Consider the following 57,671-nt stretch of genomic DNA (forward strand, 5'->3'; position numbering starts at 1 on the left):
GATTTATACCACCAATGCGATTGAGTCATTGAATATGACCTTACGGAAAGTAATAAAAAACAAACGCATGTTTCCTTCTGATGAAGCCGTTTTTAAATTGCTCTATTTGGCAATTGAACGAATTTCTCAAAAGTGGACCATGCCGATTCATAACTGGAAACCAGCTATGAATCGCTTCATGATCGAATTCGGCGATAGAGTTACCCGATAACAGGACGGCTAGTTACACAGAATTCCGGACAGACTCGGCTTCCTTTGTATATTCATCTACAACGGTTAACATTTAAGTGTTTACCCATTCGCGCAGAAAATCGTAACACTAGCCCCCGCTTTCTTCCAGCCGGCATTAAAGGTCTTTGCCGGTTACTAATTGTCTGCGCGAGTGCTTTTTGGGACCTGCAGACCAGCTATTCCCAAAGACGGGCACAACGTTTTTTACCGACAGAAAGCCCTTCACGCTGCAAGAAAATACGAATACGCCGTGAACAAAAGCGTGGATAAGTTTAACGGCATACCGAGCCTGCTCCCTGCGAGCCGGTACGCTTTGCAGCAATTTCCTTCATAATCTCGATTTCAGATCACGCTCTGCAATAATTTCTTCAGACGACTATTTCTGTTTTCAGACTTTTCATCCTGATTATCCATCGACCCATAACGCTTCCGCAGGCATAGATGGTACATCGGAAAGCCCGTGCTTCAGTAACAGGATGCTGATCGGCTTCTGTTAAAATACGGACAATCTGTTCATCTGTAAATCTTGATCTTTTCATTTTAGCCCTCTTGGTTAAGAGGCTATTATCTCTACTTTAGTTTGGCTTGGAAATTCCGGGGCAGGTCAAGTGGAGCAATATTTCTCCACTTAACCATTGACCACTATTAAAAGATAATGTCTTAATTTTCTTAATATTGGATTAAAGACGCGAACTCTTTGTGTTAAAAAATTCTTAATCTTAGATAGAATAATATTTTTATCTATAAATAGATAACCTTTGTACAATGGATTAAGTATAGGTTTTATGATATGACGACAAATACTTACCATTTTAGGATTTTGTGATCTAATCTGAGCAGGTAAAAGGGCTAAATGTTTATCCATAAGAGATATTATAAATGGAGTTAATTTAGATTTCAAAAGATGAAATTCTGTTATTTGCTCAAACTCAGAGGGAGTATAGGCGTTTTCAACAATTACAGTTTTAGACTGAATTTCTTCATCAACCAAATTATCAAATAGTTTAACCATATTTGTATAATTATATTCTGGATTAAGTATTACTTCATTGTATGCACACTCTATAATATCCTTCGCTCGCTTTTCATCCTGAATATAGTCTACAACCTCCTCCATGTTACTGTGATCCTTAGCAAGAGGCACATAATGGCGATAGGGTTTTAATACTCCTGAATACTCTCCCTCATATAGAATCATCAATGTACCCAATGCAGCTGCTTCAAAACAACGAGGAGAAATGACATTCATCATGATTTTGCAATCTTCGCTTTTGAAATAAAGATCTCTGATTTCTTCAAAAGATGTGTCAGGATAGGAATCCAAATGTGCCTCGACATTTTTCTGTATCTCGCCTGTGAAGTCACATAGACTTGCTCCGCTTTCAGTACCTAATACAGCTTTACAGTTTGATAAAAAATCAAACCAATAATCACCGTAAATCCTATCTTCCTCCTTGTAAGAAATATCACAAACCAAGTTATAGTTTCGGGCATCCTTTAAAAATAGATCGGCTATTTGCCATTTTTGTTGTCCATGGACACCAATCCAGGGTGATAATTTTCTTGCGCGGTAACCTACATCGATAGTACGAAGGCCATATGGCTTTTTAGGCAAGCCAATTAATTTGTCAGTTACATACCCGGCAAGGACAGTTTCTCTACGCTTAACTGTGGGGATCCGACTGGGTATATAAACCTGATCAACAATTTGCTGATTTGCCAGGCCGAAAATGGCATCTACCCTCATGTAATCCAAAGCAGAAAGTGTTGTGTATATCCAACGATAATCATCTTGGATATACACAACCTTAAGACCAGGGAAGTCTCTAATACGTTTACGAGTAGATGGTGAAATAAAATGATCAAATGCAACACATATTGAATAATGGATGATAATAACATGAAATTTATTCAAGTTTAGCTCATCAGGAAAATCCCCAAGCATATTTAATATATGAACATTATGTTTGGAAAATTTCTCAAAAGCAAAAATATGATCGCCTATTGTAGAGGCTGTTGCTCCTTTATAATCACAGAATAATAACACCTCAAGTTTTCTATCATTGTATGCTGCCATATGCTCGTTTCCTATTTTTTAACTAAGCACAGACCTCTGACTCTTGCCAAACTAAGTAAATCATTCGGATTATAATGCTTAGCTACTGTCAGTATTTTCTCATGAAAATCAGAATAGCCCTGGGCATTTTCATGACCGACTAAAGATGGGTAAACAATCCTTGTAAGAAAATCAAAACAGCCTGTATGGAACTGATCGGCAATTTCATAATCGCGGGCCAGGTGATTTTGTATTTCAATAAAGTGTGAGTAAAAATTAATTGCAGCAGGTTTTAATTCTGGTAATAAAACGGCTTTACGTAAAGCATTAATTTTATTAAACCCATCTATGTAGCCTTCAACCAGCAGTAATTTTCCACCTGGTTTTATGTGTTTCTTTAAATTATCTAAAGCCTGAATCTGTTCTTGCAAATTCGATAGATTAATTAAAACCCGTACACAAACAATAGCGTCGTATTGTTTACTCAGTTGTGTAGGTTGAAGTAAATTGTCATGAAAGAAATGATTATTGCTCTCGCCAAAATTTTGAATCGCACTATTAATCATGTTTTCTGAATAATCAAAGGCATCAATATGAGCGACATGTTGACGTAAGGTACTAGTCAGAAATCCATTACCACACCCGACTTCTAGTATTGAATCATTTTTTGATAAATTCTTTAACAGGAAATCTGTTTCCAAGCTGCGTTGTGCAATATCGGCTATATTAACGGCTTTCAAATTCTTTTCGTTGATTGCACGAGCATCCCAAAACATATCCGTGTTAGTTTTATACATTATTTTCTCCTTATTGATTCTTAATTAGTAATAACTTAAAAAATAATTGATCTCTTCTAAGTGATGTTCTCTAGTAATTTATTGGAACCTATTTTTTGAGTAAGTTTAATTAATTCTTGAGTAAGAATAGGTAAAATATGATTAAAGTAGGCAACGTGACCCTGGATGCTTAGATGGATACCATCGGGTAGAATTAGGTTCGAAAACTCATGATTTAGATCAGTGCAATGAGTTCGCCAAAAATTTTCATGATCAACAAGGACAGTATTTTTTTCTCTTGCTACATCACGAATAATTTCATTGTATTCTTCATTTTTAGTTTGGTAACTAAAACTCAGATTTTTGTATTTGGTTGTTTTAGGGGTAGGATGATTAGTGCCGAGGAGAATGGTTTTGACCCCTGATTGAATTGCTCTATCAATCATCTCTAATAGATTAGCTTTAAACGCTGTTATACTAACTCTCGGACAACCGTTATCTGTTACCCAATGATTACAATCATTCATGCCAAACTGGATATAGAGGACATCGACAGGATTGGATTGAATTTGAAAGCTCATATCCTCCAATGCTTGTCGTGTTGTTCGGCCATTTACGGATGGGTTTTGAACAATAACATTATTAAACTTTTCCTGCAATTTTCTAGTTAGCAAATTGATCCAAATGTTTGTTGGCGAAACAAACTGACCAAAGCAAATGGAGTCCCCAAAAAAATATATATTCATACATACCCTTAAACAATACATATAATTCTTAGTATCAGAAATTATTACGCTTGAGTTGTCATAGCACTTGCATACTTATCCTCCATGATAACAAATAGAGTTTTTATTCTATTTTTTGTGCAACAACAGTTAATTCAAGAGGTCTAAGGAATAATCTTAATAATTTAGAGTTGTATAAGTTAACGTCAGAGTCATTGGTTAACTTTTTGCGCATATGGCGCTGAAACTTCATAAAATTGTCCATACGCTTTTGATTTTTTAACCACCAATATTGAGGTGTTTGTAAAGAAAATGAACTAATTTCAAATTTTTGAATCTTAAGTTGGCAAAATCGTAGCAGACGTTTAATATTCTTTTTATCAAAATCTCTAAGGTGAGCAAATTCATATTTGCACCCATTTTGCGTAGCATAATGAATTAGGTTTTCTTTATAAGGTACTCGTATAATCACTGTGCCCTGTGGCTTCAGTGATTTTTGTAACGAGTACAAAAAACCGCCCAAATTGATTACATGCTCCATAATGTCTGTGCATGTGATCACATCAAATCTTTCTTTGAAAGGCAAATTTTCTGCATTTGCCTGATATAACGAATAATTATTATTTGACAAATTGTGAAGGTACGGCATAGATACATCGACTGCTGTAATAGAGTTTGGGTTACTTGACGCAACTTTTTTTAGTAAGAACCCTCGGCCACTACCGATATCACAATAGTCTTTCCCCTCCAAGGGAGGGCATAGTTTGAAGATTTTTTCGGCTTGAATTTCAATATAGCGATCTTCAATTAGAGAAGTGCTCAAATCATCATTTGCAAGTTTTTCATAATTTTCGATGTAACTGGTAAAGAGTGGGCTTGATCGATCTTTTGAGCTTAGCATTTGTGATATATTATTTATCTTCGCAAATTCCCAAGTACATTTATTGCAATTTTCGCCTTCTGCTGGTAAGCATTCATAGCAATCAGGGCATAACAGCATATTTAGTATCCTTTAACTCGAATATCAAATAATTTAATACTAAGCCTATCAACCTAAGGTACGACATGATTGAAAGCAGACCATGTTAACAATTGTGTGACAACTTTATACTTCAATGCCTTTTGAAATGCAACCACGTTTTATATTTGGAGTTAAACTCGCTAGAGCATAAGTATTCCATGGTACCTCGGAAGCCAAATTAGTAACTTTAAGTTAATGTGTGGAGTTGTCCCTGTTAAAGGGGAGCATCTAGTTATGTGGCAGCTCTTCGGCATCTTTTGGAGCCATCATCATTACCCCTTTATCGGGAGCAAGGTTGTTGAAATCGTCAAAATAGCGGAAGTTGAGTATCCGGCGGCTCATGAAATGCAACGTAATCACGCTTAATGTTTTGACGAATGCTTCGGCCATTCCATGGCTTTTGTATTGTTTGCTCGCCCGATAGACCACACAAAAAGTTATCAGGGAATATATGCCAAGCTTGATGCAACACGTGGGACTGGTCATTCCAGACTGATAAATCTCCCGAAGTGTTGATGCTTTACCTAAGCTACCTAACCCCTTTTTTTACTGGAATGGATTATTTTAATTAATTCTGGTATTGGATATGGTCATAATACACTAGTTGTTATTTGACTACATGGACCGGTTTTTAAGGGGACATTCCAATGTGATGCATAATGTAGGAAGATACCATTCACTGTAATTGTGTCTCATGAATGTAACTGGTTCTTAGGATATTATAGAATGAACGCGTTAACTTGTTGTTTAAAAATGACAATTCTTTTCGGAATGTTAATAACTGTGGTGCATTCAGCTTGGGTTGAAGAATTTGATGTCAACCAGTACTGCGAGTATAAAGACATTTTTAAATACAGTGCCTGTATGGCGGAACATTCTGTACAGGGTATCAATTACTCCATGGCTAACTCATTATCAACAGATGATTTGAATATTTACCGGGCGCTAGAGGTTATGAATCACGTACAAAATATGGCTAGTCCTGGCCGTTATGCCTATTTTGCTAAAAAAAGCTCAATGCAAACGTTGTCAATAGTTAAGCCTTCAATGATGCTTAAAAGAGGCTATGGTATTTGCGGTAATCACCAAGAAATGTTTCTAGCAATAATGAAATTGTTTAAAATTCCATCACGTCCAATTGATTTTTACTTTGTTGGAAGTAACGGCATGAAATCTAGCCATGCAGCAGTTGAGGTAAAAATTGCAAATAAGTGGCGCTACTTTGATATTAGCAATGGCAGTATATGGTTAAAGGAAAGCAACAATTTGTCCAGCATCTTATCTATTGAAGAGGTAATTAAGCGAAAAGCACATGTATTATCAAACATCAATCCATGGTATCTGCATTTTAAATACCCAAAAAGTACTTTCAATCCCTTAGATTATTTACATGGTAAGAGTTTGCAAATTGTAAGAAATAAAGGAGGATTATTAATCGTACCAGTAGACCATAACCAAGCTAATTTTGATGGTCTATTTAATTACATTGGTATTAATGATCCTGAGCATCCTGCTCTACGAATTAAACTGGATAAAGTAACACGTGCCATGGATGCGGTGATTAATATAGAGGGGATTGGAGGACAGTGTACACATTCTGTACTTAAAACATCTTCTGATGCTTATCCTATACAGGTTGGAAAAACATTAATAAAGTTGCTGCCTAATAGTGAGTTGGCGATTAAAGGGGACGACAAGTTATGTTATATTGTAATTCAAAGTATTGAATTGGTTCCTGATGAAGACGCCCAATTAGCCAAATCGCCTGTAGAATATGGAGTATTAAAATTCATGGCTCATCTGAACTCGTATTTTATCAACACTAATTACAATAATAGTCACATGGTTTGACCAATCAGAATGAGATTGCTATTATCCTTAGCCACTGATGCCTGCCTAAGTATTTAACAGCGATGTATCAGATTGTAAAAAAATAAATAAAGGAATAGGTACCTATGTGTGGTATAGCGGGAATTTTTAATCTTAAGGCCGCTGCTGTAGAACAGCTTGAGAAAAAACTTCAGGTGATGAACAAGCTGATTGCCCATCGCGGGCCGGATGATGAAGGGATTTGGACGAATAAGAACAAAACGATGGGGTTGGCGCACCGCCGCCTGAGTATTATCGATCTGTCTCAGCATGCGCATCAGCCCATGCTGGCTCCCACCGGCGAAGTCATTGTTTACAACGGTGAGATTTATAACCACGTCGAATTGCGGCAGGCTCTGGCCGCCCACTGGACATTCACCACGCGTTCCGACACGGAAGTGATTCTGGCAGCCTACAAGGTGTACGGCGTGGATTGCGTTAAACAGTTTAAAGGCATGTTTGCTTTCGCCATTTGGGATGGTCAAAAATTATTCTGTGCTCGCGATCATTTCGGCATCAAACCTTTTTATTACACTGAACAGGACGACGCGTTTTACTTTGCGTCCGAAAGCAAGGCATTATTGCCTTTCCTGCCATCGATTAAAACCGAGCGGCAGTCCTTCGCCGAATACATTACTTTCCAATACCCGATGGGTAACCGTACGCTCTTTAAAGGCGTTCATCAGTTAGAGCCTGCGCACGCCATGGTGATCAGTGCCGAGGGTAAGAAGGTTTGGCGTTTCTGGGATGTGCATTACCACATTGATTACGATCACACCCCCAAGTACTTTTACAACAAACTGGAAGAGATTCTGCATGAATCGGTCAAACTGCATACCCGCGCGGATGTCAACATCGGGGCTTATGTCAGCGGGGGGGTTGATTCAAGTCTGATTGGCATTCTGGCAACTCAGCAAAAAGGGGAAGCGCTGCCTTTCTTCCATGGCCGTTTTCTCGAAGACAAGGCTTATGATGAAAGCGAGTACGCGCAATACGCGGCCCAGCTTTGCGGCACCAAATTGCAGGTTCGCGACATCACGTCTCAGGATTTTGCCGATACGTTTCGTAAAATCATTTATCACCTTGATTTCCCTGTGGCAGGACCCGGGGTGTTTCCGCAATACATGGTGTCAGAAATGGCATCACAGCAGGTCAAAGTCGTGCTCGGCGGTCAGGGTGGGGATGAAATTTTTGGCGGGTACGCCCGCTACGTTATTGCCTACTTTGAGCAATGCATGAAAGCCGCCATTGAGGGCAATTACAAGAAAGGTAATTTTGTGGTGACGGCAGAATCAATCATTCCCAATCTCGAAGTATTGAATGCCTACAAGCCTTTACTCAAGCGATTCTGGAGCCACGGCTTGTTTGAGCCTCTGGAAAAGCGTTACTTTACGCTGGTGGATCGCGGCATGGATCTCGATGGGGAGGTGACGTTGACTGCGGCCGAAAAAGAGCATGTATACAATGAATTCATTGAAGTGTTCAACGCGGCTAAATTTGAAAAGGCAGAATCTTATTTTGACAGCATGACGCATTTTGACTTCAAGTGTCTGTTACCCAGTCTGCTTCATGTTGAAGACCGAGTCAGTATGGCCCATGGCCTGGAGGCGCGCGTGCCTTTCCTGTACTATCCTCTGATTGAATTTGCAGCGACTGTTCCCGCCAATGTAAAATTTGCCGATGGCCGCATGAAGCACATGCTAAAGCAGACCTTTGCCACTATTTTGCCCAAGCAAATCTTAAACCGTAAAGATAAAATGGGCTTTCCAGTGCCTTTAAATGAATGGATTCGCGGTGATTTGAAAGAGTTTGTTTTTGACATACTGCACACCGGCTTGTCAAGGAAAGACAATTTTATTGATTACCAGCGGATTATTAATACCATTGATGATTCAGGCAAATTCAGCCGTAAAGTCTGGGGCTTTTTGTGCTACGAGATGTGGCATCAGGTCTTCCATGATCAAGCCCATACTTACCGTGCCATGCTGAATCACAATAATGAATACGCAACCATAGGAGAAAAGTGAATGAGAGTTTTAATTACAGGAGGATCCGGTTTTGTCGGATCACATTTGGCGGACAGATTATTAGCCAGAAACGACGAAGTGCTGGTTATCGATAACTTTTCCACCGGTCGCCGCGACAATTTAAAACCTCACCGTAATCTGCAGATGGTTGAGCAAACCATCGCTGACACGGCGGCAATGGATCGAATTTTTACCGAATTTAAGCCGGATGTTGTTGTCCATGCGGCGGCTTCTTACAAAGATCCGGACAATTGGGTTGAAGACTGTAAAACCAACGTCCTGGGTACCATTAATGTATTGAATGCGACTAAAAAAGCGGGTTGCAAGCGCATTGTTTATTTCCAGACTGCACTTTGCTATGGCTTAAACCCCAAAGAACAACCCGTTTCACTGGATCATCATTTCGATGCCCGCGGCAGCAGTTATGCCATCAGCAAGACCGCCGCTGAACATTATGTCGAACTGTCCGGCTTAAGCTTTGTCTCTTTCCGCCTGGCCAATGCTTACGGTCCCAGAAACATCAGCGGTCCGCTGCCGACGTTTTATCATCGCCTGACTTCCGGCAAGGCCTGCTTTGTGATGGATACCCGCCGTGACTTTGTATTCATCAAAGACCTGGTGGATTGCGTAGAGCGTGCTGTCGATGGACAGGGTCAGGGTTACTACCACATTTCTTCCGGTAGCGATTACTCCATTAAAGAACTGTTTGACGCTACCTTGGCGGCTTTGAATATCACGCTGGATCAGGAAGTGGAAGTGCGTCCCCGTCACCCCGACGATGCCTTCACCATCCTGCTTGACCCATCCAGAACCAACAAGGATTTCTCCTGGAAAACCTCAACGCCGTTAGTCAATGGGGTTAAAGCCGCGATTGATTATTATAAAGAATACGGTATCGAGCAAACCTTTACACATCTTCGTTCAGAAGAAACAGAACCAGCGTAAATGGTTACGGGTACGAAAGAGCAGGCTTTTAGCCTGCTCTTTTTTTGCAAAGAATCATTGAGGATGAATCATGACCAGTTTTTCAGGAAAAAAAATACTTGTTGTCGGCGGGGCCGGCTTCGTAGGGAGTAATTTAACCAATAAGCTTCTTGCTTTGGATGCAGCAAACGTGATTGTTGTTGATAATTTGTTATCGGCTGATATTTCCAGAGTCGCCACGCACCCCAATCTGGATTTTATTCACGCGTCCATTACCGAGGATGCAGTGCTTTATCGACTGCCGGACGATTTAGACTATGTTTTTCATTTAGCCACCTATCATGGCAACCAGAGTTCCATCGAAGATCCATTAAAAGATCATGAAAACAATACGCTGACGACCTTAAAACTGTTTGATCGCATCAGTAAATTCAAGTCGCTCAAAAAAGTCGTTTATTCATCAGCCGGTTGTGTTGTGGCTAAGAAAACCTTTGATTATGCGGAAGCCACGGTCGAACAGGAAGACGTATCCCTGTACTTAGACAGCCCTTACCAAATGTCAAAAATATTTGGCGAGTTCTACGGCAATTATTATTTCATGCGCTACAACATGCCTTTTGTCAAAGCCCGTTTCCAGAACGTGTATGGACCTGGCGAAATTTTAGGTGCCGGTCAATGGCGTGGAAATGCCAATACCATCTGGCGTAATGTTACGCCCACCTTTATTTTTAAAGCCCTGCACAACCAGGCGTTGCCTCTGGACAATGGCGGGATTGCGACCCGTGATTTTATTTACGTGGATGACATTGTTGACGGCCTGATTGCCTGTGCGTTGAAGGGCAAAGAGGGCGGGGTCTACAATATTGCCTCCGGTGTGGAAACCTCCATCCTTGAATTGGCCACCATGATTAACGAAATCACTGGCAACACCGCGGCCCTGGATAAATTGCCGCCCAGAAACTGGGATCGTTCAGGCAAGCGCCATGGGGATACCAGTAAATCCGAGCGCGAGCTTGGTTTTAAAGCCCAGGTTTCGCTGCCGGAAGGATTGCAACGCACTGTTAACTGGACTAGGGAAAACATGAGTACGATCAAGCAATGCGTAGCGAAGCATGCTCGTTATGTCCATGAAATTAAACCATTTATTGAATAAATGGTGACGCGGGATCCTGGACTCCTACCCTTTTCCGGTGATCCCGCGCCTTTCCGCCTCTGAATTGCGTTCCCCGGCATTTTCCGCCATCCCCGGATTTCTACCATCCCCGGATTTCTGCTATCCCCGATTTCTGCCATCGCCTATCTCTGCCATCGCCGATTCTGCCATCGCCCAAATTGCTGTCATCCCCCGCGCAGGCGGGGGATCCATCTCTTCTGTGGCAGAATAATAGAGTAATAGGAGGGAACTCTCAGTAAAAACTGTGCTGGCAATGGCCTCACAGGCTTATATCAAGGCAATGACATTGACTAATAATTAATCACTATGATAAGATTATTTTCATCGCTTTCATTGGAATTTCCCATGCAAACCAAATCAGAACTTCTTTCACCCCTCGTAGAAACGGCGCTGCATGCAACCCGTTTGGTCATCCATAGTACTCAGATCGCTCGACATACTCTTTTTCCTTCGCAAGAGGCGGCTAAGGTTATGACCCTGGGGGAGCGTGCTCAAGTGGAAATTGACAAGCACGCCACAGTCATTGCCAATGATCTGGCATCGATCATGGTAAAGAAATAGGACGGTACCCCTTGACTACTCCGCAAAGCAATACTGCTTTGCACTCTCGACCCCGGGTTGATCGAAAGGGTTAATACCCCAGATCACACTCTGGGTGTATATTTTATGCTCATACAGCGCAATGAGTTCCCCAATGGCAAAAGGAGAGCAGGAATCCAGGGTAATTCGGGTGAGCGGCACATTACCGGGAATGGCGGCGTGAGGGCTGGTTTCTGATTTAACACCCTGGGTCAGCACCGTTACTTTCATGTCGCAGCTTTGATTAATTAATTCGCCCTCGTTTTCTTTTATCGTCAGCGTATCAATGGCGACCCGATGGGTTCCCTGACAGAGCAATTGGAAATAGCTGTGTTGCGCCTGATTACCCAATCCACCCCATACAATGGGACCGGTGTGGTAATTGACTCGTTCCCCGGCCTGATTGATGGATTTGCCGTTGCTTTCCATGTCCAGTTGTTGGATGTAATGAGGGAAATAGGCAAGGCGTTGAGAATAAGTCAGCAGCAGCAAATTATTGATGTCTAAAAAATTAATGTTCCATATCCCGGCTAAGGCGAGAAGAACGGGCATGTTGCTGGCCCATTCAGCCTGTAAAAAATGCTGGTCCATGCTGAACGCGCCGGCAAGAATGTCCATAAAATGCTCATAACCGATGGCAATCATGGTGATTAAGTTAATGGCAGAGCAAAGGGAATACCGGCCGCCTACCCAGTTCCAGATAGGCAGGGTGTGGCTGAAACCTAAGGTTTTGGTTTTGGGAATATTGGCTGTTACGGCGATAAAATGCCTGTCCATACGCGAGCGATCGCCAATCCAGGCGATGGCCTTGTTGGTATTGTACAGAGTTTCCCGGGTAGTGAAGGATTTGGATGAAATAATGAACAATGTGGTTTCGGGTTCAAGTGCGGCAACGACTGAATCAAACGAAAGCGGATCCACGTCTGAAATAAAATGATAACCCAGATGGGAAGCAGTGTAAGGTTTTAACGCATCGATACAGAATTGCGGACCTAAATCCGAGCCGCCAATGCCGATATTGACAATGTCTTTAATCGGCTTTCTGCTATAGCCCAGCCATGTACCGCCACGGATCTTTTCTGCATACAGCCGCGACTGCTCTCTGGCCTCGTGGATGTCCTTCAGGATATTGCGGCCATCGACGATAATCGGCTCGTGGTGCAATTGCCGGAGTGCTGTGTGCAGGGCAGGCTTGTTTTCACTCTGGTTAACCCGGCCTCCCTGCATCAATTGCTGAATGTGTTCGCGTAGTTTTCGCTCTTCGGCGAGTTGAAGCAGGTCTTTTAAAATGGGTTGATTAATCCGTTGATTGGTTAAATCCACCGTAATGAGGCGATTGGAAACAATTAATTCCTGGTGGCGATTGGGATTTAAGTTTTTTAACGCAGGGATTGGCGTCTGATGGATGGATTCCACCTGCTTTTGTAAACTAATCCATGCATTTAATTTTGTTAATTGCATCATGCTGTTATAATTATTTTTTTTATAAAAATACCATTGTTGGCAAGGAATGAAAATGAAATTTTTTAATCAGGACAAGCAATGATTCCAATGGCGTCGTATGGTCTTCTCTTCTTTTTTTCCTGCGTGTTCACAGGTTTTGTCCGGCGCTATGCCCTGACCATTAATCTGCTTGATATTCCCAATGCACGCAGTTCCCATACAATGCCTACCCCGCGTGGCGGCGGTGTTGCTTTTGTGATTTGTTTTCTTGCAGCCATGGGTTTATTTCTGATTCAGCAGCGTGTCTCTGGATCGATGGGCCTTATTTTCATGGGGCCGGGGCTTCTGGTGGCGTTATTGGGCTTTCTCGATGATAAATACCAGCTGCCGGCGACCTATCGCTTGGTCGGTCATTTTGCCTTAGCGATTTGCACTGTTTTATTGTTGGATAATTTTGCAAACATTCCTCTTTTTTCCACGCACCAAACGTGGCTTTGGGTAGGTCAGATTCTCGCCGTTTTTTACCTGGTGTGGGGACTGAACTTATTTAATTTCATGGATGGTATTGACGGTCTGGCTGCCGCTGAAACCATTTGTATCTGCTCAGGCGGCAGCCTGTTGTATTTTTTACAGGGGAATACGGAGCTCGCCGCTCCTCCTCTGCTATTGACCGCGGCAGTGGGCGGATTTTTAATCTGGAATTTTCCACCGGCCCGTATTTTTATGGGCGATGCCGGCAGCGGTTTTCTGGGGTTTGCTGTGGGTGTTTTTTCCCTTGAGGCGGCTGTTTATCAGGAACGGCTATTCTGGTGCTGGTTTATTCTGGCTGGCATTTTTTTTACCGACGCGACCTTAACTCTTTTTCGGCGTGGATTGCGCAGGGCCCGTTTGCTGGAGGCACACCGTACCCATGCCTATCAGCATGCTGTTCAACATTATGGTAAGCATTGGCCGGTGACCGTGGGTGTTATCCTGATTAACCTGTTCTGGCTGCTTCCTGTTGCCGTGCTGCTTGAGCAGGGGATTTTGGCGCTTCTGCCCAGCCTGGTTCTCGCCTACCTGCCGCTTTTTAGCCTCGCATGGTGGTTTCATGCGGGAGAGGAAGCGGTTAATAAGGCATAAGCGGCGACTTTCTCTTCTCATGAGGGCTAAGGTTGGCGTGTACTCATCTGCTGGTTGCAGAGGCATGGCAGAATAGAGAACAGCCGACTCAGTCAAGCTGACATGACTTTTACGAAATAAAAAATTTCTTAATAATTTGTTAAGATACGTTGTGTAAACTTACAATCAGAACAGTTGAAATTGATTGTTTTTTACACAAACTGTAGTCACCAAGAGCACCATGGACGCAATCTATGGAATAGATTGGGGGCTGCTATAGAAGGGAGATTTATAAATATGCTAATTTTAACTCGCCGTATTGGTGAAACCTTGATTATTGGAGATGATGTTAACATCACAGTACTTGGTGTCAAAGGAAACCAGGTTCGCCTTGGTATCAATGCCCCTAAAGATGTTTCTGTCCACCGTGAAGAAATTTATTTGCGTATCCAGCAGGAAAAAGAATCCGATTCTGAAGAAGCGGTATAACACAGAATACATCGCAGTCGTCCAGTCCCGGATGAAATAATCTAGTTCGGGACAAATCCCCCTTCCTCTCTCTCGCTTACATAGCCGACAACGACGCATCGCCTGAAGAAAGAAAATGCCTATGACCCTGTGAGTCCATCAGGCACAATTGTCCTGCGTCATTGACCCCAAGCGCTTGTCCATGGAGCGTGCCTGCCGGTTGTGAGACGGTGATGTCCTGGCCTTTGAGCAAATCGACGCCAAGCCATTGTTGGCGAAACCCTTTAAACCCTTCCTCTTTAAATTGTTCCAGGTATTGATTCAGGCTGACAATTAAGTCGGCAATCAGACAATTGCGGTCAAGGTAGTGTCCGGTTATATCGTATAAAGAACACCAGGGTTTATCAGAAAGTTGCTGCTTTTTAGCGGAAGAGTTGACATTAATGCCTATGCCGATAATTAACTGTGCATTGCCGTTGCTTTCTGCACTGACCTCAATCAGTACACCGGCCAATTTTCTGTTTTGCCAGAGCAAATCATTAGGCCATTTTACGCCAATTCCCTCCTCGATGTGATTGCGCTTAAGGCAATGCAACAGAGCTAAGCTGACCACCAGGCTTAAACCGGACAATTGGGACAGGCACTGATTCCACTCTAAGCGCATGGAAAAATAAATATTATCGCCAAAGGGGGATGACCAGTGTCTGCCAAAACGGCCCCGGCCTTGCGTCTGTTTTTCAGCACAGCAAACAGCTAAGGGGTGAGTGAGCGGAAGGCTTTTTAAATAACTGTTGGTGGAATCCAGTTCAGCAACCAGATGAAAATCAATGGCTGTGCTCACCGAATAGTCCTTTAAACGGCTGCGGATTAAGTCCTCGTTAAGCAGGATGAGTGGTGTCTGCAATTGATAGCCGCGTTGCGGGATTCGTTTAATGGCAAGGCCCCAGGCGGTTAATTGGCTAATCTGCTTCCAGATGGCTGTGCGGGTAATCTGTAAAGATTCACCCAGATCACTGCCGCTGTGGCATTTCCCATCGCCTAAACAGTGTAAGAGCTTGACTTGCAGGGGACTCAATTGTTTCATGGTTTTCCTGACACGAGAGGTAGATGATCCGGTTCCTCAGGCAGTGCGCTTAAGGTGCGATAATACCAATCCGTCACATCAGGGTGACAGCATAAGGCGGCGCAACAGGCCGCGACTGGCATAAAAGAAACCATTTGCCAGCGCCGCGAATGCAGGGCATCGTCAATGATGACGGGTTGCTGAGGTAAAATGGGTACATCAAATTGCCGGGTTGGATAGGATAAACCCAGACCAAGCACCTTAATGAACGCTTCCTTTTGAGCCCAGACATTAAAAAAGGCGAGAGGCAACAGCCCCTGCGGTAATTGCGCTAAGGATTGATTTTCCCCGGTTGAAAACGAATGCCTGGCCATACCGTAATAAGGTCTTGCTGAAAAATACTCAATATCAATACCTAATGGGTTGGTCTGGCCGACAGCCAGCAAGGCGGTGTCGCGGGAATGACTTAAGTTAAATTGCAGGGAGGGGTACTGAGGCAGATAGGGCTTTCCCTGTTTTAAATAATCAAAGACCAGTTTTTTCGCGGAGGTATTAAGATAATGGGCAAGAATAAGCCGCATCATGGCCCGGGCGGTGGTAAAGCGGCGTCGATGCCTGGGGAAATAATAGCGGTTGGCGCGTGCGGTTTCCTGTTCATTAAGCAACGATTGCGCCCAGGCCGGCTCGATATCCAACGGGATTTGCCAGATATCGATGCGGTGAGGGTGCAAATCGCTGTCGTTCAAAGGCAGGGATTTAAACAGGGATTTACTCATAAAAAGGGATCAACGGTAGCGTCAAAATGCAGTTAAAGGTATCATAGCGCATGATAATAAATTCGCCAACGGGTTACGTATGAGCCTACAATTTTTGGATTTTGAACAGCCAATTGAAGAGTTAAATCAGAAAATAGAAGCGTTGCGCATGGTCGGAAGCGACAATGAAGTCAATTTGAGCGAAGAAATTGCCCGCCTTGAAGCCAAATGCGAAGAGTTGACCGCTTCCATTTTTTCCAATTTAGAGCCATGGCAGGTTGCACAAATGGCAAGGCATCCGCTGCGCCCGCAAACCACCGATTACATTGAAAGCATTTTTACTGACTTTCAGGAGCTGCATGGCGACCGCCATTACTCCTCCGCCCCCGCCATTATCGGCGGCATGGCGCGCTTAAATGGCGAACCCGTAATGGTGCTTGGGCATCAGAAGGGCAAGAAGACCAAGGAAAAAGTCTATCGCAATTTTGGTATGGCACGCCCGGAAGAATACCGTAAAGCCCTGCGATTGATGAAGCTGGCAGAGAAATTTGAAATCCCTATTTTTACTTTTATTGACACAGCCGGCGCTTACCCCGGAATCGGGGCTGAGGAGCGGAACCAATCCGAAGCGATTGCCCGTAACCTGCTGGAAATGGCAAAATTAAGAACCCCTATCCTGTGCACAGTCACCGGCGAGGCCGGATCAGGCGGCGCGTTGGCCATTGGGGTTGGAGACCGGGTTTTCATGCTGCAGTACAGCATTTATTCCGTGATTTCACCGGAGGGCTGTGCGTCCATTTTATGGAAAGACGCCGCTAAAGCCAGTGAAGCGGCCAGGGCCATGGGCATTACCGCCGATAAAATTGCCGAATTCAAACTGGTTGATGGGGTAATCAAAGAGCCTTTAGGCGGTGCACACCGTAACCTGCCCGACATGACGTCGCGTTTAAAGACCATGCTGAGCGAGGAATTGCGCGCATTAAAACGCCTGCCCATGGATACCTTGCTTGAACAGCGTTATCAAAAATTCATGGCCATGGGTGCCTGTGACTGATAAAACCTGTACGCCAGACTGGATGCGTGATCTGGCTTCTTACGAGCACCTTTTTGTCGGATTCAGCGGTGGATTGGATTCTTCCGTGTTATTGCACCGCTTAAGCCGACACCCTGCTTTTATACATAAAGTAACGGCAGTGCACATTAATCACGGTTTAAGCCCTAATGCCTCGTTCTGGCAGGAGCATTGCCAGCGTCTCTGCGAGCAATGGCAGGTGAATTTTCTTGCCCTCTCTGTTCGTTGTGATCCTCGGGGCAATGTGGAAGAAGCGGCCCGTGTTGCGCGTTACCAGGCGTTGGGAGCTCTGATTAAAAAAAATAACTGCCTGCTGATGGGACATCATCTCGATGATCAGGCTGAAACCCTGCTTCTTCACCTGTTTCGCGGTGCCGGTGTTGATGGTTTGGCAGCCATTCCAGAAAAAAGCACCCTGGGCGAGGGGGATTTACGACGTCCTTTACTGAACTGCACCCGTCAGTCACTGCAGGCCTATGCGCTGGAACATCAGTTAAGTTTCATTGAGGATGAAAGTAACGCCAATACCCGGTTTTCCCGTAATTTTTTAAGGCAGGACATTTTCCCTTTGCTTAAAAGCCGATGGGCGGGTGTCACGCGTAATCTGGCGCGGACGGCGGAGCATTGCCGTCTGGCACAGGCCAATTTAAACGATTTAGCGCACCTGGATTGCCCTTCCCTGGCAGAAAAATCCAACGTGCTGCCGCTGGCGCCGCTGTTGCGTTTAAACAGAGCCCGTCTCGGCAATGTCTTGCGGGCGTGGTTGCGTCAACACGGTGTCCGCATGCCCAATACACGGACGTTTAATCGTTTAATTGATGAAATGATCCTGGCTGCACCCGACAGCAATCCGGAAATTCATTGGCGGCAGGTAACAATTCAGCGTTATCAGCAACACCTTTATCTGTCACCCTTACGAACTGAATCGACACCCGTTTTACCCTGGACAACGTTTCCAAACACGCTTTGTCTTCAAGGACTGGGAAAATTAACGGCAGAAACGGCTGATGAAGGGTTATTTATTCCATCGGGCAGCCAATTGGCTATTCGTTTTCGTGAGGGCGGCGAAATGTTCTACTGGCATGGACAACATAAATCGCTGAAAAAACTATTGCAGGAGTGGAAAATTCCCCCCTGGCAGCGGCAGCAGATTCCTTTGTTGTATGTTGATAATCAACTCGCGGCGGTGGTTGGTTATGCCGTCAGTGATCATTTTTATCAGACACGGGCAGGGCAGTGTTACAATCTGATTCACATTATTAACCAATAGTTAATTAATATTCATCAAATACCCTATTTATTGAAAATTTCGGAATTATTAAACTACCCTCCTCATTGCAGGAGAAAAAAATGATTTCAAATGTTCGCTTGATTTGGTTACTGAGTTACATGACAACGGCCTCCGTGTCGGCCGCTGTGATTACTCCCGGTCTGCCGGCAATCGCGTTTTCCTTCCAATTAAGCACCGAAGCCATTCAATGGATGATCAGTGCCTTTTTAGGCGGCTATGTCATTGGCCAGTTGATTTATGGGCCTTTAGCCAATCGTGCAGGGCGGGTTGGCGCGTTACGCATGGGTCTCGTGATTAACCTTTTGGGTTTACTGGTTTGTTATGCCGGCCTTGCGTTTCACTCCTATGGTCTGCTCATCGGTGGGCGTTTCATCAGTGCGCTGGGGGCGGCGAGCGGTCTCTCATGCACCTTGATGCTCATCCATGAATGGCTGCCTGAACAACAGCGCCGCACAGCGTTGTCTTATTCCATACTGGCCTTCACGCTAAGCATCGGTCTTGCAGTGTCCCTTGGAGGATGGATAGTCACTTATTGGCAATGGCAGGGTTGCTTTGCCTTGCTTTTCATTCATGGCGCACTGTTGTTGGCGGGTACCTCTTTTCTTAAAGAGACCCTGATAACCCGCAGACGTGTTAAATTGACGCAAATGATTACCGCTTATCACCAAACGCTGGCCTCCCCGGGGCTCGTGGTTTATGCCCTGGCGGTGGGATTCTGCTCGGCCGTCGGTTATTGTTATTCCGCTGCAGGCCCTTTAATTGCTGAACGTTTTCTGCATCTCTCTGCTGCCGCTTATGGCTCCTGGAATTTAGTCAATATGCTGGGGATGCTGATGGGCGGCCTGTTGATCAAGCGCCTCCTGCATCGCGGGTCACCCCAACGCGCGGTCGTCTATGGTTTTGGCGGTTGTACTCTGGCATTGTCCGGCCTTTACCTGATGTGGCATCAGCACTGGCTATTGCCCATTGGGTTTTTTATTCATACGTCGTTGTTGTATCTGTTCAGCGGCTTTTTATTCGCTGGTGGCTCCTGTCTCGCTACGGCCGAGGTGCAAGACAAAAGTAATGGGTCAGCCATGCTCAGTTTTATCAACATGCTGACTGCGGCGCTGGCCGTCATCCTCATGGGATACATGAACACCAACCCCTGGTTGGGGTTTCTTGAAATCCTTCTGCTGTTCGGCAGTGTGATTGCAGGCGCGTTGCTCCTGTTTCAGCACAAGACAAGCCATTTGCTCAAACAGGGCATCTGAGGGTGGAGTACCGCGAAGGGCTTTGCTCTTCGCTGTAAAAATCAGCATTCCGGCAGGTTCACCGCAAGACCTCCCATGGAGGTTTCCTTGTAAATGCTTTGCATGTCCATGCCGGTCTGTTTCATGGTTTTAATGACTTTATCCAGGGAAATCTGATGCTGACCATCGCCAATCAAAGCCATCCGGGAGGCGTTAACTGCTTTCACGGCCCCCATGGCATTGCGTTCAATGCAGGGAATCTGCACCAGTCCAAGGACCGGATCACAGGTCATGCCCAGATGGTGCTCCATCGCAATTTCGGCCGCATTCTCTATTTGTTCGATACTGCCGCCCAGCACAGCGGTCAAGCCCGCTGCCGCCATGGACGAGGCGACGCCGACTTCACCCTGACAGCCGACTTCAGCCCCTGAAATGGAGGCGCCTTTCTTGTAGAGAATCCCAATGGCGGCGGCTGTGAGGAAGTAGACATAAATGTCTTCCTTGCTTAAACGATCATGTGCTTCCTGGCAGTACTTAAGCACGGCCGGAATAATGCCGGCAGCCCCGTTGGTGGGGGCGGTGACAATCCGCCCGCCGGCGGCGTTTTCCTCATTCACAGCCATGGCATACAGATTTAAACGGTTCATGATGTCTGATTGCTCAAACACGCTGGGAACCCCTTTGTGTTCAATGAGTTTTTTGTAAAGATCGGGGGCGCGCCGTTTCAGCAGTAAACCGCCGGGTAAAATGCCGGGATGATGACAACCGTTTTCGATGCATTCATCCATCACGTTGGCAATCGCTAAAATCCCTTCCTGAATCGCATTTTTACTGCGCCAGGTTAATTCATTGACCATCATCAATTCAGCAATGGTTAACCGGTTGTCCCGGCACAGGCTCATTAACTCAAAGGCCGTGGAAAAAGGGTAGGGAGGTGCATTCGTGTCTTCCGAGGTTTTGTCAAACTCTTCCTCAGTGGTGATGAAACCGCCGCCTATTGAATAATACACCTGGCTGCGTAATAAATTTTGATTGACATCATAGGCTGAAAAACGCATGCCGTTACTGTGTCGTGGCAGCAGTTCCTTCTGTAAAAACAGGAAATCCCGATCCTCGTCAAAAAACAATTCTTTTTTGCCGCCCAAATGGAGTTTTTGCGAACTGATGATTTCACGCATGCGGGGAACCATGGAATCCGGTACCACACTTTCCGGAGTCTTTCCTTCAAGGCCGTTTAATATGGCTTTGTCTGTGCCATGGCCTTTACCCGTGAGGGCCAAGGAGCCGTACAGTTCGATTTTAATTCGTGATGTGGCGGCAAAATGGTCTTCCTTCTCCAATAACTGCACAAAGGCGTAGGCTGCTGACATGGGCCCTACTGTATGAGAACTGGATGGGCCGATGCCGATAGAAAACATGTCAAAGAGGCTGATGCTCATTATCAACTCGAGTGCTTTAAAATATAGCAATTTTAGATGTAAAACCCTGACTAAACAATAGAAGCAGGCTTTAAAAAATACAAGGTTGTTAAAACACGGCCTTAAATAATTAATCATTTGCCTTAACTGGTAATTTCCCTGAAAGTTAGGCAGAATAATCAAGCAATTTTTTCATGGTGTTCTAACGAGACATAGAAAGGGGATCTTTATGAAGATAAAACTGGTCGCTGCAGCTGTCGTAGGCCTGGCAATGACAACCGCGTTTGCTGATACAAATACCACCGCTCCCAGCACGACTACACCAGCCACTGCCGCAACACCTGCAACCTTAAACACCGATATTGACAAGTTGTCTTACAGTATTGGTGCTGATTTAGGCAAAAACTTTAAAAAGCAAGGCATCGAAATCAGTCCTTCGGCAATGGCCAAAGGGTTACAGGATGGCATGAGCGGTTCTCAGTTATTGCTGACTGAAGATCAAATGAAAGACGTGTTGAGTAAATTTCAGAAAGACCTGATGGCCAAGCGAAATGCTGAATTCACTAAAAAGGCAGAAGAGAATAAGTCCAAAGGCGAAGCATTTCTGTCTCAGAACAAAAGCAAAGAAGGCGTGGTGACGCTGCCAAGCGGTTTGCAATATAAAATCATTGAAAAAGGCAATGGCGCCAAACCAACCAAGGATGACACGGTCACGGTTGAGTACACCGGTCGTCTGATTGATGGTCAAGTGTTTGACAGCACGGATAAAACCGGCAAGCCAGCAACATTCAAAGTGTCTCAGGTTATTCCTGGCTGGACTGAAGCCCTGCAATTAATGCCTGCCGGCTCCGTCTGGGAAGTTTATGTTCCTGCTTCCTTAGCTTACGGTCCACGCAGTGTTGGCGGACCCATTGGCCCGAATGAAACCTTGATTTTCAAAATTCATTTGATTTCTGTCAAAAAGTCTGACGCGTAATCTTCAATTTCCCGGGGTCAAGTCCCCGGGAAGTCTGTCTGTTATAGCCTAATTGAGAGTCACCCATGACTAAACGCCTGTTGATTGTGTTTTTACTTGGCTTTTCTTCAGGGTTACCTCTCGCCTTGATTACCAGTACACTGCAAGCCTGGTATGCGGACACGGGACTCTCGGTTCTTGCCACCGGGATGCTGAGCCTGGTTGGTTTGCCCTATGTGTATCGGATTTGTTGGGGACCTTTGCTGGACCGTTACTCCTTATTTTCTTTAGGTAAACGCCGCAGTTGGATGCTGTTGATGCAATTGGCCCTCTTGCTTGGTTTTAATAGCCTTGCCTGGTTTACACCGCGGCAATCCCCCGAATTGATGGCGTTTATCGCGCTGATTCTTGCTTGTTTTTCAGCGACGCAGGATGTAGCCATTGACGCACAGCGTGCCGAATATTTACCGGTTCCAGAGCATGGGATGGGCGCGTCACTTGCTGTCTTTGGCTATCGTCTGGCCTTATTAATTGCCGGGGGGCTCGCTTTAATTATGGCGCATCATTTGGGATGGGCGGCGACCTATCGGATTATGGGCTTATTGATGCTGGTTGGGGTTTTCGCTACGCTCTGGAGTGAAGAACCCGTGCATTACAGCGAAGAAAACACGGGGTTCGTCACCGCTTTCCTTGCGCCTGTCAGGGATCTTTGCCGTCGCCGCGACATCATTCCTCTGGTGTTGTTTATTCTTTTCTACAAATTGGGGGAGGCTTTTACGGCCACTACCAGCGGCATCATTATGCCTTTTTTAATTCAGGGCGTTGGTTTTTCTTTAGAAACCATTGGCTATGTGAATAAAATGCTTGGCATAGCCTCCATTCTATTGGGTGGATTGGCAGCGGGATTTTTGCTTCTGCGTTGGTCTTTGTACAAGGCGTTGCTCAGTTTTGGACTGCTGCAGGCTTTAACCAATCTGCTGTTTGTGGCTTTGGCGCTCACAGGTAAAAATCTGCCTTTGTTTGCTGCAGCCGTCATTTGTGACAATTTTGCAGCTGGAATGGGGTCGACCGCGTTGGTTGCCTTGTTTATGCGCCTGGTGAACCGCCAATACACTGCGACCCAGTTTTCTATTCTGGTGGCTGTTTCGAGCCTGCCCCGCATCTTATCCGGTCCTTTAGCGGCCTTGCTGCAAATGGGGGTAGGGTGGGTCGGCCTCTATCAGCTTTCGTTTTTTCTGGCCTTAGGCTTCATCCCGTTTTTAATCATGATAAGACGTGAGACCCAGCCTGAACCTGCCATGGCCGTGCTTGAGCGCGGTTGATTAAACAGCCATTTTTCATTTAGGCACTTTTTGCAAAATAAGAATAAAAAAATTCATTCTTCCATCCAATTTGAACAAAATTTAAACTATATTTATAGAATGTGCCTTATGGAATACGATTATGCATTGTCCTGCTGTTGGAATTACCAGTGTCAGTTTGAGTTTTCCCCCTTTGTACATGCACCTCAGAGAATTAGCCGGCTTACGCGGCGTTGACGTCGAAAAATACACCATCGGTTTAGGCTTGAATGAAATGGCCCTTTGCGGCAAACACTGCTCAGTAATTAACTTGGCCATTGCTGCTGCTCGAGGTGCCATTGCCCATTGGGGAGGTCACGCTGAGGACATTGGCCTTATTGCAGTCGGTACAGAAACACCGGTGGATTATAGCCGTCCTTTAAGCGCCTGGGTGGCTTCTGAACTTAAAATTCAGGGGCATGTCCGTTCCTACGAAGTGAAACATGCCTGTTATGGTGGAACCTTGGCTATCCTGCAGGCTGCGGAATGGTATTTAAGTCAGACCAACAGGCAAAAAGTGGCATTGGTTATTGCGGTCGATGAAGCGCTTTATGCTGAAAATGATGCAGGTGAGCCGACACAGGGGGCTGGGGCTGTTGCATTTATTATCGGTCCTCCGGTCTTGGCGGCGCTTCATGTTGGTCATACCATTGCCTACAGTGAACCCGTGTTTGATTTCTGGAAACCGCTCGATAAACATTACCCTGAAGTCAATGGTGCGTTCAGTCTGGAGTGTTATAAGCGCGCGGCGGTGTCCTGTTACAAAAAATTGGTTGGGGATCATGATCCCATGCAGGTATTAACACAGTACAAGGCCTTGTGCTTCCATGTCCCCTTCCCCAAAATGGTCTATAAAGCTTTTGCAGCGGTGGGGGAAAGCCTGGGTTTGACCGAATCAGAGACCCATGAACTGTATCAGAGCCGCGTTGCTCCTTTCATGGCATGGAATCAACGATGTGGCAATGCGTACACCGCCAGTTTATGGATTATGTTTGCCTATGCCCTGGGTCTGGCGTCTGCCAATGAACAGTTTTTATTATTTTCCTACGGATCTGGCATGGGATCAGAACTGATTGGTTGCTCCATCCGCATGGAAAATGAGGATAAAACCTGGCACCACGAGGCTGAGTATCAATTGAATAACCGGCAAGAGGTCTTTGCCAACGATTATGTAATCATGCGCCAGAATAAACCTTCAGAATAAGCGATCAATAAGGTGGCCTTAAGGACTAGGCTTGGTGGATTAGGGAGGAAATGATGACACTTTTATAGCTGTGTGGCTATCAGGAGGATCCGATGTCGGAGAATAATCAATTCGAAGGATTTTCAAAATTGACACGGATGGAACGTTATCAACGACTTAAAGCATTGGGTGCTTTAACCGATGAGGACATTGCTTTTTTACAGAGCGGGGCCGTGACTGATCCCTGTTTAGCTGAAAACCTGATTGAGAATGCGATTGGCTATTTTCAATTGCCCCTGGGCGTCGCCGGTCATTTTCGCATAGACGGTAAAGACTTGGTCATTCCCATGGCGGTCGAGGAAACCTCCATTATTGCGGCCTTATCGAAAACGGCCAAATGGGTCAGAGAATGCGGCGAGATTACGACCGCCATAGAAGGCGACTGCATTATCGGCCAGATTCAGATCGCGCATGTTAAAAACAGGCTGCAACTGGAAATCCTTCTGCAGGAAAACAAAGATAAACTGATTGCCATGGTGAATTCGTCGATCGCCTCCAGCATGGTTAAACGCCAGGGCGGTGTAAAGGACATTGAGTTGCGGACAGTACCCTATGGGAATGGTGAGCTGATGGCTGTTATTCATGTCACCATGAACCCTGTGGATGCCATGGGCGCCAACCTGCTGAATCAGGTTCTTGAATATTTGAAATCACCCATAGAGCAGTTGACCCAGGAAAAGGTAAGCCTTTGTATCTTATCCAATTTAAATGATAAAAAAATAACCACCGCTCAGGTTGTGATTCGTGAGATCGATGCCGAGCTTGGGGAAAAAATAGCCTTGGCTTCGGAGTTTGCCAAACAGGATCCCTACCGTGCAGCAACGCACAACAAAGGGGTTCTCAACGGCATTGATCCGGTAGCCATCGCCACGGGCAATGACTGGCGTGCGGTGGAAGCAGGCATCCATGCCTATGCGGTAAAGCAGGGGCAATACCGGGCGATTACTCAATGGTCTTATCGGGATGGGACACTGTATGGCGAATTCAGAGCGCCGCTGGTTGTGGGGATAGTCGGCGGCGTGACGACCCTGCATCCCACCGCCAGAATGGCTTTGCGCATGATGAATATCCAATCGGCCAATCAGTTGTCCCGTATTATGGCGGCAGTCGGTCTGGTGCAGAATTTAGGGGCGTTAAAGGCTTTATGCACCGTAGGGATAAGCCAGGGGCATATGAAACTGCATTTAAATAATTTAATCTTAAAAACCGATGCAACGGAAAAGGAAACCCCGCTGTTGAAGGCGAGGCTTGAACAATCCCTGTTGATCAATAAACACATTACCGAACATGATGTGATTGCTATCCTTAATGACCTGAGAGAAGCCTTACGAAATGATGAAATGGAACGTTCCCGCTAAAACCTTCCTGCTGGGGGAATATGCCGCCTTAGAAGGCGGCTCGGCGTTGGTCTTAACGACTAAACCCTGTTTTGAACTGACCCTGGTCGATGAACCGGTATTAAAAGGCATTGACCCGGCGTCTCCCGCCGGCCGCTATTGGCTCAGTTTGCCTCCGGTTGCACAGGGCCTGAGCTGGCATGATCCCTATGATGGCATTGGCGGACTGGGTGCTTCAAGCGCTCAGTTTCTTGCCGTGTATCTTGCGGATTGCCATTTACACAACCATCACCCTAACCGCAAGGCGCTGCTTGAGCGGTATTTCCAGTTTGCCTGGGATGGCAAAGGCATTAAGCCAAGTGGTTATGATGTGTTGGCGCAGGAGCAGCAGCAATGTGTATTTATCAATAGACAACGCAGTGAGACGCGTAATTATCCCTGGCCTTTTGGTGAATTGGGTTTTATATTGGTTCACAGTAGCAATAAATTAGCTACGCACCAGCATTTACAATCCTTTCAATTGCAGTTTTCAACCGAAAGACTATCACGGCTTGCCGACCAGGGTTGTATGGCTTTTGAGCAAGCCAATGACACCCTGCTGGTCAATGCCGTTAATGCCTGTCAACAACAGCTTGAAGCCTTGCAGCTGGTCGCCCCAGAAAGTGTAAAGACTATTGCTGCTTTAAAAAGCAATGAAGGCGTTGTGGCGGCCAAAGGCTGCGGTGCTCTGGGTGCCGATGTCATTTTACTGCTGGTTGAAAAACGCCGATTGAGCGGGCTGCGTAATGAATTATTGGCACAGGAGTATAATGTTCTTGCTACTAATGTGGATTTACACCTAGGCGAGCATTTAGTCGAGTCATCAAGGGTAAAAACAAGAATTTGAAGCAGGAACAGTCTCTTATCTGTAGTTGTTTACAGGCAGGAGTATAATGTTCTTGCTGCTAATGTGGATTTACACCTAGGCGAGCATTTAGTCGAGTCATCGGCTATCTTTGTTATAATAGCGGCGTGTGTGCCAGGGTGGCGGAATTAGTAGACGCGCCGGATTCAAAATCCGGTGATGGTGACATCGTGTCGGTTCGACTCCGACCCTCGGTACCAAATTAATCGGGTATTTCCCTATTACGGAAGCACCAGTTAATCAGTAATATGGTCTTACAACAGTTTAATTGCGAAAGCTCTCCTAAATAAATTTTCTCTTTGTAAAATCTTCGTTTGGTGCTATTTACATTTTAAAAACGCTATACTTAGGATTTATTGATACTATTAGCACAATGTCTTCCAAGAATAGATAATGCCTTGGATGGACAATTTTAGAGTCAAAATGACTAAAACTCTGATGTAAACCTTATTCATCAAATTGTGTAAAAGTTCACGAAGAAGCAAATTTAACTGAGGGAATACTGATCTGACCAAAATATTGTACGTACCCAGGTGCACATCCCTGTTGATTACATGAAAAATCAAACAGCTTTACGTTACGCGGATAAAAATTATTATACACTAGAGTATTATCGTTGTGTTTTTGCATTCGGCGTAGTTTATTTATAACAGGTACTATACGTAAATTCTTCGGTCGTTTTGCACTGGCCTGCAAATCAGAGGCTCCAAGTGGAATTCCTTCTTTCGTGGTGACCATGATGCCTAGCCAAGGATCAAAAAGCACCCACTTACTAAGCTCATTTACCCATACTTCTGCTGTTGCGTGACTGTAAGCAATTAAATCCTTAAGCTGGGGAGAATAATTTAAAGCAGATACAGGTCTTACCTTAAGACCAAGTCCATAGGATCCGTGAATAAAAAGATCCCTCATACCCTGACACATCACTGAAAACCCGCCTTTGCGAATAATACTTAATTTATCTTCAAAAGAATGAGTGAGAAACTGCCTGTAGCTCATGTTAATAGGACCTTGTCTTATGGGTTTTTCCCACAGATAATGCAGCAAAGCCATCGCCTGCCTTATCTCAGGATAGGTCGAGTGACCCAATGGTTTGAGATGTTTTAAATCAGGCTTTCCTATTAATATTACAGGTTGCGTATTGTTTTTAGTAACGCCGACATGCGTCTTTAAAGTACTCCGTCCTAAAATTGTATAACCATCTGGCTTCGAGTAATTTAAATTACTAGCTAACCAGCCTGCAGACTGCCTTATAAACTCCATGTAATTATTATCCACAAAAATAACTATAGAATATTCGGTCAATCTGGGCTCTTTATCGGGGTCAAAGGAAATAATTAATTTATTATCAGTTGAAGGAAAACGAATTGTTTTAACTTTAAGCTCTTTCAAATTAGATAGACTGGGAACAGTATCCAATATCACATAACCAGCTGTTTTGGGGGATTCATCAAAATAAAGCTCTATGCGGCCGACTTTTTGCTTATAAGCAATCAGATTGATGGTATAACCAGAATTAAAGTAGAATACGAAAGGCAGTAGTAAAACAATCCTTTTAATCAAAGGCATGCTGTCCATAAATTACAAAAAATCAATAGCGTAATTTAACCCAACTATTCAAAACAATCAATAATAGGTTTGCTCCCTGCTTGGTACGCATTATAGTCGACTTTTAAAATTAACTAACCTTATGAGCGACTCGCCGGCATACAACTCCATGTTAGTAGCCAATACGCTCCCCCCCATCCCGGACAACTCGAAGGATAAAAACAAGAATTTGAAGCAGGAACAGTCTCTTATCTGTAGTTGATTACAGGGATGGGATGTGTTAATATTGGTCAAATAGATCTTTGTTTGTTATGTAATGTTCGGTAAAGTCGAATCAAAAAAGAAGCTGCTTCACTCAATTAGACCCTCATCTACTGTTGATATAACCGAATTTAGGAATTTTCTTAAAGATAATCAGAAAAAATCAATCAACGCGAAATTTTTGCTGGAAGACACGAAGTTTCATCATCTAGAAGATTTTGAGAAGCGGTTTTTAAATGATCTGCCTCTTGTAAAGGAAATTATTGCTCAGGAAATTAATCGGCCTGAAGGAACGTTTGCCTTTTACCATGGGAGCTCGAATGCAGTAAAATTCTTACGCATGGTCATGAGTGCTGTTTCTAAAGAAATGGCTCAAACAGACCCGCAGGTTGTAAAATCTAATCTTGTTTTTGGTGCTATTAAATCTCAAACCTATTCACCCAAAACATTTTTTGAGAAACATTTGGATGGGAATCCCGCGTTATACCCATTCAGTGCTGAGTATAATTCAAAAAAACCACCACTTGATCATGAAACCAAAATTGCTAAAGTTGTCTTGGCTGCCTCAATGCTATTGCATGATGGTTTACTTGGTGAAACTGCCTGGCTTATGTATCATCGGAATATGAGCTTCTCAATCAGTAAAGAATCCAATTTTGTCAAGAGTATCCTGCAGGAATTTTGCAAAAAAAATAGGCTTGAAAACTTTCCTATTGATGCAATTGTTGCATGTTATGATGAATACCGTTCTGTTTTACAGGCACAACTGTTGCAAATTTTTGTCAGAAAAGAAAGCTTGAATTCTTTAGGATACTATTGTTATGCGGGAGGGGTACCACTCGTTAAAGATAGTGTTGCATTTCTAGACCAGCTTTATGATGACCTGAATAAACATAGTTGTTCAAATTGGGAAAGTTGTATTGCCGAAAGACTGGGTTATGCCCTTGAGGAAGAGAAACTCTACCATTTGGTTCATCCTCAGCATGCCCCGAGTCATAAGCTTCTCAACTCAGGAAGTGTACAATGGCACGAATTTTTACAGGTTCGGTTTTTAACCGCCAATCCAAATTTTTATAACTCAGAACAGGTCAGTGTTAATGAGTATTATAAATCCGATGAAGCGTATCAGATGGCTAAGAAACTAAAATTGTCATTAAAACTTGAAATTAAAGCTTATTTTAAAAATAAGGGTAATAATTCAGACAATCTCTTGCAAGAGACCAGTGCATTGGAAACCTGCCATTTAAACTTTGGTACCGAGGGTCGGAGTCGAACCGACACGATGTCACCATCACCGGATTTTGAATCCGGCGCGTCTACCAATTCCGCCACCCCGGCACACACGCCGCCATTATAACAAAGATAGCCATTGAAACAATGGTCATACTAAAATAATTTAATAAAATTGCTGTTTTATAGACAGTCTCCTGCGTATCATGAGAACAAGTTTATTGCGAGTAAACCGAATGAAAAAAATACTATTGCTTACAGCATGCTGTTTGATAGCGTGTACCGGGTACGCGGCGATGACGACCTGCCCCGATCCCAACACCACGTCCCTGCAATGGGGTGAGCCGCCGGCTCCCTGGGTTGTCAACCCGTATTCCCCACATAAACCCCAGGGGGAAGCGAATACGGCATTCGTCAGGGCTAATCTTTTAGTGGCGGGTTTGGGGCGAGGGGTGGTCTGTACTTATAAAAACTCGCTGGGCGAATACTCCATTTGGTGGCAAGTGCTGGTCAAAATTCCTTCCCGCAATGATTACCGCTGGATAGATACCTTGGGCGGATTTGTTTGCACCCAATCGTTGACCGATTGCGAATTCAGTGCAGCCAGTTGAGATGGTTATGCTTGCAGTATCCGTAACGTGAATGTGATCGAAGTAAATCCACATTGATAAAAACGAGTCCTTCCCGCGCAGGCGGGAATCCAGGCGCAAGATTTCGACATGGCTCCCCCGCCTGCGCGGGGGATGACAGAGGAGAGGCGGGGGATGACAGGGGGAGCGAAGGATGATGGGAAGTGAAGGATGGCGGGGAGTGAAAGATGACGGGAGTGGCGGAGGATGACAGGGGGCTGGAAGGATGGTTGCTCCCATTACCCCCCTATAATCGATCCTCAGTAATATTGATCATCATTTCCAGGGCTTTTTTTGCATTGTCGATAACCCACTGCTGATCCTGTACGTTCAAGCGTTGACGCATGCCGGTAAATTCATTCACCACATCGCCGGCTTTGACTTCATTATACGCCATGGGTTTACCTTGCCGCAGAAGATCAACCAGAGCAACCAAATGCGGCGGATCATTACGGGACATGGTAGCACAACCGCAGCCCATGCCTTTTTCATGATCCTTTTTGGGAGCTTCCGCAAGATTAACCACGGTAATCCCCAGGTGGCGGCAATATTGTTTGACATTGTCCACCATGTGATTTTCGGTACCGATAGCATAGCGTCCGGTTCCGGCCCGATCATTCACCACATAATCCCAGATGAAGGCGGTTGAGCCTGCCTGATGGGCTGCGCGAATGACTTCATTACGGCATTCCGGGTGTACGACGGTGGTATAGCCTTGACTATGCCAGTATTCGCACATGTCGGCGCGGTAATGGGTATGGACTGCGCACTGACTGGAGAACAGGATCAATTCAGCCTCGTCAAACTGTTTTAAGGTTTGATTGTCCTGTGCAGCCAGCGAATACTGAGCCCCTGCCGTACCGCCGGGCCAGTATGCCAGCTTGTTAATGCCTAGCCAATAAGCAACATTTTCTCCCATGTGCTGATCAGGGATAAACAGAATCTTTTTGTGTTGTTTCTGGGCCCATTGGAATATTTTTTTGACATTGGAACTGGTACAGACGGCGCCGCCTTGCGCGCCGGTCATGGCTTTCACCCGACCGGAAGTATTCATGTAACACACCGGCAGAATGTTTTCGGCGCCGTAGCGCTCGTTTAAATCCAGGAAAGCCGGTTCCACCATAAAATCCTTGGCCAGCATTTCCATGGTGCAACCGGATTTGGGGTTGGTGATGTAAACATGCTGGTTATTATTGGCAAGAATACTGATGGATTCCGCCATGAAATGCACGGCTGATTCAATGATGACTGACTTTTGCGGATTGTTGGCGGCCATCAGCGCTAATTGATAGGAATCGCCAATCTGCCCGCCAAATTGCTCCACGAGACGAACAATTTCGCCGCCCATGTAATAATGAGCCAGTAACAACAGTTGATCGCCAAAATGGTCCTGAGCTTTTTTCAAATAAGGCGTCATCCAGGCTAAAACCGTTGTCAGTTTGCGATCGGGCAGGGCCAGGTATTCCTCGGCATAAGGAATGAATTCTTCCTGATACCAATCGAGAGGGTAGTCGCTTTGACAAATACTCATGTCATTGGTAATCGACATTAATGTCTTCTCAGGTTGGTAAGTACTGGCGTCGGTTAACATAATTTCATCTCAACTAAATAACGAATTTTGAGGGGTAGTCAGCCTTAGGATGCTTTCTTCAGCATAGGCATTCTTACGGGGAAAATCTTCACGGTAATGGCCGCCACGTGACTCCCGGCGAGACAGGGCTGCCCTGACGATCAGTTCCGCATTCAGCACGATGTTGCGTAATTCGATAAAATCCCGGGTGATGCAATGCTTCCAATAGTATTCTTCGATGACTTCTTTTCGTTTCATTATTAATTGTAGTAAATCCTGCAATCCGGCTTCGGTACGAACGATGCCGGCGTAAGAGGTCATTTCGCCGCGAAGACCCCGCCAGTGGGCGTTAATCTGGCTTGCCCGCCGGGCATTCACTTCACCGGGTGAGTTCCAGTTGGGAATGCGCTCCACGTTTTTACTGAAGGAGGTAATGTCTTTCAGGGAGCAACGGGCGGCATTACTGGCCATGACGATGGCTTCAAGCAGGGAGTTGCTGGCCAGACGGTTAGCGCCATGCAGGCCGGTAAAGGCCACTTCGCCAATGGCATAAAGCCGCCTTAAATCAGTCCGGCCATCGACGTCAGTCAATACCCCGCCGCATTGGTAATGGGCAGCGGGAACGACAGGAATCATATCCTGGCTCATGTCGATGCCGATGGTGAGCAGGGTTGAATAAATTTGCGGAAAGCGTTTTTTCAGGAAGGCTCGGGATTGATGGGTAATATCCAGATTCACATAGCCGCTGTTGCTCTGCTCAATCTCACTGAAAATGGCGCGGGCTACCACATCGCGGGTGGCCAGTTCCAGATGTTCCGGCGCATAACGGCGCATGAAGCGCTCGCCATTATCGGCATTTTTCAGCAGGGCGCCTTCACCGCGCACGGCTTCAGAGATTAAAAAATTGTTGAGCGAGTGGTGGTGGAGCAGGGTAGGATGAAACTGATAAAATTCCATATTGCCTACGCGTGCACCGGCGCGGTAGGCCATGGCAACGCCATCGCCAGTGGCCACCATGGGGTTGGTGGTGTAGCGGTAGGTTTTTCCAGCGCCGCCGGTTGCTAAAACAACGCAGCGTGCGGCAAAGGTATGGATAAGGTTCTTTGTGCAATCAAGAACATAAGCCCCTAAAACTTCGCCTTGAATGTCAGTTCGGTGCGGGTGGTAATGGGTAATTAAGTTCACCGCGACATGATGCTCAAAAAACTCAATCTGCGGATGCTTTTGCGCGGTTTGAAGCAGGGCCTGGGTAACTGACAAACCAGTCTGATCGCCGCAATTAAAAATACGCCGGTGCGAATGGCCGCCTTCCTGGGCCAAAACAAAATGGCCCTTGCTGTCTTTGGTAAATTGCACGGGGTAGTTTAACAATTCCTCAATGGCCTGAGGCCCCTGACGGATAATGAATTCGACTGCCGGGGCATAGCAGAGTCCATCACCGGCGTGAAGCGTGTCGGCAATGTGCGCTTCCAGCGAATCCTCGCCGGATACCGCCGCGGCGATCCCGCCCTGTGCGTAGCGGCTGTTGCATTCATTGAGCTCGGCTTTGCTGATGAGTGCAATGCGGATGCGAGGTTCGAGTTTCAGCAATTGCAGGCAATAATGCAGGCCAGCTAAACCTGTGCCCAGAACCAGGACATCAAATTCCTTCGCGCTTCCCTGCTGTGAAAGCGTACTGTTCATGAGAACGCCTTCACCAGTTGCGCGGCAAGGCCGGTGTAGGTTTCCGGAGTCAGGTTGATCAGGCTCTCTTTGGCAGCCGCCGGTATATCCAGCGTTTGAATGAATTTCTTCAAATTATCCTTGTCGATGCCCTGACCTCGGGTTAAGGCTTTTAATTGTTCATAGGCATTGGGAATTTGATAACGGCGCATGACGGTTTGAATGGCCTCGGATAAAATTTCCCAATTTCCTTGAAGATCATCGAGCAGGGCCTGCTTATTGATTTGCAGCTTGTCATTGCCTTTGGCAATGGCCTGATAGGCAATCAGGCTGTAAGCGAAAGCCACGCCCAGATTACGCAGGACAGTGGAATCAGATAAATCGCGCTGCATGCGGGACTGGGTTAATTTATTGGCGAAATGATCAAACAACGCATTGGCCATGCCGAGATTCCCTTCCGCGTTTTCAAAATCGATGGGGTTGACTTTATGCGGCATAGTGGAAGATCCCACCTCTTCAGCCACGGTTTTCTGGGTGAAATAATTTAAGGAAATGTAAGTCCAGATGTCCCGTGTGTAATCGAGCAGGATATTATTGATCCGAATCATGATATGGCAGACTTCCGCAATGCCGTCATGCGGTTCAATCTGGGTGGTGTAAGCGCTGAAAGACAGTCCCAGTGAACTGACAAAACTGGCGCAATGCTTACGCCAGTCAATTTCGGGGTACGCCACAATATGGGCGTTGTAATTGCCGACGGCCCCATTGCATTTGGCCGGGATTAAAACCTCGGCCAGCTGCTGCTGCGGCCGTTTCAAACGGGCGACAAAATTGACCAGTTCTTTGCCTATGGTGGTCGGCGTAGCCGGTTGGCCATGGGTTCGCGCCAGCATGGCCACATCGCCATGCTGCTTGCCAAGCAGCATGATGCCGCCAATGATTTCAGCCAGGGTTGGCTGGATAATCTGGGCAATGGCCGATTTAAGCATCAGGGCGTAGGCGAGATTATTGATGTCTTCCGAGGTGCAGGCGAAATGAATAAAGCCGCAATAGGCCTTTAAATCGTTCTGTCCGTTCAGCCTGTCCCGCAGGTAATATTCAATGGCTTTGACATCATGGTTGGTTTGTTTCTCAAAGGCTTTGACTTTTTCTGCCTCGGCTTCATTAAACTCAGTTAAAATCGCATCAAGATAAGCTTTGCCGCGGGCATTCAGCGGCGGCAATTCTTTAATGTCCTCATTACCGGCCAAGGATTGAAGCCAGCGGATTTCGACCATCAGGCGAAAATAGATAAGTGCGTACTCACTGAAATAAGGGCTTAAGCTCGTGGTTTTTTTCAAATAACGGCCATCAATTGGTGAAATGGCATTCAATGAGGAGAGAGTCATGTTTTCAACCGCCAATTTATAAAGCACATATGATATTAGATGGCGACCAAGATGTGAATTAAAAAACCCCTGATTCTCTGCAAATTAACACCCTTATTGCTTTTTTAGTGGATATGTAATTGATTTAGCGATTTAATAAGAAAGCGTGTAAGCCAAAAAAACCGCTTGACAACTGACGCAAGGACGAAGGGATGCGCCTGTTTCTCTTTTATATGATGATGATTGCCCATGGCTGCTGTGCCGCAACAGCCGCTAAACCGCTGACCTTTCCCGAAGCCCTGCAATTGGCCTATCGCCATAATCCGGAACTGCAGGTAGCCATTGCCGACGTGGAGCGTCTGAAGGGGAGCGTGATTCAGAACGGTTTATTGCCCAACCCTTCCATTTCACTGGAAGCGGAAAACATAGGGGGGTCGGGGCAGTATCAGGGCTATGAATCCGCAGAAACCACCTTGTCTGTGGCTCAGCCGATTCCCCTTGGCCATCGACTTCATTACCTTCGCTCGGCTGCCCATGCCGGCTATGTTGCCGGTGTTGCCCGTCTGAGTGTTAAAAAAATGGACATTTATAGTCGAGTGGGTATGGCTTATGTCGATGCCCTCTATGCCGCTCAATGGTATAGCGTAACCCGGAAGCTGACCCGGCTTCATCAGCAGATTGTCTCGGAAATCAAACGACGCAATGTCGCCGGAGCCGGCACGGAACTTGATTTACGATTAGCTGAAATCCGGTTTTATGAAGCCAAAATACGTGAAAACCGGGCGCGCCGTGAGATGTTTCTGGCAGAGGCCATGTTGGCGCGGGTGATGGGTGTTAAAATGAAGGGCCATCGGCCATTGACTGACAGGGGCTTGTCGCATCAGACGATGCAATGGCGGCGTATTGTGGAAAAAATGCCTGAAAGTCCTGTGCTTAAGGAAAAACTACTCTTGTTAAAAGCGAGGCGCGCTGAGATTACTGCCGTTAAAAAAGAAGTCTGGCCCAATCTGGTGGTGCAGCTTGGGGGCCGCCATTTTTCCGATGACGGCAACAATGCGGTGGTGGTTTCCACCAGTTCGCAGGTACCGGTGTTTGATCGCAACCAGGGACGAATTGCCGCTGCCGAGGCGCAATACACTCAGGTTCTGCAGGAAATCAAAGTATTGCGCCTGCAGTTGAAGCAGCAGCTTTATCAATACCTGCTGGAGTGGGAGCAGAATGTTTATGAAGCAGAGCGGGTGACCCGCTCCCTGCTGCCACTGGCAAGAAAAGCCGTGAAACTGGCCGAAGAAGGGTATAAGCAGGGGCGTTATACTTATTTGGAATTATCTCAGGCGCTGACGATGCTGTATCAGGAAGAAAAGCACTACCAGCAGGCGCATGCCAATTATCACAAAGCCTTGATACAGATGACAGGAATATTGGGCATTTCGACAACCAGGAAACGCACATGTTGAAAGTCTGTTTAAGAATAAGTCTTGCCATGCTGACCTTGCTGGCCTCATCCCCCCTTGCTGCCCATGGCGAGATCGAAGCTGCCCGCGGGCATGAGGCAATAAAAACAGGTCCTCATGGTGGTAAACTATTACGTCACGGCTCTTTAAGCGTCGAGATCACGATGTTTGAAAAAAACAGCCCGCCGCATTGGCGCGTGTATGTTGCCGACTCAAAGGAAGCAATCAAGCCCCGGCAGGTGCAGCTTAAAATGACGTTAAAGCGTTTTAACGGCAGGGAGGAAACCATTGACTTTATTCCCATGGAGGATTTTCTGCAAAGCCGCCAGGCGATTGATGAACCGCATTCGTTTGATGTCCATGTCCTACTGACTTATCAAGGGCAGCAATACCAATGGCAGTATGCTGATTACGAAGGGCGTTTGACCCTGTCAGACGACATGATGAAGGCCGTGGGCATTAAAACAGCCATTGCTAAAGGCCGTCTTATCGGCAGGCAATTGATCGTGGTGGGTAAAATTGCTGCTAATCGCGATGCTATGGCACCTATTTACCCGCGTTACGCCGGCATTGTCCAATCCGTGCATAAAAATTTAGGCGATGAAGTTAAGAAAGGGGATACGCTCGCCATCGTGGAAAGCAATGAAAGCCTGCAGGATTACACGATCACAGCCCCCATCAGCGGGACGATAGTAAAAAAAGCAGTGACCATGGGGGAAATGGTCAAAATAGATAACCCGATTTTTGAAATTGCCAATCTCGACTCAGTCTGGGCTGATTTGACCCTGTACCGCAAAGAAGCGCCCTTGGTCAAAAAGGGCATGAAAGTTATCGTCAGCAGTGATGGCGGCAAGCCGCGGATGGTGAGTGAAATCAGTTACATTTCACCGCTGGGCATTGAAGACAGTCAGACTGTACTGGCCAGGGCAGTTTTAGCCAATGCTGACATGCAATGGCTGCCGGGAATGTATGTGAATGCCCAAATTACGGTCAGTACCCGGCAGGCAGCCGTGGCTGTCCCGCTGAAAGCCATTCAATGCTGGCATGATCAATCGGTTGTGTTTGTGAAACGGGGAAATCAATTTGAAGCCACTCCCGTAAAACTTGGCGACAAAAACAATCAGTGGGCGGAAATTCTTGCGGGTCTTGAGCCTGGGGATGAATATGTCGTTCAGAACAGTTTTTTTCTGAAGGCGGATTTGGATAAATCCGGGTTTGGGCACGAACACTAAGGAGAGGAGATGCTTGAAAAACTCATTCATTTCTCACTCGCCCAGCGTTGGTTTGTGCTTTTGCTCACCCTGATTATTGCGGGCATTGGTTTTTATAGTTTTCAATTCCTGCCCATTGATGCTGTGCCGGACATTACCAATGTCCAGGTTCAGATTAATACCGAAGCACCGGGTTTTTCACCCTTTGAAGTTGAACAACGCGTTACCTTCCCCATTGAGACAGCCATGAGCGGTCTGCCTTCGCTTGATTATACTCGATCCCTGTCACGGTATGGCCTGTCGCAGGTGACGGTGGTGTTTAAGGACAAGACCAATATTTACTTTGCCCGGCAATTGATCAACGAGCGTCTGCAGCAGGTCAAGAATAAACTGCCAGCCGAGGTGACGCCTGAATTAGGTCCTGTGTCTACGGGGCTCGGCGAAATTTTTATGTACACGGTCACCAATAAAGCGGGGGCGAAATCCCCCTTGGATTCGACCGAATTGCGTACCATTCAGGACTGGATTATCAAGCCGCAATTACGTCAAGTCAGCGGTGTGGCCGAGGTGAATACCATTGGCGGTTTTGAAAAGCAGTATCATATCACCCCGGATCCGATGCAATTGTTTCGTTACAGTTTAAGCCTCGAAGATGTGCTTGAAGCGCTTGAACAAAACAATGCCAATGTCGGCGCAGGCTATCTTGAACGCAATGGCGAACAATACCTCATCCGCGTGCCGGGGCAGGTTAAATACATCACGGACATTGAAAACATCGTGATTGCCAGTTACAAGGGAATCCCTATCCGCATTGGCGATGTCGCCGAGGTGAGTCTCGGCAATGAATTGCGTACGGGGGCGGCCACTGAAAATGGCAGGGAAGTGGTTCTTGGAACGGTCTTCATGTTAATGGGTGAGAACAGCCGCACGATTTCGCAACGGGTGGCGGACAAATTAACAGAAATCAATAAAACCCTGCCTGACGGGGTGGAGGCCAAAGCGGTTTACGATCGGACGATTCTTGTTAATGCCACCATCAATACGGTTAAAAACAACCTGTTTGAGGGGGCTTTGCTGGTGTGCATCGTACTCTTCGTTTTTTTAGGCAATCTGCGGGCCGCTTTAATTACCGCCCTGGTTATTCCCCTGTCCATGCTGCTGACCATCAGCGGCATGGTAGTCAATCAGATCAGTGCCAACCTGATGAGCCTTGGGGCGCTTGACTTTGGTTTGATCGTGGATGGCGCGGTCATTATTGTTGAAAATTGTTTAAAGCGCCTTGGTTTACGACAACATCAATTGAAGCGCCAGTTGACGGAAGAAGAGCGGCAAAAGGAGATTGCGGCGGCTACCGTGGAAGTCATTCGGCCCAGTGTTTTTGGCGTGTTGATCATAACCATTGTTTACCTGCCTATCCTGACTTTAAGCGGTGTCGAGGGAAAAATGTTTCTGCCCATGGCAGAGACAGTCATCATGGCCCTGCTGGCGGCCCTCTTTTTTGTCGTGACCTTCGTGCCGGCGGCAGTGGCTGTGTTCTTACGCGGCCGTGTCAACGAAAAACCGAATGTGCTGCTGATGCACCTGACCTTCGCTTATGAGTGGTTACTGGGCGGCAGCCTTCGTTACCGGCAACTCATTACAGGCCTTTCCCTCCTGGTTACCTTGTTGAGTCTGGTTCTTGCCTGGCGTCTTGGCGCCGAGTTTATACCCAGCCTGGATGAGGGGGATATTGCACTGCATGCGATTCGAATCCCCGGTACCAGCCTGACGGAGGCAGTGGCGATGCAACACCTGCTGGAAGATCAAATTAAACAGGTGCCTGAAGTAGCCAGCGTGTTTTCCAAGCTCGGTACGGCAGAAATCGCCACCGACCCCATGCCGCCCAATGTGGCCGATACGTTTATTATGATTAAGCCGCGGAGTCAGTGGCCTGACCCACGCAAATCCAAGCAGCAACTGGTGAAGGACATTGAGAAGAAAGTGACCCGGATTCCAGGTAATAATTATGAGTTTACCCAACCGATCCAGATGCGGTTTAACGAATTGATTTCCGGGGTGCGAAGCGATGTGGCGGTGAAAATTTTTGGCGATGATTTAAACACATTGATTGCGTCGGCCAACGCGGTTCGCGACCTTCTGTCTACCGTGCCAGGCGCTGCGGATGTTAAAGTTGAACAGGTCACGGGCCTGCCCTTGTATACCGTCGTCATCGATCGGGTTTCTCTGGCCCGCTATGGCTTACAGGTCAGCGAAGTGCAGAATGCAGTGGAAATTGCTTTGGGCGGTAAAAAAGGAGGCGAGCTGTTTGAAGGCGATAAGCGGTTTGACCTGGTGGTTCGTCTGCCGGAGAAACTACGCAACGATCCCGATGTCCTGCGGCGCATTTTAATTCCTTTGCCCATTGCCGAAGACGGCGAGCGGCATTTTATTCCATTGACAGAGGTGGCCGTTATCGAGCGCAGCGAAAGTCCCAATCAAATCAGCCGGGAAAATGGCAAACGCCGTATTGTGGTTACCGCCAATGTGCGAGGAAGCGATTTAAATTCCTTTGTCAGTGCCGCGATGAAGAAAATAGAGCAGAGTTTAAAACTACCCAGTGCCTACTGGCTCAGTTGGGGCGGTCAGTTTGAACAGATGGAATCTGCCGCAGGGCGCCTGCAATGGGTTGTACCGGCTGTTTTATTCATTATTTATCTGTTGCTGTTCGTGGCCTTGGGGCATCTACGCGATGCCTTTTTGGTGTTTACCGGCATACCTTTGGCCTTAACAGGAGGGGTAGTGGCTTTATGGCTGCGAGGGATTCCATTGTCCATTTCAGCCGGTGTGGGCTTTATTGCCTTGTCCGGGGTGGCCGTCTTAAATGGCCTGGTCATCATCAGCTTTATCAATAAACTGTACTATGATGAGCATGTTCCACTGCGCCGTGCCATCATCCAGGGGTCAATAGCGCGGCTAAGACCAGTACTCATGACGGCACTGGTGGCCTCTCTGGGTTTTGTTCCCATGGCATTGGCAACCGGTACCGGAGCGGAAGTGCAACGTCCACTGGCTACGGTGGTAATTGGCGGCATTCTCTCATCCACCCTGCTCACCCTGGTGGTGCTGCCCTGTCTGTATTACCTTGTCCACTCCTACGGTCGGGGTCGGGAATCCCACGGCGTTGAGTAATTAATACTTCGCTTAATCATTCACATCAAGAGGCAATTTCAGTAGAATGATTCACATTTTTAAGGATTTAGGGGTGGTTTATGTCTGTCAGCATCCATACGATTGATTTTAAACACTTGGGTATGCAGGACCTGGAACAAGTGGGCGGCAAGAATGCGTCGTTAGGTGAAATGATTAGCCATTTATCTGCTGCTGATGTCCTGGTTCCTTCAGGCTTTGCCACCACAGCCGACTCCTTTCGTGCTTTTTTATCGCAAAACGGCCTTGATCAACACATTTATGAGATGCTGTCCAACCTGGATCCGGATAATATTAACCAGTTGACGCAAGTGGGTAAAACCATTCGTGAAAAGGTGGTGAACACGCCGTTTTCAAGCGAATTTGAAGCGGCTGTCCGACAATCCTACGAGCAACTGGCCAAACGCATCGGTCATGAGGATTTTAGCGTGGCTGTACGCTCGTCGGCTACGGCGGAAGATTTGCCTGATGCCTCCTTTGCCGGTCAGCAGGAAACATTCCTGAATGTTCGCGGCATTGATGCCGTGCTGACTGCCATTAAGCATGTCTTTGCCTCGTTGTTTAATGATCGTGCCATTTCCTACCGTGTACACCATGGTTTTGCTCATCACGATGTTGCTCTTTCGGCGGGAATTCAACAGATGATCCGAAGCGATATCGCCGTAAGCGGTGTGATGTTTACGCTGGACACGGAGTCAGGGTTCAACGACGTGGTGTTTATCACCTCTTCCTATGGACTTGGGGAAATGGTTGTACAGGGCGCGGTGAACCCTGATGAATTTTACGTCCATAAACCGGGTTTAAATGCAGGTCGGCCCGCGGTGATTCGTCGCAATTTGGGCAGTAAAGCGATTAAGATGGTTTATTGCGATGATCCCGACAGTGGCCGCAATGTCAAAACTGAAGAAGTGCTCCCTGCGGATCGTCTGAAGTTTTCTCTGACCACCAACGAAATAGAGCAGCTTGCCCGACAAGCGCTCATCATTGAAAAGCACTATGGCCGCCCCATGGATATTGAGTGGGCGAAAGACGGAAAAGATGGCAAACTGTATATATTGCAGGCAAGGCCTGAAACGGTAAAAAGCCGCGCCAATACGCAGGTTCTGGAACGTTACACCCTGAAAGCCAAAGGCGACGTATTGAGTGAAGGGCGCAGCATCGGTCAGCGCATTGGCCAGGGACGTGCTCGTATTATCAAAGACATCAGCGAGATGGACAGGGTCAAGCCTGGCGATGTTCTGATTTCTGACATGACCGATCCGGATTGGGAGCCGGTTATGAAACGGGCCGCTGCCATTGTTACCAACCGGGGCGGGCGCACGTGTCATGCAGCCATCATTGCCCGCGAGCTTGGCATCCCGGCCGTGGTGGGTTGCGGTGATGCCACAAAAGCAATCCGTGACGGAGATGAAGTCACCGTCAGTTGTGCCGAGGGGGACACGGGTTATATTTATCAAGGATTATTGCCTTTTGAACGCATCAACCTCGATGTGGATACCATGCCGGAACTGCCCATCAAGGTGATGTTGAATGTCGGCAATCCCGAACGGGCCTTTGCTTTTCAATCAGTGCCTAATTCAGGCGTGGGGCTTGCACGCCTTGAGTTTTTAATTTCCAATACCATCGGCATCCACCCTAAGGCATTGCTGAATTACGCTTCCCTGGAAGATAAAAAGCTTAAGCAGTTGATTGATGAAAAAACCGCGGCTTACGAGTCGCCGGTGGAGTTTTACATCGAGCGTTTAAAGGAAGGCATTGCCACCATTGCCGCTGCCTTTTACCCCAAACCGGTGATTGTTCGTTTATCTGACTTTAAATCAAATGAATACGCCAATTTGGCGGGCGGGCAATATTATGAGCCGCATGAGGAAAATCCCATGCTCGGATTCCGTGGCGCTTCCCGCTATGTGTCGCCCGATTTTGCCGATTGTTTTGCCCTGGAATGCCGGGCGGTGCGGCGTGTGCGGGAGGACATGGGACTTCAAAACGTGGAGGTGATGATTCCTTTTGTGCGTACAGTCAGCGAAGCGTCGCAGGTTATTGATGTGTTAAAGGCGCAGGGCCTTTCGCGCGGTCAACACGGATTACGCATTATCATGATGTGTGAATTGCCCTCCAATGCCCTGCTGGCCAGAGAGTTCCTGGAGTATTTTGATGGTTTTTCCATCGGTTCCAATGATTTGACGCAATTGACCTTAGGCCTTGATCGTGACTCCGGCTTAATTGCTTCGCAGTTTGATGAGCGCAATGATGCGGTGAAAGCCTTGCTGCACATGGCCATCTCAACCTGTAAACAAGCTGGCAAATACATCGGCATTTGCGGTCAGGGACCGTCTGATCACCAGGATTTTGCTGAATGGCTGATGAAAGAGGGCATTGACAGCGTGTCGCTAAATCCTGATTCCGTGTTAGACACCTGCCTGTTTTTAGCCAGGCAGAAAGCATGAAGCGGCTTTCCAGATTTTTACTGGTTGTCGCAGCGTGTTTCCCGGTTTTGGTATTTGCTGGAAGCAATACCCATGAACAGGATCCGCTGGCATCAGTGATTTTCTGGGTCAGTTTTATTTTTATCTTTGCTCTGTTGGGGCGTTACCTGGCTAAACGGTTTAATCAGGCCGGCGTCCTTGGCGAGTTAATCATGGGCGTGCTTCTGGGCAATGTCTGTTATTTTTTGGGTCTGCAAATATTTGTCGTGCTGCGTGAAGGCTCTGCGATATTCCACATCATGCGCAGCATGCTGGATGGTGTCTCCCTCACGCAGGCAGTCAAAACCAGCATCCCGGATCCAGTCTATGCCAACCAGATGCTGAAGGCCTTAACCAGTCATGACGGCATTGAGCTAATCAAGGCAGGGTATGTTCTGGATATCCTGTCGCGTTTCGGCGTTCTTTTTCTGCTGTTTATGGTGGGTCTTGAAAGTTCGCTGCAGGACTTGAAAAAAACAGGGAGAGAATCAGTCCAGGTGGCGATCATCGGCGTAGTAGCGCCGATCATCCTTGGGTTTTTAGCTGCCCATCTTTTACTGCCTGATGCGTCGTATAAAGCCGATTTGTTTGTTGCCGCCACCCTGTCAGCCACCAGCATCGGCATCACCGCCCGCGTGTTGTCGGAAATGAAAAAACTTAAAACCCGGGAGGCGAGGACCATCATGGGTGCGGCTATGCTCGACGATGTCCTGGGACTGATGATTTTAGCCATTGTCAGCAGCATTGTTGTCAGCGGTGAAGTCGATGTGCTACAGATTGTCTGGGTGTTAGGTTCAGCCCTTGTATTTTTTATCGTGGCTGTCTTGTTCGGTCCCTGGGCTTTGCGGCAGGTGATTCGCTTTTTAAGTTTCCTTGATCTGTGGGAAGCCAAACTCTTTGCATCCTTTTTCTTTCTGATGACACTTGCCTGGCTTGCCACTGTGATGCAGCTGGCTGCCATCATTGGCGCGTTTGCAGCCGGTCTGGTGATTCATGATGGTTTTTTTGAAGTTGATGACAGCGAGCGACAATACCGCTTGGATATCAAGCAACTGATTGCTCCGTTTGAAGCCATTTTAGCTCCCCTGTTTTTCATGTTGATTGGTATTCAGGTCAAACTGGAATCGTTTTATGACTGGCGCGTGCTGGTCATGGCCGGAGCATTAACCCTGGCGGCCATCATTGGCAAGCTGGTCAGCGGCCTGGGCGGCAATAAAAAGGACGATCGATTGCTGATAGGAATTGGTATGTTGCCTCGCGGTGAAGTGGGATTGGTTTTTGCCTCCATCGGCAGAACCTTGGGGGTTATTTCCGATAATCTGTTTTCAGCCATCATTTTAATGGTTATCCTCACCACCTTAATTGCCCCTCCCTGGTTGAAAATGCAATACGCACGGCAGAAAAAGAGAAAGGTTAGTCAGGCATGAATATTCCCTTCGATGAAATCAAAGACAATGTAAAACGCGCGCTGGCTGAGGATATTGGTTCTGGCGATGTCAGTGCCGCATTGCTGCCAGCCGAATTGCAGGCCGTGGCTGAAATTTTTTCACGTGAGCCCATGCTGGTGTGCGGTCAGCCCTGGGTCAATGAAGTCTTTGCACAGGTTAACCCGGGCATTGAAATTCAATGGCTGGTTGATGAGGGGGTCTGGTTGGCGGAACCCTCGACGCTGTGCAAAATCAGCGGTCGCGCCTGTGATCTGTTAACTGCGGAAAGAACCGCGTTGAATTTTTTACAAACCCTGGCCGCTACAGCCACCCAGACCTGGCACTATTTACAGGAAATTAAAGGCACCAAAGCCCGTTTGCTTGATACACGCAAAACCATTCCCGGGTTAAGGCTGGCGCAAAAATACGCCGTTGCCTGTGCGGGCGGTATGAATCATCGTGTTGGTTTGTACGATGCTTACCTGATTAAAGAAAACCACATTAAATCCTGTCGTTCCATTACGCAGGCTATTTTAATGGCACGGGAGAAACGGCCGGACTTGCTGATTGAGATCGAAGTGGAAACGCTTCAGGAGTTGCTGGAAGCGTTAAATGCTGGCCCCGACCGTATTCTGCTGGATAATTTCAGCCATGCCATGCTGGCGGAGGCTGTGGTTTTAAATCAACCTTATCAATGCCAATTGGAGGCTTCGGGAGGGGTGACGCTGGATACCATCCGTTCTATTGCACTCACGGGTGTTGACTTTATTTCAGTCGGTTCGATAACCAAGTCCTTACAGGCAATTGACTTGAGTTTGTTAATCAGGGAAATCAAATGAATGCAAAAATCGTATTAACCGGGGGCGGTAGCGCTGGTCATGTCACCCCCAATTTAGCCATGATTGAAAACCTGAAAGAAGAAGGCTGGCAAATCGATTACATTGGTTCTGCCGATGGGGTAGAAAAACAGATTATTGGTAAAACCCAGGTGTCCTTTCATCCCATTCAGTCAGGAAAATTACGCCGTTATTTCAGTTGGCAGAATTTTTTAGACCCGTTTAAGATTGTTTATGGTCTCATTCAATCGTTTCGGTTATTACGGCGTTTGAATACAGACATTGTTTTTTCCAAAGGCGGATTTGTCGCTTTCCCTGTGGTGGTGGCGGCTTGGCTGAATCGCATTCCAGTCGTTGCTCATGAGTCGGACATGTCGCCCGGACTTGCAAACCGCTTGTGCCTTCCATTTGTTAGTAAAATCTGTGTGACATTCGCTCCGGCGAAAACCCATTTTAAACGGCAGGATAAGGTGGCAATAACGGGTACACCCATTCGTCGGCAATTATTTAACGGCTCGCGTCAGCGGGGTCTTGCCCTGTGCGGCTTTAATGACAAGCAGGCCATCTTACTGGTCATCGGCGGGAGTCTGGGCGCTCAAGCCATTAATCAGGCCGTGAGAGAAGCCTTACCGAGGCTGAGCCAAAACTATCAGATTATCCATTTATGCGGCAAAGGAAAGATGGATGAATCCCTGCAAACGGTGCCGGGTTATTTTCAACTGGAATATGCCAGCGACGAACTGGCTGACTTGTTTGCCGCTGCCGATGTGGTGGTTTCACGTGCCGGAGCGAATGCCTTGTATGAAATTCTGGCTTTGCAAAAACCGCATGTATTAATCCCGCTTTCAGCCAAAGTAAGTCGCGGCGATCAAATTCAGAATGCCAACTACTTTAAGGAGCAGGGGATTAGCATTGTCATTCCTCAGGAAGAGTTAACCACCGACCGTTTGCTGGCGGCCATTGATGAGGCGGAAGAGAATCAACAGGACATTATTCAGCGTATTAAATCGCTGAAAATTGAATCCGCCACCGTGAAAATCATGAATCTCATTAAGGAGCAGTTGCATGTTGAATCCCCAGAAACTGTTTGAAGGAATTGAACAGGCCTGGCAAAACGAGATCCTCCCCAGTCTCGTTGACTACATTCGAATTCCCAATAAATCGCCGCATTTTGATAAAGACTGGCAGGCGCATGGCTTCATGGAAAAAGCAGTGTCCCATGTTGCCCAGTGGTGTGAAGCCCATGCTCCTCGAGGCATGACCATGGAAGTCATCCGGTTAGAAGGCCGCACGCCGCTTCTGTTTATGGAGATTCCCGGTCAATTAGAGGAAACCGTATTGCTGTATGGTCATCTCGACAAGCAGCCGGAAATGACAGGGTGGCAGGAAGGTCTTGGCCCCTGGCAGCCTGTGATTCGTGATGGAAAGCTTTATGGCCGCGGGGGCGCAGACGACGGCTATGCGGCCTATGCCTCGTTAACGGCCATTGACCAGCTTAAGAAACAGGGATTAGCCCATGCCCGCTGTGTATTGATTATTGAGGCCTGCGAGGAAAGCGGCAGCTATGATCTTCCTTATTACATCGAAGCCTTGGCTCATCGCATCGGCGAACCCTCGCTGGTTATCTGCCTGGATTCGGGAGCCGGGAATTACGAACAATTGTGGATGACAACTTCCTTGCGCGGGAATGTAGTGGGTGAGCTTTCGGTGGAATTGATTGAAGAAGGGGTTCATTCCGGTAGTGCCAGCGGCATTGTACCCGACAGTTTTCGAGTGGCCAGGCAACTCATCAGTCGTATCGAAGACGAAGCCACAGGACAGGTAAAGTTGCCTGAACTGTATTGCGAGATCCCTGAGGAAAGGGTGAGTCAGGCGCGGCAATGCGGTGAAATTCTTGGAGAAGACGTTTACTGTGCGTTTCCTTTTCATCCGAATGTCAAACCCGTGACTGGCAATAAAACGGAATTAATACTGAACCGCACCTGGCGGCCTGCTTTGACGGTGACAGGTGCTGAAGGGTTACCGGCGATTGCCAATGCCGGCAATGTCATGCGTCCAAAAACGGCATTTAAATTATCCATGCGCCTGCCACCGCTCGTATGCCCGCAAAAGGCTTCCATGGCCATGCAAAAGGCATTGACCGAAGAGCCCCCTTACCAGGCCAAGGTCGCTTTTCATATTGATGACGGTGCACCGGGTTGGCATGCGCCGTTAATGCCCGAATGGCTGGCTAAAGCCGCTGATGAAGCGTCCATGGCATTCTACAATAAACCCGCGGCTTATATCGGTGAAGGAGGAACCATACCCTTCATGGGCATGCTGGGTGAGAAATTCCCACAAGCACAATTTATGATCACCGGTGTATTGGGGCCTCATTCCAATGCCCATGGTCCTAATGAGTTTCTGCATTTGGATATGGTTAAAAAACTAACTTCCTGCGTTTCTTATGTTCTGCATCGGCATTATTTACAATTTTCCAATAATCGCTAGACAAAACAATAACTTACTGTCATAATTCGCAACCTCTTGTTATGGAAAACAACAAGAGGTTGATGACGGCAAATGCCGTTAAGTCCAATCACAATAAGGAGAAATTATGAAAGCCAATCTGATTGCTATGGTTCTGTCATTTTTATCAATGTCGTTCCCTTTGTACGCATCCCCCACACCCCTCGGCACAAACGCGACCGCGCAGGAAGCAGAAACAGCCGCTCCTAAAATCAACCTGAATACCGCTGAATTAAAAACGCTGATTCATTCATTTAAAGGAATTGGTGAGAAGCGGGCTGAGGCCATTGTTAAATACCGGGAAAGCCATGAGGGTTTTAAATCGGTTGAAGAATTGGCGGAAGTTCCCGGTTTGGGGCAACAATTCATCAATAGGAATCTTGCTGAACTTAAAGAAACCTTTAGCGTAGAGTAAAATCTCCCCGCCCGCGCAGGCGGGCTTTTTCCGTTCTCAGACATAAAAATAAATGGAATACCATGTCCGGTGATAACCATTATTTTGTTTATATATTATCCAGTAAGGCTTATGGAACACTTTATACCGGTGTCACAAGTAATCTGGCACGACGACTGGATCAACAAAGAGGGAGTGGTTGAAGGATTTACTAAAAAATACAAGGTTTATCGGTTGGTCTATTATGAAATTCACTCTGAGATATATGAGGCGATTACAAGAGAAAAACGACTTAAGAAATGGAACAGGCAATGGAAAATTAACCTAATCCTACAAAAAAATCCTCAGTGGCTTGATTTGAGTATTGGATTGTTTTGATGGATGGATGCCCGCCTGAGCGGGCAAGACAGATTTATTAGGTTTCAAAAGCAAAACCTGTCTTGCCCGCGCAGGCGGGCAACCAGGATACTGTTGTGATCTAATCATTCAACCAATGATTAAATGGCTTAACGAAGCCGCCGTGCTGACATGGCAAATGGCTCTGGTTAAAAAACCAAACCTGTCTTGCCCGCGCAGGCGGGCAACCAGGATAGTCGTTGCGATCTAATCATTCAACCAATGATTAAATGGCTTAACGAAGCCGCCGTGCTGACATTGGCAAATGGCTCTGGTTAAAAAAACCAAACCTGTCTTGCCCGCGCAGGCGGGCAACCAGGATAGTTGTTGTGATCTAATGATTAAAACAATGAAAGTAAATTTACCGAGCAAAAAATTAATTCGTTGAGGCAAGTAGGGGGCATTGCCTATAGTCTGTCTATGGAGATAGATAATTTTTTATCATGGATAAAGAAACTTAATAAAGACCTGTCGATTTTTACCCAAATATAGGTTAAAGTACAGGCCAAAAAAAGAACGAGGTAGTGGGGCTCATGTTCAGGAAATTAAGGGGCGTTTTTTCAAACGATTTATCCATCGATTTGGGAACAGCTAACACATTGATTTATGTAAGGGATAGAGGGATTGTTCTTAATGAACCCTCCGTTGTGGCATTGAGGAACGAATCAGGACAAAAGCGTGTGGCGGCTGTTGGGATAGAGGCCAAGCGCATGCTGGGACGAACCCCGGGCAACATTAATGCCATTCGTCCGATGAAAGACGGGGTTATTGCCGACTTCTTTGTCACAGAGCGTATGTTGCAGCATTTCATTCATAAAGTGCATGAAAACCGTTTCTTAAGACCCAGCCCGCGAGTGCTGGTCTGTGTACCTTGCGGTTCTACACAAGTTGAGCGTCGTGCAATTCGCGAATCAGCCATGGGTGCTGGTGCGCGTGAAGTCTTCCTCATTGAAGAGCCGATGGCGGCGGCATTGGGTTCAGGGATGCCAGTCGAAGAAGCCAGTGGTTCAATGGTTGTCGACATTGGCGGCGGTACCACTGAAGTGGCTATTATTTCCCTGAGTGGTATTGTGTATCATCAGTCTGTCCGTATTGGCGGCGACAAATTTGATGATGCCATTGTTTCTTATGTTCGCCGTAATTATGGCACCTTGATTGGTGAAACCACGGCAGAGCGTATCAAGCATGAAATTGGTTCTGCTTTCCCAAGTCGTGATTTGTTTGAGATTGAAGTCAGGGGCCGGAATCTGGCCGAAGGCGTGCCGCGCAGTTTCACATTGACCAGTGCAGAAATCCTTGAAGCATTGCAGGAACCTCTGTCCGGTATCGTGGGTGCGGTTCGAGCAGCTCTGGAATTGGCGCCGCCTGAATTGGCTGCTGATATTGCCGAGCGCGGTATGGTTCTCACTGGCGGTGGTGCTCTGTTGAAAAACATGGATACCTTGCTGATGGAAGAAACTGGCCTGCCCGTATTAGTCGCAGAAGATCCTTTAACCTGCGTAGCGCGTGGTGGTGGTAAGGCGTTGGAAACAATGGATTTGCGTGGCGGTGATTTCCTCTCAACCGAATAATTCGAATAATACACTCTTTGGCAAGGGCAAACACCGAGCATTCAGCTTTGTGTTTGCCTTGATGTTTTCTATTTGCTTGATGTTTTCTGATTACCATTACCAGTACTTAGGTCATGTGCGTAGTGGTTTTTCCTTCATGGTGTCGCCTTTGCAATACGCTGTCGATTATCCAGTGCGTATCATGGGATGGGCTCAGGCTTTAGTAAGCGCCAAAACTTCCTTAATCAGTGAAAACATGGAGTTACGCTATCAGCAGACGCTGCTGGAGGCTGAGCTTCAGAAACTCATGGCCATCAAGGAAGAAAACTCGCAGCTCAGAGAGCTGTTGCTGACCTCTTCCAAGGCCAAAATGAAAGCCATGGCTGCCCAGATTCTGGCTGTCGATACCAGTACCTCGCGGCAACTGGTAATCCTTAACAAAGGGAAACGGGACGGCGTTTATACCGGCCAACCCGTTCTGGATGCCAAAGGGGTGATGGGGCAAATTATCGATGTAGGGTATATGACCAGCACGGTATTACTGATTTCCGATGCTAAATGCGCTGTGCCGGTTCGTAATACGCGTACCGGCGAAAGGGCTATTTTAGTGGGTACCAACAATTTAGGGCAATTGTCATTGATCAATCTGCCGCGTACGTCATCCACCAATAAAGGGGATTTGTTGGTAACCTCCGGGTTGGGACGGCTTTATCCTGAAGGCTATCCGGTTGGACGTGTTGAAAATGTGACCAGTGTGCCGGGCGATGATTTTATCAAAGTCGAGGTAAGCCCTGTTGCTCTGCTTAATCGTAATCGGCTGGTGTTGTTAATTTGGCCTGATAAAGAACAGGAAATTTTGACGGCGCAAATTAATGAGCGCATGAATGCCTTGGGAGCCGCCACATGAATTCCTTGAGATGGCGTTTGCCTATTGCTTTTTTAATCGCGCTGATTTTAACGATCATGCCACTGCCGGCTTTTCTGGTTACCATACGACCGCCCTGGACGCTCTTGCTGGTGCTTTATCTGCAGTTTTATATGCCGGACTATTTTCGGGTCAGTATACTGGTCATGCTCGGCTTGATTCTGGATGCCTTGCTGGCTACCGTGATTGGCGAGCATGCGTTCGCCCTGTGCTTAACGACCTGGCTTGCGAGCAGTAAAGCCAGACGCTTTTATTTCTTTCCAATCGGACAACAGATGGCTTTGATTGGCTTTTTCTGCGCCTGGTATCAACTGACGGTGTTTTTTATTGATGCTTTTCTAGGTTACCCCATGAATTGGATGACAGTCATTGGCGGCACGCTGTTAAGCATCCTGGTCTGGCCATGGATAAGGCTGGCTGCAGAAGAGACCTTATTGTTCAAGGCACGTTTTAAAGCCTGACCTCTTCAGCCTGCGCTGGCTTGAAACTTGAGAGCCGAACTGGAGTAATGCTGAATGATGTCAAGGTAGGGTTGCATCATTTGACCTAAACGCGCGCTGGTCAGTGCACTGTAATCGATGGCATCCAATGAATGAAGTTTTTCACCCCGAAACGGTTTATCTTCGACAAGCGCCATCAGTTTTTTGGCGGCTCTAATCTTCACTTTTGCCGAATGACCACCCTTTACTCCAAGGAAGTGGGATTTATAATGTTTCGATTTTTTTTCGGGGTCTGCCTCTACCTGGCGTAAGCGAATGTACTTACGCAACGTTCTAAGGAGTTCCTGCTCCCTCGCATTGAGCTTGATTCCGGGTGCTTTGTTTTTGTCTGTTTGCTTTTCAATCGTTCTTCGCTGCTGTAGGGGCTCTGGTTCTTTTTCCTTCCCTTTCTCCTTCTCTTTACCTTTCTCCACGTCATTGCTTTCCTCAGCCAGCACAAAATCAGGCTTATCGCTCCATTGCACAATGACCGGGTTTTGCTGATGGGTATCCAATCGCACCTGAGCCTGATAATAAAGTTCCCGTAACTCGAAGTCCTGGGCGGTATGCGAATAGCGGGGAGTAGGAATAGCATCGACTAAGTCATTAAACACCCGATGAAGTCTTACTATGGCGTCCGGCTGTTCGGCAAGCTGGTTAATGGCTTCTGTAATGTAATCCAGTTTATCGAGTGTGGATGAGGTATTGGCGAGGGCGTCATGTATCTCTCTCAGGGGAGGGTTGTCTGACTCAAAAAGTGGGAGCAAGGGATTAAAATCGTATTGCATGGAAAACTGTTTTAATTCCTGGTTTTGATCAAAATAAGCCTGGGAATTGAGAAAATGATGATTGGAATAGACGGTATCGCGTTTTTCTGGATACAAGGGATGCCGCCTGTGCATGGGGTAGCCAAAAACATTCTCGCCGCTATAAATTGCTATGGTATTTAAAATTCCCCGTTTCAACACGTCGGCATGATGGCCATACACATCATAGATATTGGGTTCGAAGAGGGTTGCTGGGGGAAAGCCATTCTGGATAAGTAAACGATTTTGCAACAAATTAACAAAGGTGCGGCCATTGGCATCTCCAAATGGATGGATGCGCTCCAGTGCTTCGGTTGTTTCACCAATGAGTTGTAAAATAGCATCGGGATCGCGTAATGTGCCGATGGTTTCATTGTATCGAGCGATGGTTTGTTGCACCAGTGGCTGAGGATTAGCGGGGGCCTGGTAATGAATTGCGTTGCCTTGGTCGATTAAAAAAGACGCGAATGCCAGGTTGTCTCCCTCCCCGACGTATTTTCTGCGTTCTTCTTTAATTTTTGCAGGGGTAATAAAGCAGGGTTGAGACCCCTGAAATTTTGGCCATAACATGACTCCTTCGCCGTCGACCTCATCAGGCCCACTCAACGCATGGTTTTCTATTTTATCCAATAAATCCGCTAATCCAGAGACTGTCATACGTTGTTGCGATGGAACAAAATTAAAAAAAGGGGACTCTGCCCTGTAAGCCCCGCGGGCAATGCTATCATTCGTCCCCAAATAAACATTGTTTGTCACCGCCCCATGCAGCGCGAGAATCAGTTCCTCAGAGATGAAGGGATCTTCCAGGTTCTCAAGAGCCATATTTAAACCTGTAAAAAAGGCATTGAGCGAGTTGTCCTCTCTCTGGCAGTACTCCACCCACCCATGATCAGGCTCCGCCTTGGTTACAGAATTGCCTGTTATACTGGAGTAAAGCTGGCCATCCACGGCCAATTGCCAAAGGCGGTTTCGAGGGTAATTTCGTTTAAATTCTGCCAACGCCTCCTCCGCTGAAGTCTGCCTGACATTAAACTGTTCATGTGGAAGGAGGCGTTTGTTACGGGTTAGGTTAAAAACTGCCAATTCTTCCATTTGCTGATACCAAGAGTCCAGTTCTTCAAATTTGTTTAAGGCATGTTTTTCAAAGCGAATCTGTTTTAAGTCAGAGAGAGGAATCGTGTTCTTTTCAAGCACCTGTTTAACCTGTTCCGTGGGTGTGGACTCCGGGTTAATGTCCAGTGAGATTTTTCTTTTGGAGGACTTAAAGTACAAGGCTAATTTCATGATGACAATCCACATGGGCAATGTGTGTCAATTATAGTCTATTTGTTTTATTGGATTACAAAAAACTTGGAATTAAACCATCTCAACCTCCTGGTACTCCCCGGGTTTAAGATCACCCAGCGACCACTGATCAATGCGATGGCGAACAAGTCTTAACGTAGGATAATCAATCGCTGCTGTCATTTTCCGCACCTGATGATTTTTCCCTTCACTCAGGATAATCTCCAACCAGGTGGTGGGAACGTTTTTTCGAAAACGAATGGGCGGATTCCTGGGCCATAATTTCGGCTCTTCAATAAGACGAACTTTGGCCGGCAGGTAGCGTACGCCGCCAATCAGCATGCCTTTCCTTAAAGGCATTAAGTCTTTATCCTCGGGTTGGCCTTCGACCTGGACCCAGTAATACTTCTGTTTATTAAAGCGAGGATGGGTTAATTGGTGTTGTATCCTCCCCTCATTGGCTAAAATCAGCAAGCCCTCACTGTTTTTGTCCAAACGGCCAGCCGCGTAAAAGCCAGGACGTTTGATAAAGTCCGCCAGGGTCTGCTCGTGCTCGGTACCGCTGAATTGGCAGACCACGCCATAGGGTTTATTAAAAAGTAATAACGTACTCAAATGAATCAAACTGTGAATAGAAAAGAATAAATCCTATTATGCCGTGAATGGGAGTTGGGACAAAGCATTTTGGCATGCTATGATAATTGCCTCTTATTAAGACGGAGTTGCCAATGACATTTGAAAAAATTCGTATCCCGACAGAAGGGCAAGCGATAACCGTTGCCGCTAATGGTTCTCTGCAGGTACCTGACCAACCGATTATTCCTTTTATTGAAGGAGATGGCATCGGCGTTGATGTAACTCCCCCCATGATTCGTGTGGTTGATGAAGCGGTAAAAAAAGCATACGGCGGCAAGCGTAAGATTGCCTGGATGGAAGTCTATGCCGGTGAAAAAGCCACTAAAGTCTACGGCAACGATCAATGGCTGCCTAAAGAAACCTTAGACGCCTTGAAAAAATACGTGGTTTCAATCAAGGGGCCACTGACCACACCGGTCGGCGGCGGTATTCGCTCATTGAATGTAGCCATTCGTCAGGATTTGGACCTCTATACCTGCCTGCGTCCAATCCGTTATTTTACGGGTGTACCCAGTCCGGTGAAAGAACCCTGGAAAACCGACATGGTTATTTTCCGGGAAAATTCCGAAGACATTTATGCCGGTATTGAGTGGCAGGCGGATTCCCCGGAGGCAAAAAAAGTCATTGAATTTTTGCGAAACGAGATGGGTGTGAAAAAGATCCGCTTTCCAGACCATTGCGGCATTGGGATCAAGCCGGTGTCCGAGCAGGGTACCCGCCGTCTGGTTAAAGCGGCTATTCAATATGCCATTGACAATGATCGCGATTCCGTCACCCTGGTTCACAAAGGCAACATCATGAAATTCACCGAAGGGGCATTCAAGGATTGGGGATACCAGGTTGCCCGCGACAGTTTTGGCGCCAAAGACTACCAGGGCGGCCCGTGGATGGAGTTTAAAAACCCCAAAACCGGTAAACAGATTGTCATTAAAGACGTGATTGCGGATGCTTTCCTGCAACAGATTCTGCTGAGACCTGAAGACTACAGTGTCATTGCCACCTTAAACTTAAACGGTGACTACATTTCCGATGCCCTGGCGGCCCAGGTGGGAGGCATTGGTATTGCTCCGGGCGCCAACATGAGCGATGAAGTGGCTGTGTTTGAGGCAACCCACGGTACGGCCCCCAAATACGCCGGTCAGGATAAAGTCAACCCCGGTTCCCTGATTCTGTCGGCCGAAATGATGCTGCGCCACATGGGCTGGACTGAAGCGGCGGATCTGATCATTAAAGGGGTCGACGGGGCTATCGAAGCCAAGACGGTCACTTATGATTTTGAACGTCTGATGGATGGGGCAACCTGTGTCAGCAGTTCAGGCTTTGCAGAGGCGATGATTAAGCACATGTAAAATAAATCGGCCCGGAAGACTTAAGAAAGCATTTTCCGGGCCGATGATTAATTCAGGGCTTAACGAGGCAGTTGATTGTACAGTCAGTGATAATCTCCCTGTTTTTCATCCATGGATGGTCCCGAATACCCACAGGAAAGCTATAATTGAAGGAGAGATCAAAAGCATCCCTCGTCATGATGAGTGTTATATGGACAGGATGTAATTGAATATCACAGGGTTTAATTTTTTCATTGATTAATTCCATTTTTTACTGGCCAAATGAGCGTTGTAAGTCTATAAAATTAGTAAAGGGTGTAAGAAAATGAGCGGGCAATTTTTAGAGGAAATTGTCGAGCGCAGGACAGCGGAAGCAGAAGTACTGCCTGCACTCAAACAACCTAAAAAATTCAGAGTAATCATGCTCAATGATGACTACACCCCCATGGAATTTGTAGTGAGTGTGTTAAAGCGTTTTTTTCAGTTAAGCGAGCAATTGGCTACACAGGTGATGTTGCAGGTTCATTTTGTTGGTAAGGGTGTGTGTGGGGTGTTTACGAGGGATATCGCAGAAACAAAGGTCGCTCAGGTCAACGATTTTGCCAGAGCGAATGAACATCCCTTATTATGTACCATGGAGCCCGAATAATTGGCGGTGGGGTTGAGAGGAGCAAAGAAATGTTAAACAAAGAACTTGAATTCACCTTAAACCTTGCTTTTAAGGAAGCCAAAGAGAAACGTCATGAATTCATGACCGTTGAACATCTACTCCTTTCCTTGCTCGATAATCCTGCTGCAGGCAATGTGTTGCAGGCCTGTGATGCGAACATCGATGCCCTGCGCCGTGATCTGATTGAATTCATTGATGAAACCACGCCGCGAATCCCGGATGATGAACTCGATAGAGAAACACAACCCACCCTGGGTTTTCAACGCGTCCTGCAGCGCGCAGTCTTCCATGTCCAATCCGCCGGAAAAACCGAAGTGACCGGTGCTAACGTACTCGCTGCCATATTCAGTGAACAGGAAAGTCAGGCGGTGTATTTCCTGCGCCGTGAAAACATTACCCGTCTGGATGTCATTAATTACATCTCCCACGGGGTCTCCAAGTACCATAATAATGACCTTAACGAAGGCATGAATTCCTCCATGGACGAAGAAATGATGTCCGGGGAAGGCACGGAGTCGCCACTCGAAAGCTATTGCACCAATTTAAACAAACGCGCCAGAATGGGCAAAATTGACCCATTGATTGGCCGCCATGAAGAAATTCAACGCACCATCCAGGTGCTTTGCCGCCGCCGCAAAAACAACCCCCTGCTGGTGGGGGAAGCCGGTGTGGGCAAAACGGCCATTGCTGAAGGCCTGGCCCGCCGTATTGTTGATGGCGAGGTGCCTGAGGCCATTCAAAATTGCATCGTTTACTCCCTGGATTTGGGGGCATTGCTGGCGGGTACTAAATACCGCGGCGATTTTGAAAAACGGTTAAAAGCCGTTCTGAAGCAACTAGGTCAT

Annotated in this window: 49 protein-coding genes and 2 tRNA genes (1 of these 51 only partly in view); 35 read left to right on the forward strand and 16 right to left on the reverse strand. The window is 46.7% G+C overall.

Annotated features, from left to right (window positions below):
- Positions 1-211: transposase (locus tag Lrub_RS15150; RefSeq protein WP_237760801.1), on the forward strand; the 211-nt coding region annotated here is incomplete at its 5' end.
- 648 nt (positions 212-859) lie between these two features.
- Here the strand turns inward: Lrub_RS15150 and Lrub_RS11190 are convergent.
- The 5 genes from Lrub_RS11190 to Lrub_RS14855 all read right to left on the reverse strand — a co-directional run bounded on the left by Lrub_RS11190 (position 860) and on the right by Lrub_RS14855 (position 5,238).
- Positions 860-2,308: a glycosyltransferase gene (locus Lrub_RS11190; RefSeq protein WP_058532170.1), complete on the reverse strand. Its 1,449-nt coding sequence runs from the start codon at positions 2,306-2,308 to the stop codon at positions 860-862.
- Positions 2,309-2,319: 11 nt separating this feature from the next.
- Positions 2,320-3,084, reverse strand: coding sequence for a class I SAM-dependent methyltransferase (locus Lrub_RS11195; protein WP_058532171.1), 765 nt, complete (start codon positions 3,082-3,084; stop codon positions 2,320-2,322).
- A 56-nt stretch (positions 3,085-3,140) separates the two neighbouring features.
- Positions 3,141-3,809, reverse strand: coding sequence for an SGNH/GDSL hydrolase family protein (locus Lrub_RS11200; RefSeq protein ID WP_058532172.1), 669 nt, complete (start codon positions 3,807-3,809; stop codon positions 3,141-3,143).
- Between the two features lie 103 nt (positions 3,810-3,912).
- Positions 3,913-4,788, reverse strand: a complete 876-nt coding sequence (locus tag Lrub_RS11205) for a class I SAM-dependent methyltransferase (RefSeq protein WP_058532173.1) — start codon at positions 4,786-4,788, stop codon at positions 3,913-3,915.
- Between the two features lie 249 nt (positions 4,789-5,037).
- Positions 5,038-5,238, reverse strand: a complete 201-nt coding sequence (locus tag Lrub_RS14855) for a hypothetical protein (protein ID WP_133134143.1) — start codon at positions 5,236-5,238, stop codon at positions 5,038-5,040.
- A 324-nt stretch (positions 5,239-5,562) separates the two neighbouring features.
- Between Lrub_RS14855 and Lrub_RS11210 the strand changes: the two genes are divergently transcribed.
- The 5 genes from Lrub_RS11210 (at position 5,563) to Lrub_RS11230 (ending at position 11,364) form a co-directional block, all read left to right on the forward strand.
- Positions 5,563-6,660: a transglutaminase-like domain-containing protein gene (locus Lrub_RS11210; protein WP_058532174.1), complete on the forward strand. Its 1,098-nt coding sequence runs from the start codon at positions 5,563-5,565 to the stop codon at positions 6,658-6,660.
- A gap of 104 nt (positions 6,661-6,764) precedes the next feature.
- Positions 6,765-8,705 (forward strand): asparagine synthase (glutamine-hydrolyzing), encoded by a 1,941-nt coding sequence (gene asnB, locus Lrub_RS11215; RefSeq protein WP_058532175.1) that lies wholly within the window; start codon positions 6,765-6,767, stop codon positions 8,703-8,705.
- Positions 8,706-9,650 (forward strand): NAD-dependent epimerase/dehydratase family protein, encoded by a 945-nt coding sequence (locus Lrub_RS11220; protein ID WP_058532176.1) that lies wholly within the window; start codon positions 8,706-8,708, stop codon positions 9,648-9,650.
- A 70-nt stretch (positions 9,651-9,720) separates the two neighbouring features.
- Positions 9,721-10,782, forward strand: a complete 1,062-nt coding sequence (locus Lrub_RS11225; protein WP_058532177.1) for an NAD-dependent epimerase/dehydratase family protein — start codon at positions 9,721-9,723, stop codon at positions 10,780-10,782.
- A 366-nt stretch (positions 10,783-11,148) separates the two neighbouring features.
- Positions 11,149-11,364, forward strand: a complete 216-nt coding sequence (locus Lrub_RS11230; RefSeq protein ID WP_133134144.1) for a hypothetical protein — start codon at positions 11,149-11,151, stop codon at positions 11,362-11,364.
- A gap of 15 nt (positions 11,365-11,379) precedes the next feature.
- Here Lrub_RS11230 and pgi read toward each other — a convergent pair whose 3' ends face one another.
- Positions 11,380-12,846 carry a glucose-6-phosphate isomerase gene (pgi, locus tag Lrub_RS11235; protein ID WP_058532179.1) on the reverse strand — a complete coding sequence of 489 codons (1,467 nt, stop codon included), beginning with the start codon at positions 12,844-12,846 and terminating at the stop codon, positions 11,380-11,382.
- A gap of 78 nt (positions 12,847-12,924) precedes the next feature.
- Here pgi and Lrub_RS11240 point away from each other — a divergent pair, with 78 nt between their 5' ends.
- Positions 12,925-13,947: an MraY family glycosyltransferase gene (locus Lrub_RS11240; RefSeq protein WP_065235750.1), complete on the forward strand. Its 1,023-nt coding sequence runs from the start codon at positions 12,925-12,927 to the stop codon at positions 13,945-13,947.
- Between the two features lie 276 nt (positions 13,948-14,223).
- Positions 14,224-14,415 carry a carbon storage regulator CsrA gene (gene csrA, locus Lrub_RS11245; protein WP_058528024.1) on the forward strand — a complete coding sequence of 64 codons (192 nt, stop codon included), beginning with the start codon at positions 14,224-14,226 and terminating at the stop codon, positions 14,413-14,415.
- Positions 14,416-14,491: 76 nt separating this feature from the next.
- Here csrA and Lrub_RS11250 read toward each other — a convergent pair whose 3' ends face one another.
- Both Lrub_RS11250 and Lrub_RS11255 read right to left on the reverse strand, forming a co-directional pair.
- The gene (locus Lrub_RS11250) at positions 14,492-15,478 is read right to left on the reverse strand and encodes a biotin--[acetyl-CoA-carboxylase] ligase (protein WP_058532180.1); all 987 of its coding nucleotides are present in this window, start codon (positions 15,476-15,478) and stop codon (positions 14,492-14,494) included.
- On the reverse strand, positions 15,475-16,233 hold the full coding sequence (locus Lrub_RS11255; RefSeq protein WP_065235751.1) for a 4'-phosphopantetheinyl transferase family protein: 759 nt from the start codon (positions 16,231-16,233) through the stop codon (positions 15,475-15,477). The genes Lrub_RS11250 and Lrub_RS11255 overlap by 4 nt, the downstream gene beginning before the upstream one ends.
- A 79-nt stretch (positions 16,234-16,312) precedes the next feature.
- Between Lrub_RS11255 and Lrub_RS11260 the strand changes: the two genes are divergently transcribed.
- The 3 genes from Lrub_RS11260 to Lrub_RS11270 all read left to right on the forward strand — a co-directional run bounded on the left by Lrub_RS11260 (position 16,313) and on the right by Lrub_RS11270 (position 19,828).
- Positions 16,313-17,266, forward strand: coding sequence for an acetyl-CoA carboxylase carboxyltransferase subunit alpha (locus tag Lrub_RS11260; RefSeq protein ID WP_058532181.1), 954 nt, complete (start codon positions 16,313-16,315; stop codon positions 17,264-17,266).
- Positions 17,259-18,554, forward strand: coding sequence for a tRNA lysidine(34) synthetase TilS (gene tilS, locus Lrub_RS11265; RefSeq protein ID WP_237760802.1), 1,296 nt, complete (start codon positions 17,259-17,261; stop codon positions 18,552-18,554). Before Lrub_RS11260 ends, tilS begins: the two co-directional genes overlap by 8 nt.
- Before the next feature lie 80 nt (positions 18,555-18,634).
- Positions 18,635-19,828 (forward strand): MFS transporter, encoded by a 1,194-nt coding sequence (locus Lrub_RS11270; RefSeq protein WP_058532182.1) that lies wholly within the window; start codon positions 18,635-18,637, stop codon positions 19,826-19,828.
- Between the two features lie 41 nt (positions 19,829-19,869).
- Here Lrub_RS11270 and Lrub_RS11275 read toward each other — a convergent pair whose 3' ends face one another.
- Positions 19,870-21,246 (reverse strand): L-serine ammonia-lyase, encoded by a 1,377-nt coding sequence (locus tag Lrub_RS11275; RefSeq protein ID WP_058532294.1) that lies wholly within the window; start codon positions 21,244-21,246, stop codon positions 19,870-19,872.
- Between the two features lie 208 nt (positions 21,247-21,454).
- On the opposite strand from Lrub_RS11275, the gene Lrub_RS11280 reads away from it, so the two are divergent.
- The 6 genes from Lrub_RS11280 to Lrub_RS11305 all read left to right on the forward strand — a co-directional run bounded on the left by Lrub_RS11280 (position 21,455) and on the right by Lrub_RS11305 (position 27,204).
- The gene (locus tag Lrub_RS11280; protein ID WP_058532183.1) at positions 21,455-22,201 is read left to right on the forward strand and encodes a BamJ family beta-barrel-assembly machinery protein; all 747 of its coding nucleotides are present in this window, start codon (positions 21,455-21,457) and stop codon (positions 22,199-22,201) included.
- 65 nt (positions 22,202-22,266) lie between these two features.
- The gene (locus Lrub_RS11285) at positions 22,267-23,502 is read left to right on the forward strand and encodes an AmpG family muropeptide MFS transporter (RefSeq protein ID WP_058532184.1); all 1,236 of its coding nucleotides are present in this window, start codon (positions 22,267-22,269) and stop codon (positions 23,500-23,502) included.
- 121 nt (positions 23,503-23,623) lie between these two features.
- Positions 23,624-24,724: a hydroxymethylglutaryl-CoA synthase family protein gene (locus tag Lrub_RS11290; protein WP_058532185.1), complete on the forward strand. Its 1,101-nt coding sequence runs from the start codon at positions 23,624-23,626 to the stop codon at positions 24,722-24,724.
- A gap of 92 nt (positions 24,725-24,816) precedes the next feature.
- On the forward strand, positions 24,817-26,121 hold the full coding sequence (locus Lrub_RS11295; protein ID WP_058532186.1) for a hydroxymethylglutaryl-CoA reductase, degradative: 1,305 nt from the start codon (positions 24,817-24,819) through the stop codon (positions 26,119-26,121).
- Positions 26,096-26,986 carry a mevalonate kinase family protein gene (locus Lrub_RS11300; RefSeq protein ID WP_237760803.1) on the forward strand — a complete coding sequence of 297 codons (891 nt, stop codon included), beginning with the start codon at positions 26,096-26,098 and terminating at the stop codon, positions 26,984-26,986. Before Lrub_RS11295 ends, Lrub_RS11300 begins: the two co-directional genes overlap by 26 nt.
- A gap of 131 nt (positions 26,987-27,117) precedes the next feature.
- Positions 27,118-27,204: transfer RNA gene (locus tag Lrub_RS11305), tRNA-Leu, on the forward strand.
- 271 nt (positions 27,205-27,475) lie between these two features.
- Here Lrub_RS11305 and Lrub_RS11310 read toward each other — a convergent pair.
- Both Lrub_RS11310 and Lrub_RS11315 read right to left on the reverse strand, forming a co-directional pair.
- A complete protein-coding gene (locus Lrub_RS11310; RefSeq protein WP_133134146.1) occupies positions 27,476-28,573 on the reverse strand; it encodes a hypothetical protein in 1,098 nt (365 codons plus the stop codon).
- A gap of 1,491 nt (positions 28,574-30,064) precedes the next feature.
- Positions 30,065-30,151 (reverse strand) — tRNA-Leu (locus Lrub_RS11315).
- 128 nt (positions 30,152-30,279) lie between these two features.
- On the opposite strand from Lrub_RS11315, the gene Lrub_RS11320 reads away from it, so the two are divergent.
- Positions 30,280-30,654, forward strand: a complete 375-nt coding sequence (locus tag Lrub_RS11320; RefSeq protein ID WP_058532189.1) for a DUF3757 domain-containing protein — start codon at positions 30,280-30,282, stop codon at positions 30,652-30,654.
- 265 nt (positions 30,655-30,919) lie between these two features.
- On the opposite strand, the gene nadA is transcribed toward Lrub_RS11320, so the two are convergent.
- Genes nadA through purB form a run of 3 tightly spaced genes read right to left on the reverse strand, consistent with a single transcriptional unit; the run spans position 30,920 to position 35,292 of the window.
- On the reverse strand, positions 30,920-32,263 hold the full coding sequence (nadA, locus tag Lrub_RS11325) for a quinolinate synthase NadA (protein WP_058532190.1): 1,344 nt from the start codon (positions 32,261-32,263) through the stop codon (positions 30,920-30,922).
- 9 nt (positions 32,264-32,272) lie between these two features.
- Positions 32,273-33,925 carry an L-aspartate oxidase gene (gene nadB / locus Lrub_RS11330; protein WP_058532191.1) on the reverse strand — a complete coding sequence of 551 codons (1,653 nt, stop codon included), beginning with the start codon at positions 33,923-33,925 and terminating at the stop codon, positions 32,273-32,275.
- Positions 33,922-35,292, reverse strand: a complete 1,371-nt coding sequence (purB, locus tag Lrub_RS11335; RefSeq protein WP_058532295.1) for an adenylosuccinate lyase — start codon at positions 35,290-35,292, stop codon at positions 33,922-33,924. Before purB ends, nadB begins: the two co-directional genes overlap by 4 nt.
- Before the next feature lie 191 nt (positions 35,293-35,483).
- Between purB and Lrub_RS11340 the strand changes: the two genes are divergently transcribed.
- The 14 genes from Lrub_RS11340 (at position 35,484) to mreD (ending at position 52,084) form a co-directional block, all read left to right on the forward strand.
- A complete protein-coding gene (locus tag Lrub_RS11340; protein WP_058532192.1) occupies positions 35,484-36,728 on the forward strand; it encodes a TolC family protein in 1,245 nt (414 codons plus the stop codon).
- A complete protein-coding gene (locus Lrub_RS11345) occupies positions 36,722-37,957 on the forward strand; it encodes an efflux RND transporter periplasmic adaptor subunit (RefSeq protein ID WP_058532193.1) in 1,236 nt (411 codons plus the stop codon). Before Lrub_RS11340 ends, Lrub_RS11345 begins: the two co-directional genes overlap by 7 nt.
- Before the next feature lie 9 nt (positions 37,958-37,966).
- Positions 37,967-41,104 carry an efflux RND transporter permease subunit gene (locus tag Lrub_RS11350; RefSeq protein WP_058532194.1) on the forward strand — a complete coding sequence of 1,046 codons (3,138 nt, stop codon included), beginning with the start codon at positions 37,967-37,969 and terminating at the stop codon, positions 41,102-41,104.
- 80 nt (positions 41,105-41,184) lie between these two features.
- Positions 41,185-43,569, forward strand: a complete 2,385-nt coding sequence (gene ppsA / locus Lrub_RS11355) for a phosphoenolpyruvate synthase (protein ID WP_058532195.1) — start codon at positions 41,185-41,187, stop codon at positions 43,567-43,569.
- On the forward strand, positions 43,566-45,014 hold the full coding sequence (locus tag Lrub_RS11360; RefSeq protein WP_058532196.1) for a cation:proton antiporter: 1,449 nt from the start codon (positions 43,566-43,568) through the stop codon (positions 45,012-45,014). Before ppsA ends, Lrub_RS11360 begins: the two co-directional genes overlap by 4 nt.
- On the forward strand, positions 45,011-45,853 hold the full coding sequence (gene nadC, locus Lrub_RS11365) for a carboxylating nicotinate-nucleotide diphosphorylase (protein WP_058532197.1): 843 nt from the start codon (positions 45,011-45,013) through the stop codon (positions 45,851-45,853). Before Lrub_RS11360 ends, nadC begins: the two co-directional genes overlap by 4 nt.
- Positions 45,850-46,941 (forward strand): undecaprenyldiphospho-muramoylpentapeptide beta-N-acetylglucosaminyltransferase, encoded by a 1,092-nt coding sequence (locus Lrub_RS11370; protein WP_058532198.1) that lies wholly within the window; start codon positions 45,850-45,852, stop codon positions 46,939-46,941. Before nadC ends, Lrub_RS11370 begins: the two co-directional genes overlap by 4 nt.
- On the forward strand, positions 46,916-48,340 hold the full coding sequence (locus tag Lrub_RS11375; protein ID WP_058532199.1) for a M20 family metallopeptidase: 1,425 nt from the start codon (positions 46,916-46,918) through the stop codon (positions 48,338-48,340). The genes Lrub_RS11370 and Lrub_RS11375 overlap by 26 nt, the downstream gene beginning before the upstream one ends.
- Positions 48,341-48,446: 106 nt before the next feature.
- Complete coding sequence (locus tag Lrub_RS11380) at positions 48,447-48,773, forward strand: ComEA family DNA-binding protein (RefSeq protein WP_058532200.1); 327 nt, start codon at positions 48,447-48,449, stop codon at positions 48,771-48,773.
- Between the two features lie 62 nt (positions 48,774-48,835).
- The gene (locus tag Lrub_RS15285) at positions 48,836-48,955 is read left to right on the forward strand and encodes a GIY-YIG nuclease family protein (RefSeq protein WP_420324353.1); all 120 of its coding nucleotides are present in this window, start codon (positions 48,836-48,838) and stop codon (positions 48,953-48,955) included.
- Positions 48,948-49,130: a GIY-YIG nuclease family protein gene (locus Lrub_RS15290; protein WP_420324354.1), complete on the forward strand. Its 183-nt coding sequence runs from the start codon at positions 48,948-48,950 to the stop codon at positions 49,128-49,130. The genes Lrub_RS15285 and Lrub_RS15290 overlap by 8 nt, the downstream gene beginning before the upstream one ends.
- A 551-nt stretch (positions 49,131-49,681) precedes the next feature.
- A complete protein-coding gene (locus tag Lrub_RS11390; protein WP_058527717.1) occupies positions 49,682-50,719 on the forward strand; it encodes a rod shape-determining protein in 1,038 nt (345 codons plus the stop codon).
- Entirely contained in the window at positions 50,697-51,605 is a 909-nt protein-coding gene (gene mreC / locus Lrub_RS11395) for a rod shape-determining protein MreC (RefSeq protein ID WP_058532296.1), read from the forward strand. The genes Lrub_RS11390 and mreC overlap by 23 nt, the downstream gene beginning before the upstream one ends.
- Entirely contained in the window at positions 51,602-52,084 is a 483-nt protein-coding gene (gene mreD / locus Lrub_RS11400; RefSeq protein ID WP_058532201.1) for a rod shape-determining protein MreD, read from the forward strand. The genes mreC and mreD overlap by 4 nt, the downstream gene beginning before the upstream one ends.
- A gap of 5 nt (positions 52,085-52,089) precedes the next feature.
- On the opposite strand, the gene Lrub_RS11405 is transcribed toward mreD, so the two are convergent.
- Together Lrub_RS11405 and Lrub_RS11410 are read right to left on the reverse strand one after the other, a co-directional pair.
- Complete coding sequence (locus Lrub_RS11405; RefSeq protein ID WP_162263142.1) at positions 52,090-54,192, reverse strand: Fic family protein; 2,103 nt, start codon at positions 54,190-54,192, stop codon at positions 52,090-52,092.
- A 72-nt stretch (positions 54,193-54,264) separates the two neighbouring features.
- The gene (locus Lrub_RS11410; RefSeq protein ID WP_058532297.1) at positions 54,265-54,807 is read right to left on the reverse strand and encodes a pseudouridine synthase; all 543 of its coding nucleotides are present in this window, start codon (positions 54,805-54,807) and stop codon (positions 54,265-54,267) included.
- Positions 54,808-54,920: 113 nt separating this feature from the next.
- Here Lrub_RS11410 and icd point away from each other — a divergent pair, with 113 nt between their 5' ends.
- The 3 genes from icd to clpA form a co-directional block, all read left to right on the forward strand.
- Positions 54,921-56,177: an NADP-dependent isocitrate dehydrogenase gene (gene icd, locus Lrub_RS11415; protein ID WP_058532203.1), complete on the forward strand. Its 1,257-nt coding sequence runs from the start codon at positions 54,921-54,923 to the stop codon at positions 56,175-56,177.
- Between the two features lie 304 nt (positions 56,178-56,481).
- Positions 56,482-56,805: an ATP-dependent Clp protease adapter ClpS gene (gene clpS, locus Lrub_RS11420; protein WP_058532204.1), complete on the forward strand. Its 324-nt coding sequence runs from the start codon at positions 56,482-56,484 to the stop codon at positions 56,803-56,805.
- A 29-nt stretch (positions 56,806-56,834) separates the two neighbouring features.
- Positions 56,835-57,671, forward strand: partial view of an ATP-dependent Clp protease ATP-binding subunit ClpA gene (clpA, locus tag Lrub_RS11425; protein WP_058532205.1) — the 5' end (the start) only. Its footprint extends 1,431 nt past the window's final position; 837 of the gene's 2,268 nt are visible here — the first part of the coding sequence; its start codon is at positions 56,835-56,837; its stop codon lies off the right edge, out of view.

The organism is Legionella rubrilucens, from assembly GCF_001468125.1.
Lineage (GTDB): Bacteria > Pseudomonadota > Gammaproteobacteria > Legionellales > Legionellaceae > Legionella_C > Legionella_C rubrilucens.

Excerpts from the sequence above, each read along its gene's own strand:
- Lrub_RS11190 (WP_058532170.1), bottom strand. The coding sequence starts at position 2,308 with ATGGCAGCATACAATGATAGAAAACTTGAGGTGTTATTATTCTGTGAT.
- Lrub_RS11195 (WP_058532171.1), bottom strand. The coding sequence starts at position 3,084 with ATGTATAAAACTAACACGGATATGTTTTGGGATGCTCGTGCAATCAAC.
- Lrub_RS11200 (WP_058532172.1), bottom strand. The coding sequence starts at position 3,809 with ATGAATATATATTTTTTTGGGGACTCCATTTGCTTTGGTCAGTTTGTT.
- Lrub_RS11205 (WP_058532173.1), bottom strand. The coding sequence starts at position 4,788 with ATGCTGTTATGCCCTGATTGCTATGAATGCTTACCAGCAGAAGGCGAA.
- Lrub_RS11210 (WP_058532174.1), top strand. The coding sequence starts at position 5,563 with ATGACAATTCTTTTCGGAATGTTAATAACTGTGGTGCATTCAGCTTGG.
- asnB (WP_058532175.1), top strand. The coding sequence starts at position 6,765 with ATGTGTGGTATAGCGGGAATTTTTAATCTTAAGGCCGCTGCTGTAGAA.
- Lrub_RS11220 (WP_058532176.1), top strand. The coding sequence starts at position 8,706 with ATGAGAGTTTTAATTACAGGAGGATCCGGTTTTGTCGGATCACATTTG.
- Lrub_RS11225 (WP_058532177.1), top strand. The coding sequence starts at position 9,721 with ATGACCAGTTTTTCAGGAAAAAAAATACTTGTTGTCGGCGGGGCCGGC.
- Lrub_RS11230 (WP_133134144.1), top strand. The coding sequence starts at position 11,149 with ATGCAAACCAAATCAGAACTTCTTTCACCCCTCGTAGAAACGGCGCTG.
- pgi (WP_058532179.1), bottom strand. The coding sequence starts at position 12,846 with ATGATGCAATTAACAAAATTAAATGCATGGATTAGTTTACAAAAGCAG.
- Lrub_RS11240 (WP_065235750.1), top strand. The coding sequence starts at position 12,925 with ATGATTCCAATGGCGTCGTATGGTCTTCTCTTCTTTTTTTCCTGCGTG.
- csrA (WP_058528024.1), top strand. The coding sequence starts at position 14,224 with ATGCTAATTTTAACTCGCCGTATTGGTGAAACCTTGATTATTGGAGAT.
- Lrub_RS11250 (WP_058532180.1), bottom strand. The coding sequence starts at position 15,478 with ATGAAACAATTGAGTCCCCTGCAAGTCAAGCTCTTACACTGTTTAGGC.
- Lrub_RS11255 (WP_065235751.1), bottom strand. The coding sequence starts at position 16,233 with ATGAGTAAATCCCTGTTTAAATCCCTGCCTTTGAACGACAGCGATTTG.
- Lrub_RS11260 (WP_058532181.1), top strand. The coding sequence starts at position 16,313 with ATGAGCCTACAATTTTTGGATTTTGAACAGCCAATTGAAGAGTTAAAT.
- Lrub_RS11270 (WP_058532182.1), top strand. The coding sequence starts at position 18,635 with ATGATTTCAAATGTTCGCTTGATTTGGTTACTGAGTTACATGACAACG.
- Lrub_RS11275 (WP_058532294.1), bottom strand. The coding sequence starts at position 21,246 with ATGAGCATCAGCCTCTTTGACATGTTTTCTATCGGCATCGGCCCATCC.
- Lrub_RS11280 (WP_058532183.1), top strand. The coding sequence starts at position 21,455 with ATGAAGATAAAACTGGTCGCTGCAGCTGTCGTAGGCCTGGCAATGACA.
- Lrub_RS11285 (WP_058532184.1), top strand. The coding sequence starts at position 22,267 with ATGACTAAACGCCTGTTGATTGTGTTTTTACTTGGCTTTTCTTCAGGG.
- Lrub_RS11290 (WP_058532185.1), top strand. The coding sequence starts at position 23,624 with ATGCATTGTCCTGCTGTTGGAATTACCAGTGTCAGTTTGAGTTTTCCC.
- Lrub_RS11295 (WP_058532186.1), top strand. The coding sequence starts at position 24,817 with ATGTCGGAGAATAATCAATTCGAAGGATTTTCAAAATTGACACGGATG.
- Lrub_RS11300 (WP_237760803.1), top strand. The coding sequence starts at position 26,096 with ATGATGAAATGGAACGTTCCCGCTAAAACCTTCCTGCTGGGGGAATAT.
- Lrub_RS11310 (WP_133134146.1), bottom strand. The coding sequence starts at position 28,573 with ATGCCTTTGATTAAAAGGATTGTTTTACTACTGCCTTTCGTATTCTAC.
- Lrub_RS11320 (WP_058532189.1), top strand. The coding sequence starts at position 30,280 with ATGAAAAAAATACTATTGCTTACAGCATGCTGTTTGATAGCGTGTACC.
- nadA (WP_058532190.1), bottom strand. The coding sequence starts at position 32,263 with ATGTTAACCGACGCCAGTACTTACCAACCTGAGAAGACATTAATGTCG.
- nadB (WP_058532191.1), bottom strand. The coding sequence starts at position 33,925 with ATGAACAGTACGCTTTCACAGCAGGGAAGCGCGAAGGAATTTGATGTC.
- purB (WP_058532295.1), bottom strand. The coding sequence starts at position 35,292 with ATGACTCTCTCCTCATTGAATGCCATTTCACCAATTGATGGCCGTTAT.
- Lrub_RS11340 (WP_058532192.1), top strand. The coding sequence starts at position 35,484 with ATGCGCCTGTTTCTCTTTTATATGATGATGATTGCCCATGGCTGCTGT.
- Lrub_RS11345 (WP_058532193.1), top strand. The coding sequence starts at position 36,722 with ATGTTGAAAGTCTGTTTAAGAATAAGTCTTGCCATGCTGACCTTGCTG.
- Lrub_RS11350 (WP_058532194.1), top strand. The coding sequence starts at position 37,967 with ATGCTTGAAAAACTCATTCATTTCTCACTCGCCCAGCGTTGGTTTGTG.
- ppsA (WP_058532195.1), top strand. The coding sequence starts at position 41,185 with ATGTCTGTCAGCATCCATACGATTGATTTTAAACACTTGGGTATGCAG.
- Lrub_RS11360 (WP_058532196.1), top strand. The coding sequence starts at position 43,566 with ATGAAGCGGCTTTCCAGATTTTTACTGGTTGTCGCAGCGTGTTTCCCG.
- nadC (WP_058532197.1), top strand. The coding sequence starts at position 45,011 with ATGAATATTCCCTTCGATGAAATCAAAGACAATGTAAAACGCGCGCTG.
- Lrub_RS11370 (WP_058532198.1), top strand. The coding sequence starts at position 45,850 with ATGAATGCAAAAATCGTATTAACCGGGGGCGGTAGCGCTGGTCATGTC.
- Lrub_RS11375 (WP_058532199.1), top strand. The coding sequence starts at position 46,916 with ATGTTGAATCCCCAGAAACTGTTTGAAGGAATTGAACAGGCCTGGCAA.
- Lrub_RS11380 (WP_058532200.1), top strand. The coding sequence starts at position 48,447 with ATGAAAGCCAATCTGATTGCTATGGTTCTGTCATTTTTATCAATGTCG.
- Lrub_RS15285 (WP_420324353.1), top strand. The coding sequence starts at position 48,836 with ATGTCCGGTGATAACCATTATTTTGTTTATATATTATCCAGTAAGGCT.
- Lrub_RS11390 (WP_058527717.1), top strand. The coding sequence starts at position 49,682 with ATGTTCAGGAAATTAAGGGGCGTTTTTTCAAACGATTTATCCATCGAT.
- mreD (WP_058532201.1), top strand. The coding sequence starts at position 51,602 with ATGAATTCCTTGAGATGGCGTTTGCCTATTGCTTTTTTAATCGCGCTG.
- Lrub_RS11405 (WP_162263142.1), bottom strand. The coding sequence starts at position 54,192 with ATGAAATTAGCCTTGTACTTTAAGTCCTCCAAAAGAAAAATCTCACTG.
- icd (WP_058532203.1), top strand. The coding sequence starts at position 54,921 with ATGACATTTGAAAAAATTCGTATCCCGACAGAAGGGCAAGCGATAACC.
- clpS (WP_058532204.1), top strand. The coding sequence starts at position 56,482 with ATGAGCGGGCAATTTTTAGAGGAAATTGTCGAGCGCAGGACAGCGGAA.